The organism is Pseudomonas sp. 58 R 3 (assembly GCF_900006605.1).
GTDB classification, from domain to species: Bacteria; Pseudomonadota; Gammaproteobacteria; order Pseudomonadales; family Pseudomonadaceae; genus Aquipseudomonas; species Aquipseudomonas salomonii.
This window is the reverse complement of the sequence record NZ_CVTT01000027.1, coordinates 57451-112881: the sequence shown is the minus strand read 5'-3', so window position 1 is coordinate 112881 and position 55431 is coordinate 57451. Positions and strand designations below refer to the sequence as shown.

Here is a 55431-nt window from a genome sequence, read left to right as displayed (position 1 = left end):
GTGCAGGTCAGCCTCAAGAGCCGCATGGTCGAGAACCGCCGCACGTTATACGAAGGTCAGAAGTACTCGTTTTCGGTGCCGTTCGACGTCAAGTTCGATGAGCAACAGGTCGGCGTTGCTGCCCGACCACCGATTTTTGCCCTGGGCGCGCACCTGACCAGCTACTACAGCGCCTTCTGGTCCTCGTCGCCGTATGAGGCGCCGCAAACGTATCTGTTCAATCGTCAGACGAACTACACCATCACCATTCCCTCCGTGGGCTATCAGCGTCGCGAAAACACTGAAGAGACCGGCAACCAGGTGGCGCTGGTCAACGCTGTGCAGCAAACCCTCGCGCAGACGCCGCAGCCGCTGGAGCAGGAGTGGGTGCACTGGAAAGCAGGGCCGGAGCCCGAACATTTGCTGGCCTACATCGGCCTGCCACTCGACGGCCAGGGCCAGTCGGTGATCGGCACCTTGCTCGACCTGTCGCAGGTCGACGATGTGCAGCGCGCGCTGGATCACTCCGCGTTTGATCGCTTCACCCTCTTTGCGCCCGACGGCACCCGTTTGGTCGGGCCAGCCACCGAGGCGTCGCTCAGCGATGGCGTGCACTTCACGGCCAATGGCTTTGAATTCAAGATTACCCAGGCCGGCGACCAGCCCTGGAGCGCGGTCTATGGCCTGAACTACTCGCACTTCTTCCACTCGGCTTTGTGGCCGCTAAGCACCCTGGCGCTGCTGCTGGTCAGCCTGATAACCCTGGGCTGGGCCGGCAGCCGCTGGTATCGGCGCCAAGTGATCACCCCGGCGCGCCTGGCCCACGAGCGCATCGCCGAAAGCGTGGCGTTCAGCCGCGTGATCATCGACACCGCGCCCACCGGCTTGTGCGTGGTGCGCCGCAGCGACGGCAAGGTATTGATCGAAAACCAGCGCGCCCAGCAATGGCCGGGCACCGCACGTCTGGTGGCGGCCATGGCCGGTCAACACGACGGCGTCGAGAACGGCGAAAGCCACTTGGAGATCGAAGGCCGGCACTTGCAAATCGGTTTTGTGTCGACCCGCTATCAGGCCGAGAACGTGCGCCTGTATGCCTTCAACGACATTACCCGGCACATCGAAGACGCCCAGGCGCTGGAAGAGGCACGTCACGCCGCCGATACCGCCAACGAGGCCAAGACGTTGTTCCTGGCGACCATGAGCCACGAGATCCGCACGCCGCTGTATGGCGTGCTCGGCACCCTGGAACTGCTCGGCCTGACCGACCTGGACGCGTCTCAGAAAACCTACCTGCACACCATCCAGCGCTCGTCGGCCACGTTGTTCCAGCTGATCAGCGATGTGCTGGATGTGTCGAAGATCGAGTCCGGGCAAATGGCGATAGAAGCCGTGGACTTCTGCCCGTTGGACATGCTCGAAGACACCCTGCACACCTACGCCGCTTTCGCCCAGCGCAAGGGTTTGCAGCTCTACAGCTGCATCGATCCGCGCTTACCGGACTGCCTGATGGGCGACCCGATGCGCATCCGCCAGATCCTCAATAACCTGGTGAGCAACGCGATCAAGTTCACCGACATCGGGCGTGTGGTGATTCGTGCCCGGGTCATGGCGCTGGACGCCGAGCATGTCGACCTGGAATGGCAAGTCACCGACTCCGGCGTCGGCATTCCCGAAGCGCAGCAGGCCAAGCTGTTCGACCTGTTCTACCAGGCGCCGGACACTGCCGGCGAAGGCGGCGCCGGGCTGGGGTTGCCGATTTGCCGCTGGCTGGCGCAGATGATGGACGGCGAAATCCGCGTGGTCAGCGAGCCGGGGCTGGGCAGCAGCTTTACCCTGAAAATGCGCCTGCCGCTGTGCTGCGGCGCACTGACCAACTTGCCGCTGATCGAGCCCAGCCCGACGCCGGTGTATGTGCAGGCGCCGGTGCGCGAACTGGCGCAGTCGATGAGTGACTGGCTCAACCGCCTGGGCATCGCGGCGGCGCTGGCAGCTTCCGCTCAGGAACCAGACAGCCGCCACGCGGTGCTGGTGGACCTGTTGCCCAGCGAGCCCGCCAAGCCATGGCCCGGCCAACGCGTGCTGTGCCTGCCGGGCGCCCACAGCCCGCCGCTGCACACGGCGCAAGGCTGGGTGGTCGATCTGCACGATGTGCGCAGCATCGCCAGCACCGTGTCCCTGGCGCAGCACGGCAAGCATGAGCAACCCGCAGCCGCGCGACCACGAAGCGCCGGGCAGCTGGGGTTGCGCATCCTGGTGGCCGAGGACAACCCGGTCAACCAGGCGATCATCAAGGAGCAGCTCGAAGCGCTCGGCTGTTCGGTGAGCCTGGCCGCCAACGGCGAGCAGGCGCTGCAACTGTGGCAACCGCAGGCCTTTGACCTGGTGCTGACCGACGTGAATATGCCGCTGATGAATGGCTATGAACTGGCCAGGACCCTGCGCGAGCACGACCCGCACCTGCCGATTATCGGCGTGACCGCCAATGCCATGCGCGAGGAAGGCGTGCGCTGCCTGGCGGTGGGCATGAATGCCTGGATCGTCAAGCCGTTAAGCCTGCAAACCCTGCGTGGCCAGCTGATCAAGCTGTGCAAGGTCAAGCCGCCCCCGGAGCCTGCCACTGCGCCTTGCGACGACAGCGTGCAGCTGTCGGACAAGATGCGCCCGCTGTTCATCAGCAGCGTGCAGCAGGACTTGCAGCGTATCCATGCCACGCTGGTGCAACGTGATGCCCACGGCCTGGGCCAATTGCTGCATTCGGTCGCCGGCGCCCTGGGCGCGGTCCAGGCGCTCAGCCTGGCCCAGGCATGCATCGAACTGGAAAGCGCACTTAACCGCGGCAGCCTCGACACAACGCTTGAGCTCAAGGTGAAGGCTGTGATGCGGCGTCTGTCGGCCGTTCTGGAGACTCTCCAGCCCGGGCACTCTTCACTCACTTGAACTGGCACTACGGACGGCCCTCTATGAAAAAATTCAACGTGGTAATCGCGGACGATCACCCGATCGTATTGCTGGGTGTTCGCGAGTTGGTGGAGCGCGACACACGCTTCCAGGTGGTCGGCGAGGCCGTGTGTTCGGCCGGCCTGATCGCGCTGTTGCAGCACCAGGGTGCCGACATCGTGATCACCGACTACAACATGCCGGGCGACTCGCCCTACGGCGACGGGCTCAAATTGGTGGAGTACCTGAAGCGGCATTTTCCGCAGGTGCAGATCCTGATCCTGACGATGATTTCCAATCACCTGATCCTCACCCGCCTGCAAGAGCTGGGTGTGGTCGGCATCATCCAGAAAAGCCAGTTGCACACCGAGATTCAACTGGCGCTCAAGGCGATCGCCCAGCAGAGCGCCTATCGCAGCCTGGAACCGCCAAAAACCTCGGTAGTCGAGACCCTTACGGCGATTGACGAGCGCTTTACCAGTTTGTCGCCCAAAGAGTTCGAGATCCTGCGTTTATTTATTTCCGGCATGAGCGTCAGTGATATAGCTCGCCGTCAGAACCGCAGTTCAAAGACCATCAGCGCGCAAAAAATATCGGCCATGCGCAAACTTGAAGTGAGCAGCGATCAGGACCTGCTCGCTTATTGCCTGGCGCGCAATATTTTCAACTAACCCACAACTAGCAAGCCATTTAAACAATGGCTTCGCCCTTTATTTTCCGGGTATTCACGCGCCCTCCAGCCGTTCTAAACCGCCTGCTTCCTGACTTATAAGAATCGTCTTATTCGCTCGCCCGCCCTCGCCGCTTATTCTCCTCTCGCAGTTCAACAACAGCACTTTCCAACTAACACTAACGGACATCATCATGAAGAAGTTTTCCCTGGCTGTTATCGCCTCGGCCATTATCGCCGCTTCCGGCAGTGCGTTTGCCGCCGACCCGGCACCGACGCCGACCCTGGGCGGCAGCGGTAAAATCACCTTCACCGGCGTGATCAACAACGACGCCTGCTCCGTCGACGGCGCCAACTCCGACCGCACCATTTCGGTGGACATGGGCAACGTGTCGATCAAGGACATGGGCACCGCCGAAAACCCAACCGCAGGCCGTGTCACCGCCAAAGACTTCAACCTGAACGTCAACTGCAACCAGGGCACCAAAGTCGCGATGATCTTCGACGCCAACAACGGCGGTTCGGGCCTGGTCACCGGCAAAAAAGTCCTGGCCCTGAACCCGGGTTCGGCCACTGCACAGAACGTCGGTATCGCCCTGCTCGACAGCAAAGGCAGCCTGATCGACCTCAGCTCTTCCAGCACCGCGCGCATCGAAAGCACCATGCACGGCGCCGGCACGACTGGCGGCGACGCCACCCTGAGCTTCGCGGCCGCCTACGTCACCACCGCAGCCGCCGGTTCGTCCACCGCCGGTCGCGGTGATGCCACCCTGCCGTTCATCCTGCAATACGAATAACTCGGCGCCCCCGGCACCGAACGCGCGAGGCCCTGCGGCCTCGCCATTGTCTTTTGATTACACCGGATAACCTTCATGCCGCCTCGTTCTATCGCCGCGAGCCTCGCGCTGCTGGGCATGCTTATGGCTACCCAGGCCGCCGCCAGCATTTCGTTGAATGCCACCCGCATCGTGTTTGATGGCGACCACAAGGAAGCCAATATCACCGTGCGCAACGGCAACCAGGATGTGTTGATTCAATCCTGGGTCGACATGAACGACGCCAGCGCCAGCCGCGCGCCGTTTGCCGTCACGCCACCGCTGGCGCGGGTATTCGCCAAGGAACAGCAATTGCTGCGCATTCTGTACGAAGGCAAAGGCATGCCCACGGACCGCGAATCGGTGGTGTGGCTTAACGTGCAGGAAATCCCCAAGGCCAGCGCCGCCGAGAACACCTTGCAGTTGGCTATCCGCCAGCGCATCAAGATTTTTTACCGCCCTGCCGGCCTCACCGGCAGCGCGCTGCAAGCTCCTGCGCAACTGGAGTGGACACTGGCCAAACACGCCGGCCAGACCCTGTTGCAGGTGAAAAACCCAACGCTGTACCACGTGTCCATGGCCGACATAAAAGTGCAGGCGGTGCTGGCCAGCGATTCCACCATGATTGCGCCCGGCGAACAAAAACAGTTCCCGCTGAGCGCGGCAATTGCCAACGGCCCGGTGCAGCTGTCGTTTTCCAGCATCAATGACTATGGCGCGCAAAACCACTACAGCGCGCCCCTGTCCAGCGGCGCTGCGCTACCTGCGCACGCGACTGAATCGCGCCTGAAACCCTAAGCACTTTCGCCTACCTACAGGCTCACTTCGCGTGCGTGTTTGCGTGCCCGGCTGTCCGTCAATCAGGGATGTCATAGGTCCTCGCATGTCTTTTCTTTCCAGCAACAGGCCCGCACGTGGCGTACTGAAGTTGAAGACGCTGTCGCTCGCGATGGCTGCCAGCCTGCCGACCTGGGCGGTGGCCGATGACGCTGCGCAAAGCTTCAACACCACGTTCCTGCAGGGCTCGCAGTCGCCGGTCGATTTGCAGCAACTGCTCTCGGCCAACAGCGTGCTGCCGGGCAATTACCGGGTCGACCTGTACAGCAACGAAGTGCTGGTGGGCCGCCGTGATATCGACTTCAAGCGCAACCCGAAAAACGGCCGGGTCGAAGCCTGCCTGACCCTCGACCTGCTCAAGCAGCTGGGCGTCGACATGAGCCGGTTGCAAGCCGAAGGCAAACTCGACCCGCAGCAACCGCAGGCGTGCTATGCCCTTGCGGACATGATCGAAGACGCCAGCGTGCGTTACGACAGCAGCCGCCTGCGCCTGTTGGCGAGCATTCCGCAAGTGGCCATGCAGCGCGGCCTGCGCGGGTATGTCGACCCGCAGTTGTGGGACGACGGCGTGCCGGCCGCGTTCATCAACTATCAGCTCAACAGCAGCCGCACCGCCGGCGACTATAAAACCCGCATCGCCAATAACCTCGGGCTGCGCAACGGCATCAACCTGGGCGCCTGGCGCCTGCGCAACGAATCGAACATGAGCAGCGGCACCGACCGCTCGAACACCTTCACCAGCAACCGCACCTACGTCCAGCACGACATGACCGCGATCAAGGGCCAGTTCAGCGCCGGTGAGATTTTCTCCGACACCGACCTGTTTGACAGCGTGCGCTATCGCGGCCTCAAACTGGCCTCCGACGACGGCATGCGCGCCGACAGCGAGCGCGGCTACGCGCCGGTGATCCGTGGCGTGGCGCAGACCAACGCGACCGTAGAGATCCGCCAGAACGACTATATCCTCTACACCGCCAACGTCGCGCCCGGCCCGTTCGAGATCAACGACATCTACCCCAGCGGCTCCAACGGCGACTTGCAAATCACCGTGATCGAAGCCGACGGCAGCCGGCGGGTGACGATGCAGGCATTCTCCAGTTTGCCGATCATGGTGCGTGAAGGTCAGGTCAAGTACAGCCTCTCGGCGGGCACGTTCAAAAGCAATGCCGACGGCCTGGGCAGCCCGCGTTTTCTCAGCGGCACGCTGGCGTATGGCTTGACCAGCAACCTCAGCGGCATCGTCGGCCTGCAAGCCAGCGAGGACTACAGTGCGCTGTCGATCGGCGCCGGCAGGAACACCGCGTTCGGCGCCTTTTCCCTGGACACCACGCATTCGTCCAGCAAGGCCCGCGGGCAAATCCACCAGGGCAGCAGCGTGCGGGCGTTGTACGCAAAGACCTTTGCCGGCACTGACACCAACTTCACCCTGGCCGCCTACCGTTATTCCACCGAGGGCTACCGCACCCTCACCGACCATGTGGAAGACAACAGTGAAGACGTGCGCGTGCGCACCGGCCACTCGAAAACCCGTACCGACCTGACCATCAACCAGAGCCTGGGGCGTAACAGCCAGTTCGGCAGCCTGTACGTCAATGCCAGCGACCAGCGCTACTGGAACCGTGGCGGTTCGCGCAGTTTGTCTGCCGGTTACACCGGTAACTGGGGCGACCTGAGCTACAACCTTGGCGTGACGCGCACCCAGCAAATCGTCACCTATGGCGAGCCCAGCAGCGACACCCAGGTGAACCTGTCCGTCTCGTTCCCACTGGGCAGCCAGGCCCGTGCGCCACGAGCCTTTGTCACCACCAGCCATCAGCATGGCGACACCACCACACAAGCCGGTATCAACGGTTACGTCGCCGATACCAGCGACACCTTCTATTCGGTGCAGGCGGGCCATAGCGATGCGAGTGGCGACTCCGGCTCGGTGAATATCAACAGCCGCACCTCCATGGCGGATGTGAGCCTGGGTTACAGCCAGGGCCAGGGCTACAACTCGCAGAACCTTAACCTCGCGGGTTCAGTGGTTGCCCACGCAGGCGGCATCAACCTGGGGCAGACCGTCAGCGAAACCTTCGCCCTGGCCGAAGTGCCGGGTATCTCGGGGGCTAAAATCGGCAGCTACAGCGGCGTCGAGACCGGCTACAACGGCTACGCGGTGATCCCCACGGCGCAACCTTACCGAGTGAACTGGATCAGCCTGGACACCCGCGACCTGGGCGGCGATGTGGAGATCACCAACGCCACCCAGCAGCTGGTGCCGCGCCGTGGCGCTATCGTGGTGGCGCGTTACAGCGGTACCACCGGGCGACGGGTATTGTTTGAGTTGTTTGATGCGCAGCACAAACCGTTGTCGTTCGGGGCTTCGCTGGAGGACTCGGCGGGCAAGCAACTGGCGATTGCGGACCCGAACGGGAATGCGCTGGCGCTGGTGGAACAGGATCAGGGCACGCTGATCATCAAGTGGGGCGAGCAGCGTTGCAGTGCAAGCTATGCGTTGGCGCCGCAGAACAAGGCGCTGAACTATGAGCGGCAGGCGTTGGTATGTGGCCCTTGAGGGGGTGGCGGCTAGTCTGCTTTTCTGTGGGAGCTGGCTTGCCTGCGATGCAGACACCTCGGTGCATCAGGTACACCGAGTTGATGCCATCGCAGCGGTGCGACGATTCGACAAGCCAGCTCCCACATTCGGGATTGATGTATAGCCTGATTAGGCTAAGGTGCTGCCCACACGCTTCCACCGCCGAGACATCCCATGCGCCACCTGATTTTCGCCAGCGTCTGCCTGCTGACCACCGCCCTGACCGGCTGCCAGCAGACCCCGCCGGCCAACGACCAACTCGACGCCGTGCTCTGGACCCAGACCTCCATCGAACACGAGTTGATCTACCGCCAGCTGTTCGCCAATGCCACCCGCCAACTCGACGTGGCCCTGGCCGATCCGACCTGGGATGCCCTGCCCTTTCCACCCCGCAATCTGAACGGCTTGCCTCCAGCGGTGGTGATGGATATCGACGAAACCCTGCTGGACAACGTGCCGCTGAACGCGCGCGATATCAACAATAATCAAATCTATTCCTACGATCGCTGGAACACCTGGGTCGACCAGGCCAAGGCCCAGGCATTGCCGGGCGCAGTGGCTTTCCTGCACGCCGCCGAGCAAAAAGGCATCAAGGTTTACTACCTCACCAACCGCGAACACAGCCAGGTCGCGGCCACCGTCGCCAACCTGCGCCTGCGCGGTTTTCCGGTGACCAGCGACACCCAGGTCCTGGCCGCCAGCACGCCTACCGGCCACTGCGAAAGCGCCGGCTACGGCAAGACGTGTCGCCGCCAGTGGGTCGCCGGCCATGCCCGCGTATTGCTGATGGCCGGTGACTCGCTGGGTGATTTCGTGCAGGCCGAACACAACACCCTCGCCGCCCAACGCAAAGCGGTGGAACCCTACGTGAGCTGGCTGGGCCAGCGCTGGTTTTTGCTGCCGAACCCGAGTTACGGCAACTGGTACAGCTCGCCGTATGGGGATGATGAAAAGCTGCCGTTTGCGCAGAAACGCAAGCTTAAGCAGCAGGCGTTGCAGCTGGAACAATGAAGGGTTGTCTGAGGTTCAGGCTTTGATGTTCTGCCGAATGTTCCAGCCAAACTTCACCGGCCCGCCGTCCTTGGCGCCGTCGGCTTTCTGCGGCTGGTAGCTGACGTCGACGCTGGCGAAATTGAGGGCGAAGCTGTCATGCACGACGTCGGTGGTGCTTTCAGCATTCGTGCTGTAGGACACCACCATGACTTCCTTCAGGGTAATCACCAGGTACTCCACCGGGCTGGCACCGCCAGCCTTGCGTAGCACCAACCTGGCCTCCGGGTAATGCTTGCCGCTGGCGCAGGCCATCATCAGGTTGGGGCTGGATTTATCCAACGGTTTGGTCAGGTTCAGGTTGGCAATATTGACCTTGCCCGCACCGCCGCCGGTACCGCTGTGCATCGAACCCGACTGCGACATGCCCCACGCCCATTGGATGATGTCGATCTCGTCGCGATGGGCCTGGTCCCTTGATTCACCCTTGATATCACCCAGCTTCAAAAACATATCGACTGCCATGTTTGCTCCTTGCCTTGGTATGCGTCGGTAGTGACGCGGGGAGCACTTTTCCCCAGCCGCAGCGGTGCGCGCAAGACGCAGAAAGCAGTTAGAGAAGCACCCGACGTTAAATGGCGAACCTTCCGACATTCAGCGGTACCTCCTCATCTTTACGCTCTCGACTCCCGCAATAACAGGAGTTAAGGATGACGGCTTCCCTGCTCAGAGATGGATTCCCTTCGGTCCACCGCACCACGCGTCAACGGATTGAAAGCAGTATTGATCTGCGCAAGTTGTTCTTCGCCATTGATAGCGACCCGGTGCTGATTGGCGCTGGGGTGGTCTATATCGATGACATGTTCAACGTGGTGGTACTGCGTGAGTTTCAGGCGATTTGCAGTGTGCGGCCGATCAAGGTGGTGCTGCGTGAGGCACCCAAGTATGTGGGGCCGGTGGAGTTCAAGCGGATGTTGGAGCATGAACCGCGGGAGTCGGAATGGGTGGCTGAAGCGCTTGGCACGGCGGTGACCTGTACGGGGGCGATACTGAGTTGGGTCGTCGTTACCAGTGGCGTGATGTTGATGCCCTTTACGGCGGGGACGAGCGCGGTAATTACGTTTATCGGCAAGGCTGCTCTGGCTGCCAGCATGACCCAATGCGCCATCGGGCTAGGGCGAACCAGTGTAGAAGCGTTTGCGCCCCAATACCTAGATCGTCTAGATAACGAAACCTGGTATCAGGCCGTTGTTACGACGCTGGATGCCATTGCATTACTGGGCGTCGCCACTTCTGCGTTGACCACAATCAAAACAATAAACACAGCAACGAGAGTCACTGGCAAACCGCTCAAACAAATACTCAAAGGTCTGAACCGACAAGAACGAGCGAGACTCAATGATGAATTGCTCAGGCTTCGTGATCCTCGATTAACGCTAAAAATTCTCAAGGTGAAACAAGCCACCGGCGTATTACCAAAACGAATCAGTGCCACAGAAATGCAACTTGCTACCGCCAATCACATAAAAGACACCTTGGCTGCAGCCCTGGGTTTCGCGAGTAGTTCGATGCCAGGAAATATCAAGACGTGGGCTATTGGTATCTACGAGGAAGTCAGCCAGTGAGCAAGCGTGTAACGGAAAAGGGCCTTAGCGAATCAGCAAAGGATGAGAAATGTGAAGATTGGAAAACGCTGACGCCCGAGGAACGTACTTACGCCTACTTTTATTTTGAAAATCCACGAGCGTTCAGGAGACGCTACGCGCTAGTGATTGGCGCCGATCTACTCGCTGGCTGTTTCACGATTGCGATGACTGCCGTCTTACTGTTGCTGACCTCTCTCTCAAGACTTCCAGAAAACCTTGCACTTAAGATCTGTTTTCTCGGCAGCGTCGCAACAGGCCTTGTCCTTTTTTTTTCCAAGGCGCAGGTCAACTATGGTCGTATCCGCTCGGTATGGATCAGTGTCGGCATTTACTTAATTTGCTTACTGATATCTTTGCCCGCAATTACGTACCGCCCGCCGCTTTTTCTCTACACCATGTCCCTGCTTAGCCCGCTGACCGGCCTGCTGATCCTCAACAGCAACCGCTGCCGCGAACTGCGCCACAAGATGGTGGAAATCCGCCGCAAGCGCGAAGACATCATCGCCACCCTGAAAAAACAAGGCCGCTGGAAATGGTGGTGAGCCACCCACCATCTGCATTCGCTCAACACCCATCAAGCCACGTTCTGCAACCGCCACAACAACTGCTCGCCACTCATCGCCCGCGCATACACGTAGCCCTGGCCCACCCTGCAGCCCATCGCCAGCAATTGCCGCTGTTGCTCCCGGGTTTCGATGCCTTCCACCACCACGGTCATGCCCAGGCTGTCGCCCAGCGCCAGGGTGCTGTGGATCACTGCGCGGCAACGTGGGTCGGCGGTCATGCCGCGCACAAACTCGGCATCCAGCTTGATCTCGTTGAACGGCAGCTGACACAGGCGTTGCAAGGATGAATACCCGGCGCCGAAGTCATCCAGGGACAGGTTGCAACCGAGCAAGCGCAAACGCATCAGGCACGCCAGGCTGCTCGCCGAGGCATCCAGCAGGCCGCTTTCGGTCAGCTCGAACGTCACGCTGGCGTGCGGCACCTTGAACGTCGCCATGACGTCTTCGATCTTGCGGCTCAACCCGCCCTGAGCCAGTTGCTGAGCGTGCAGGTTGAACGCCAGGTTCAAGGCCATGTCGCTTGCCCTGACGTGTTGTTGCAGGGTCAAGGCCTGGTGCATCTGCGCAAACAACAAGTCGTCGAGCATCCCGCTACGCTCCAGCACCGGCATGAAGGCCATTGCGGGTAACAGACCGTAAAGCGGGTGCTGCCAGCGGCTCAACACTTCCACACCGACCATCTCCTGGGTCCACAGGCTGAATTTGGGTTGGTAGTACGCGTGTAACTGGCCGGCAGCGAGTGCTTCGCACACCTGCGTCGGAGTAAATAATGGCAGTGCCGGTGAAACCTCAGGCGCGATCCCCCCATCACGCAGATGGCGATGCAATAGCCCTTCGAGCTGATTGAGCGTCGTGGGCTTATCGACATGCCCCAATAAACGCACGCCGAGCAAGCGGGTGAACTGTTGCAGGGCCTGGTTGATTCCGGGCGGCTGGTGGCCGCTGACAATCACGCCATGCAGCCACCCTCGTTGCGCAGCATGTTGCAAAAACTCCAGACCATCCATGTCGGACATGGACAAGTCGCACAGCACGACATCCACCCCACCCACGCTTTCGAGAATGGCCAGGGCTTCAATGGCATGTGTCGCTTCGAGCGCCGCATGCCCCAGCCGTCTGAACAGACTGACCACGATAGCGCGCTGAGAGGCATGATCCCCAAGGATCATAATGCGTAAAGGCTGGCTCATCATTGCCGTGGGCTCGTTGACGGTGGAGTCAACGATTGTCTAAAAACGCCTTGCAAAAACGGGAATGACTAATCCTCTATGGATGTAGGATATTTCTCAAAATATCAGCGTTGCTACGAGCTGTGGCCAGCAATCTCAAGCAGCCATGGCCGTTGATGGGGGTAAGGGCAGCGGCCCATCGTCACCGAGGCTGGATGTGTTCAGATACGCTGTTCACAAGCCTACTGGCCGCCACACGCTCAGTCGTCCTGGATAACGGATCAGGCTGTTCTGGCCGCAATCGCCTCCACTTCCACCAGCGCCCCCGGCAACGGCAATGCCACCACCTGCAACGCCGTGCGCGTGGGTTTGTTCGGCTGCTCGGGCGTGGCGAAGAACTGCGTGTAACCACGTTGCAAACCGGCGAAGTCGAGCTTGCCATCGGTCTCTTCGGCCCCCACCAGAAACACGCGCAATTGCACGATATCGCCCAGGTCCAGGTCTTGCTGCTGGAGGATCTTGCGCAGTTTGTTGAACACCGACACCGTCTGCACTTCGGTGTTGCCGTAAACCCCTGGCACGTTCGGGTCGACCAGATCGGGCAAGGTGCCGCTGACGAAAATCAGGCTGGCCGAGGCCGGTACGGTGACGGTTTGCGAGATGGGAAAATCGCCGACGCTGGTGCGTTGAATGCTGTCGCTCATGGTAGTGCTCCTCAGGAGGCGGCGAGTGCCGCACGCTGTTGTTGTTGGGTAACGCGCTCAGCCAGTTGCGCAATCACATGGCGCGCCGAGTTGGCTGCCGATTCCTGCCAGATGCCCACACCGCTTTGCACCAGACCGTCGCCGGCGAAGTACACGCGGCCGTGGGCCTGCTCGAGCAAGGCACTGGCATCGGCCGGGAAGTGTTCGCGTTGCAACCATGGGCCTTCGCTGTAGGGGATCTGCTCCCAGGACACCGCCAGCGGGTGGCGCAGGTGTTTTGAATAACCCGGATGCAGCAGCTCCACGGCTTCTTTGGACGTGGCGTACTGCTGGTCGAACGGCTTGGCGCCAAACACGTCGGCGCCCTCCCCGGTCACGTAGCCGGCCACCAACAAGCCGTCGCGGGTGTTGAGGTCGTTGCTCGGGTACCACAGCAGGCGCGCCGGGTGTTCGATCCACGACAGGCCGCCATAGGTGCGGTAGTCGGTTTCCCAGAAGCGCGGCGATTGCCACGCCACTTTGGTCGCCTGATCGCTGCGGGTGCTGAGCAAGGCGGCTTTGACCGGGTCGCTGAAGTCGGTATCGAGTTTGGCCAGCAGCGGCAACGGCAAGGTCGAGACCAGGTAATCGGCGCGCACCACCTGTTCGCGGCCGCTGAGCTGTTCGTGGTAGGTCACCGCCACGCCGTCTTCAAGCTGGCGAATCTGCCGCACCTGGGCGCCCAGTTGCACGTGCTCGCGCACGCGTTGGTAGAAGGCGTCGGTGATGCGGTCCATGCCACCGACGGGTTGGAACATGGTGGCGGAAAATTCCGGGAATTCGGTGTGCAATAACGCGCCCCACAACTCCGGATGCAGCAGCCGGCCCAGCCCCAGCGGGCTGCGGCTGGCGGGCAGCGCGCCGGGGTGGGCAGGCGACTCCAGGTGGCCGGAGCGCAGGCTGCCTTCAAAAGCCAATTCCTGGGACAGGTCGCCATACACCTGCAAGAACGCCAGCAAACGCGTGCGCTCTTCACTGCTCAACACATCATCGAGGGCATCGCGCTGTACGGCTTTGGCCAGCAAGCCGGACAGATGCCCGCGCGTGTCATTGATCGCCTGGCCGACGGTAAACGCCGACTGTTGCAGATCGGGCCGCACCTGGGCGCCGTGGCTGCTGTTGACCAGCACTTCCAGCGGCACACCCAGTTCGCTGCAATAGTCGAGAATCGTGCGGTGCTGGCTCGGAATCCTGGCGGGGCCGGCGTTGAAATACAGGCCGTTATCAAACGCTACGGTTTGCGTGCGGCCGTCCTTGTAGTCCACGTGGTCGCCATTGCGCAGGGTCCAGGTACGCCCGCCCACACGGTTGCGGGCCTCCAGTACTTGCACGCTGAAGCCGGCGCGGCTCAGCTCCAGTGCCGTCACCAACCCGGCGATCCCGGCGCCCAGCACCAGCACGCGGGTACCCTGCCCCAGACCAGGCTTGAGTTTCAGCGGCTGCGGCCGTCGATGTGACGACGGCCCCAACCCCAATACGGCCAGTACATCCTTGACGGCCTTTTCACCGCCTACAGCGGCGATGCTCGACAGCGCTTCACGGCGTGTCAGTCCCATGTCGATTCTCCTAGTCCGGCAGGCCCGGTGGGTTGATCAGCGAGGTGTCGACGCGCTCGACGTCCAGGCCCCAGCGTTGCAGCACCTGTTCGTATTGGCCGCCGGCAATCGCGCCTTGCAGGGCGGTGTGAATCGGCTGGATCAGGCCGTTGTCCTTGCGGGTGGTCACGGCAATATCCGCCTTCAACGGCCAGCCGCCGTTCACCGTGCCCACCAGTTTGATGCCACCGGTGACCGCCGCCGAGTAGGCATACACCGAGTTGGGCCCGAACAGCGCATCGCTGCGACCGGACTGCACTGCCAGTTGCGCGGCGGCCTGGTCGTCGATGTATTGCAGGAGCGCAGGCTTGATACCGGCCTTTTCATTGGCCTCGTTCCAGGCCAGCAGGACCTTCTCCTGGTTGGTGCCGGAGCCGACGATGATCTTCAGCCCGGCGATGTCGGCGGCCTGTTTGATCTCGGTGATGTTGTTGGTGCTCTTGACGTAAAAGCCGAGCACATCCTGGCGATAGGTGGCGAAGTCAAAACGCTTCTTGCGCGCCTCGGTCACGGTGACGTTGCTGATCACCGCGTCGTATTTGCCGGAGCTGACGCCCAGCGGCCAGTCCTCCCAACTGGTCTGCACCACATTGAGTTGCAGGCCGAGGCTGTCGGCCACCAACTGCGCGGTGTCAGCTTCGCTGCCGATGGTGGTCTTGTCGTCGTTGGCGAGCAGCGCCAGCGGCGGCCCGGCCACGCCGGACACCGCCACGGTGAATTTGCCAGGCTGGGCGAACTTGAAGCCCGGCGGGATCTGCGCGATCGCCGCTTCATTGCGCGGCACATGGATGCGCACCCGATCGGGGCTGAAATCCACCTGTTGCACGGCAAAAGCCTGTTGCGCGGTACTCACGGCAAGCGTCAGCAAGGCCACGCGGGCAGTATTGATGAACATGGGCAGTCACTCCTTGAACTAAAGCACCTTGCCCAGAAAGGCCACGGTGCGGGGATGTCGGGGTTGGCGAAACATCTGTTCGGGCGGGCCTTCTTCGATCAGTTGGCCGTCACACAGGAACACCACGTGGTCGGCCACCTCACGGGCAAACCCGATTTCGTGGGTGACGATCACCAGGGTCACGCCCAGCTGGGTCAGGCCTTTGATCACGTCAAGCACTTCGCCCACCAGTTCCGGGTCGAGGGCTGAGGTGGGTTCATCGAACAGCAGCACTTTGGGGTCCAGCGCCAGGGCACGGGCGATTGCCACGCGCTGTTGCTGGCCGCCGGAGAGCTGGCGTGGGTAGGCCTCGAGTTTGTCGGCCAGGCCGACCTTGGCCAGCAGCTCGCAGGCCCTGGTCTGCGCCTCGGCCTTGCTCCAGCGCTTGTGGGCCAGCGGTGCTTCAGCGACGTTTTCCCAGGCGGTGAGGTGCGGGAACAGGTTGAAGTTCTGGAACACAAAACCCACGTCGATGCGGCGCTTGAGAATCTCGCGTTCTTTTAATTCGTAAAGCAGGTCACCCTTGCGCCGATAGCCGACGTATTCACCGTCGATGGTGATGTGCCCGCTGTCGATTTTTTCCAGGTGGTTGATGGTGCGCAGCAAGGTGGATTTGCCCGAGCCGGACGGCCCGAGAATCACCGTGACCTTGCCGGGATCGATGGTCAGGTCGATGTCTTTCAACACCTGCTGGTTGCCAAAGCGTTTGCCCACGCCCTGGATCTGAATGCGCCCGGCGCGTGCTTCAGCCATGGGTTTTCTCCTTGAGCCAGCCGCGCAGGCGTTGCAGCGGTGTGGGCGGCAGCACCCGCGCCGTACCGCGCGCAAAGTGGCGCTCGACGTAGTACTGGGCGCTGGTCAGCACCGTGGTGATGATCAGGTACCACACGGTCGCCACCACCAGCAGCGGGATCACCGCCTGGGTGCGGTTGTAGATGACCTGCACGGTGTAGAACAGCTCCGGCAAGGCCAGCACGTAGACGATGGACGTGCCCTTGACCAAACCGATGATTTCGTTGAAGCCCGATGGCAGGATCGAGCGCAGCGCCTGGGGCAGGATGATGCGAAAAATCCGTCGCGAAGCCGGCAAACCAAGGGCCGCCGCCGCTTCATGCTGACCGGCGTCCACGCCAATCAAACCGCCGCGAATGATCTCCGCCGCGTAGGCGGCCTGCATCAGGCTCAGGCCCAACACCGCCACAGTGAATTGGCTGAGCACATCCACGGTCGACCACTCGGCGAACACCACACTGGTGAACGGTACGCCGAGCACAATGTGGTCATACAGGTAGGCGAAGTTGTAGAGGATGATCAGCACCAGCAGCGCCGGCATCGAGCGGAAAAACCAGATATAGCCCCAGGCCAACGCCGCCAGCAGTGGCGAGCCCGACAGCCGTGCCAGCGCCAATGCAGTGCCGAAGAGGATGCTGAACACGGTACTGAGCAGCGTCAGCAGCAGCGTCTGGCCGAGGCCGCGCAGCACCGAGGCAGAAAAGAACCACTGGCCGAACACGCCCCACTCCCAACGCGGGTTGGTGGCCAGCGAGTGCACGATGGCGAGCAGCACCAGCGCGGCAAAGGTCGACCCGGCCCAGCGCCACGGGTGGCGGGCGGGCACCACTTGCAAGGCCTTGATCGGCGTTGCGACGCGGCGCTGGCGAACCGGGCTGACGTCTTCGATCAGGTCATAGGATTTGGCGACAATGGGCATGTTCTATTCCTCGCGGGTTGCGGCCTTAAAAGGCGTAAGTCAGCCGGGTGTAGTAGTACCCGCCGGTAAAACCGTAGGGCGAATAAGTGCCGTAGCTGGCGAGCATGGTGCTGCTCGGCACGCCTTGTTTCTTGGGGTAAAGGTCGAACAGGTTCTTGGCGCCGACGGCGATGTTCAGGGCTTTGGTGAGGTTGTAGCCAAGGTCGAGGTCGGTGATCCATTTGGCGCTGTAGACGCGGTCGAGGCTGCGGTCGGCAGAGACGTTGACCTCTTTGTAAGAACCGTAACGGGTCAGGGCCAGGTTGAGGTTGAAGCGCTCGATGCTCCAGTCGCCGCCGAGGATGAGCTTGGTCTTGGGCTGCACATCGGTGATCAGGCCACGGGCCTGGCGGTCCATCAGGTCATAGGGCGTGCCGAGGATGTCGGTGGACGCCTTGTAGTTGAGGATCTTGGTCTGGTTCCAGTTGAACGCCGCGGTCCACTTCAAGGCGCCGAACTGGCCGAGGTCCTGGTTGTAGTTGCTGACCAGGTCCAGGCCTTTGGTGCGGGTGTCGGCGCCGTTGATAAAGTACTGGCCGCCGGAGGTGGAGTTGATGCCGTTGCCTTGCAGTACCTGGGTGACTTCAGGGCCGAGCAAGGTGCCGGTCAGGGTGATGCGGTCGCGCAGGTTGATCACGTAGGCATCGGCGGTGAAGTTCAGGCGGTCGGTGGGCGTGAGGGTGAAACCCAGGCTGAAGTTGGTCGAGCGCTCGGGTTTCAACTCCTGGGCGCCGAGGGCCTTGGCCGCCGCCGAGCCCACCGGCAATACGCCGTAGTTGATCGACTGATACACGCCGTCGACCACGCCATAGGTGGTGGAGCGCGCACTGAACAGGCTGTTGGCCAGGGACGGCGCGCGAAAGCCATTGCTGACGGTGGCGCGCACGGCAAATTGCGGGGTGAAATCGTAGCGCGCGGTCAGCTTGCCGCTGCGGGTGGCGCCGACGCCTTCGTTGTAATGCTCGTAGCGAAAGGCGGTGCCGATGTACCAGCCCGGCAGCGGGTTGAAGCCCACATCGACGTAGCTGGCGAGGCTGTTGCGCGAGGCGCTGCTTTCTTCATCCGGCGAAATGCCGTTGGTGACTTGCGCCCCGGATGACGCGCAGTTGCCCGGCGCCACGCAGTAGCCGCCATTGGCATAGGACGCGTAGTCACCGGCCTGCACCTCATAGGTGTCGCGCCGATGCTCGAAACCGTAGGACAGGTCCAACGGTTTTTGCAGGCCCACATCAAAGCCACGCTTGAAGTCGAGGTTGGTGGTCAGCTCGGTGGAAATCCAGGTGCCGGAGGTAAAGCGGTTGGGCGTGTACTCGCCCAGCGACGGGTTCTGGTTGTGGGTGGTGCCCTGCTCCGCCTCGTTGCGCCCGTAGGTGGTGGACAAGTCCCAGTCCCACGCGCCGACGGTGCCTTTGCCGCCGAACGCGGCCTGAAAATCGTCCTCGTCGATGGACCAGGTGGGTGTGTACCCGGCCGGGTAGCCATTCGGCCCGGTGGTGATGGTGTTGGTGATGGTCGGCAGGCGGTAGTTCTGGCCCTGCTCGGCCTTGCGTCGCGAATAGGTGGTGAAGGAATACAGGCTCAGGCTGTCATCAATCGGCAGCTCGGCGTTGTAGCCCAGGGTCAGCAGGTTGGTCTTGGGCGTGCCGTAACCGCCGTAGGTCGCCCTGCCGGCCTGGTTGTAGGCTTGCGCATAGGTGTAGCCGTTGGCGCTGGCTTTGTTGTCGTCATTCTGGCTGCGGGCATCCAGGGCCAATTGCACGACGCCGCCGTTGCCGATTTCAAACCCCTTGTTGAGGCTTTGTTGCACGGTTTGCTTCTTGCCGTCGTAGCCCTGGCCGACGTTGGTGACGGCGGTGCCGCTGGTATCGGCCTTGAGGATCACATTGATGACCCCGGCGATGGCATCCGAGCCGTACTGGGCGGCAGCGCCATCGCGCAGCACTTCCACATGGTCGATGGCGCTGATGGGGATCAGATCCAGGTCAGCCGGCGCCGCGCCGGTGTTGATGCCATTGATGTTCAACGTGGCGCTGGTGTGGCGGCGTTTGCCGTTGACCAGCACCAGCACTTCGGCAGCACTCAAGCCGCGCAGGTTGGGCGCACGGGCAATGCCGCTGGCGTCCCAGCCGGTTTTTTCCGGCAGGGTCAGCGACGGGATCACCGCGCTCAAGGCTTCCATCAAGCCGGGCTTGCCGGTGCTTTGCAGTTGCCTGGCGCTGACCACATCGATCGGCACCGGGCTGCTGGTGACGGTGCGCTGCTCGGCGCCACGGTTGCCGGTCACCACCACGGTGGACAGGGTGCTGTCGTCCTGAGCGGAGGCAGTGCCGGCCAACAGGGCCAGCGTGAGTGCGGCGGTGGGGGGTAAAACTGGTTTCATGACCACTCCAGGCTTTCCGAATCGCGAAGTCGGGCAGTCGCGCGGGCGGGCGCGGTGCTCGTTTTTCAGGGTGTCGCTGCGATGGGGAACTAGGTGTGGAGTGAGCGAGGGGTTTGAATCGGCAACATACGTTGAACTCCCTTCCAACGATTCTGCCGCGGGGTCTTTACCCGGTTATGGCGCGCAGAATCTGAATCACGCTGGGTACCATCCGAGGTCAGGGGTAGGCTGTTGCGATCAAACATAACGGAATGGATTTCAAAAATATAATGCTATTTGGGCATAAGCTAATATTCTCTACTTTCATTATTAATGAATAATTTTATTCATTTTAATAATGTTTTTTACTGATCGTTCCCACGCTCCGCGTGGGAATGCAGCCTGTGACGCTCCGCGTCGCAAGGTTCGCTGTCGTAGGGCGGGACGCGGAGCGTCCCATGAGGCATTCCCACGCGGAGCGTGGGAACGAGCATTAGTGCGTGAGAGCGAGCAGGGTCAGGCGTGGGTGCGGGTGCTTTTTTCCACGAGGCACATAGGCGTGCCGGAAACCGGCTCCTGCAGGATCTGCACGTGCACGTCGAACACCTGGCGCATCAACTCGGCACTGATCACCTGGGCGGGCGCGCCATCGGCCACCAACTTGCCGGCGTGCATCACCGCCAGATGGTCGGCGTAGCGGCAGGCCTGGTTGATATCGTGCAGTACGGTGATCACGGTTTTGCCCTCGGCGGCCAGTTCGCCCATCAGGTCGAGCAGTTCGACCTGATGGCTGATGTCGAGGTAAGTGGTGGGCTCGTCGAGCAGCACCACCGGCGCGTTTTGCGCCAGCACCATGGCCAGCCAGGCGCGCTGGCGCTGGCCGCCGGACAAATCCGCCAACGCGCGGTCGGCGAGGTTGTCCAGCTCCAGGCGCTGCATGGCTTGGGTCACCTGGGCTTGATCGTTGCCACTCAGGCGCCCCCACAACGAATTATGCGGGCTGCGGCCATAGGCGACCAACTGGCGCACGCTGACGCCTTCGGGCACCGGCAATACCTGCGGTAAAAAGGCGATCTGCCGCGCCAGTTGGCGCGCGGACAAGCTGGCGTAGGCGTGGCCATCCAGGGTCAACTCGCCCTGGGTCGGCTTGAGGATGCGTGCAAACGCCTTGAGCAAGGTGGACTTGCCGCAGCCGTTGGGGCCGATCAGCGCGGTGACGCGACCCGTCGGCGGTGTAAACGAAAGGCCCTGCACAATACGCGTGGCGCCGTAGCCGATATCGAGTTGGTGTGCCTGCAGAATACTCATGTCATCAACCCTTGAACCGTGCCAGCAACCAAAGAAAATACGGTGCGCCGATCACCGCCGTAAGCACGCCCGCCGGGATCTCACTGGGCGCGATCAACGTGCGCCCAAGCGTGTCGGCCAGCACCAGCAATAACGCGCCAATCAACATCGCAGCCGGCAGCAAGTACTGGTGATGCCCGCCCACCAGACGCCGCGCCATGTGCGGTGCGACCAGGCCGATAAAACCAATCGGCCCGATCACGCCGACACCCAGGCTGGTCAGCACCACCGCGCAGGCCATCGCCCACCCGCGGGTGCGGCCAAGCGCAGTGCCCAGGCTGTGGGCGGCCTCATCGCCGAGCGCGATCAGGTTCAAAGGTTTAGCCAGGCACAAGCCCAACGGGATCAACAGCAGAAACGGCAGCACCAGCGCCACATGGTGCCAATTACGGCTCCACAAACTGCCTGTCAGCGCGAGCAATGCGGTGTTGATATCCAACGGGTGGGACAGGATCAAAAACTCGGTGACGCTGGACAAGGTCACCGCAATCGCCACCCCCGACAGCGCAAAACGCACCCCGGAAAAACTCACGCCGGTGTTGTACAGCGCCAGCAGCAAGGCCCCACCGGCACCGCCCAGACAGGCCACCAGCGGCAGCCAGGCAATCGGCAGGTGTGGCCAGCTGATGATCGCCACGGTCAGCGCCAGCCCGGCGCCCTGGGTCACACCGAGAATCTCCGGCGAGGCCAGCGGGTTGCGGATCACGCCCTGCACAATCGCGCCGGCCAGGCCGAAGGCGCAGCCGGCCAGAATGGCGATCAGGCTGCGCGGCAGGCGGTGGTTCCACACTTCAAAATCGAGGGCGTCGTGGGCGAGCAAACGTTCCAGCACGGTGGCCGGCTTGAGCCACACCGTACCGGCGCTGAGGCTCGCCAGCAGTGCCGCCAGCAGCAAGCCCAACAGCAGCCATAAGCGTAATCGTGGCCGAATCATAGGGTGCGCCTGGCAAGAAACAGGAAGAACGGTGCGCCGATCAAAGCAGTGACCACGCCCGCCGGGGTTTCCACTGGAAAGGCCACCGCGCGACTGAGCAAGTCGGCGCCCAGCACGATCACCGCGCCCAATGCCGCGCTGAGCGGAATCAGCCAGCGGTAGTCGTTACCGAGAAACTGGCGAATGATATTCGGCGCGATCAGCCCGACAAAGCCAATGGGGCCGACCGCACAGACGCTGGCGCCCACCAGCAACAAGCTGGCGACAAACACCTGCAAGCGCAGGCTGGCGATACCGACGCCCAACGAGCGCGCGGCGTCTTCGCCAAGGTTGATCAGGTTCAGGCGCGGCGCACACCACAGCGCCCACACGCCGCCGATCAGCGTGCATGGCCAGAGCAGTTGCACCTGGGCCGCTCCCACATTGGCCAGCGACCCGGCCAGCCAGTTCAGCACGCTTTGGGCCTGGGCCTCGACCAGAATCACCGTGAGCCGGGTCAAGGCCGCGCACAGCGCCGCAACCGCCACACCGGCCAACACCAGCCGACCTTGGGCGGTGGTCGGCGACCAAGCGCCGCCCAGGCTGAACACCGTGACCCAGGCCAGCGCACCGCCCAGGCAGGTCATCAACAGGGCGCCACCGGCAAAGGGCGGCGCGACCAAACCGGTGGAAAACAACGCCAATCCCAATGCCGCGCCCGCCGTCACGCCGAACAACGACGGCGATGCCAAGCGGTTGCGGGTGATGCCTTGCATCAGTGCTCCGGCCAGGCCCAGGCAGGCACCGACCAACGCCGCGCACAACGCACGCGGCACGCGCAGCTGCGCCACGATATAGGCCATATTGCCGCCCACGCTGCCCTGATGAACCAGGCCGTTCCAGGCATCCGTCGCAGTGATGGTGAACGGCGACCAGCTGTACAGCGAGTACCAGAACAACACGGCACCCAGCAGCACTATGCCTGCCGCCGCGAAACTGCGCTGCACGGTTATTGGCTCAATACGGCTTTGCCGCCCTTGAGAATCGCCAGGGTATCTTCAGCGATTTGCTCCGACGCCAATACACCTCGGTTACGCGCCCAACTGTCGCCATCGACCTCGGCCACTTGATGATTACGCACCGCGCCGAGCACTTGCCACAACGGCTGCTTGCTCCAGGTGTCGACGATGCTTGGGCGGCGATAGTGACCGACCAGCAACCAGCCAGGGTCAAGCGCGAGCAATTGTTCCAGGCTGACAAACTCAGTCGGCGCGGCCTTGGCGCGTACCGACGGCACTTTCAGGCCGATGGCTTGCAGCACGCTGCCGGCGTAGGAGTCCGGCCCGTGCACGGAAAAACTGTCTTCACGGGCAACCCCGAACAACACGCTGGCACCTGCCGGAATCTGCTTGGCAATCGCCTGCAAGTGCTCCCGGTTCTGGGCGATGCGCGCGTGCATCTGCACGCTTTTGCCCAGGGCCGTGCCGATCAGTTCGGCGGATTTAAGGCTGCCTTCGTAATCTTCCCCACGTGATGGCAGCAACAGGGTCGGCGCGATGCTCGCCAAGTCGCTGTACAAGGCCTGATGACGATTGAGGTCGGCGACGATCAAGTCCGGCTTGAGCCGGGCGATTTCTTCGATGCTCGGTTGCGAACGCAGGCCCACCGACTTCCATTGGCCGATGGCCTGGCGCACACGCGGCAATACGCGGTTGGCATCGCCATCGTCCGCAGCGCCGACCGGCGTGACATCGACGGCGGCGAGGCTGTCGAGAAAGGAAAACTCCAGCACCACCACGCGCTTGGGCGCATCCGGCAGGTGCACCGCGTGCTGGCCGTCATTGAGGTCGATGGGCGCAGCGTGCAACACGCTGGAAGACAACGCCAGGAGGCAGGCGGCAAGGGTCGGGATAGAGCGCAGCATTCGCATGACAAAGACCTCGGCGTTAAAACACCCCGGCTGGACGGGCCGGGGAAAACGGCGGGTACTATTCCATATTGAGGCGACGCAATCAAAAAACATTCTTATTAACGCAGCGATTTTAGGGTGTGGTCTGGCTTGTGTGGGAGCTGGCTTGCCTGCGATAGCATCGACCGGGTCTTACTGACAGACCAAGGTGTCTGTATCGCAGGCAAGCCAGCTCCCACATTGGCCCTCCAACATTGGCCTTCCCCACATAATCCCTGCGTTTAGAAGTCCACCGTGGCCGACAGCAAATAGGTGCGCGGCGTTGACAGGGTCAGGCCCGGCTCACTGTCATCCGAAGCACCCGCCGAACTCCAGTAGCGTTTATCGGCGATGTTCTCGACGTTCGCCCGCAAGGTGATGTGCTTGTCGTCGACCTTGAAGGCATAGCGCGCACCGACGTCGAGGCGGGTCCAGGCGTCGATTTCCTTGACGTTGGACTGGTCCAGGTACTGCGAGCTGGAATAGATACCCCGGCTGGTCAGGGTCAAGCCTTCCACCGTCGGCACATCCCACTCGGCGCCCAGGTTGACGTTGTACTTGGGCGTGGCCGGCGCGCGGTTGCCGTCGAAAGTGCCGTTGGTGGTGTGGGTCAGTTCGCTGTCGATAACCATCACGCCACCCAGCAGGCGCACGCCCTTGAGCGGCTCGCCGAACACGCTCAGTTCCACGCCGTCGTTCTGGCGTTTGCCGTTGGGGCCGAACACCCGCGTAGTGGCGTTGGTTTCGTAGGCCGGTTGCTTGATGCGGAACACCGCAGCCGTCACGGCAAACGTGCCGGCGTCGTATTTGGCGCCTACTTCAACCTGGCGGCTGACAAACGGCGGGAAGATTTCGTCTTCGTTGATTGAGGTCGACGGCGCGATTTTGCCTTGGCTCAGGCCTTCCATGTAGTTGGCGTACAGCGACAGTTTGTCGGTGGCTTTAAACAGGATGCCGCCGGAGGGCGAGACTTTTTCCTCATCGTAGGCCGTAGCGCCTTTGACGTTGTCGGTCCAGTCATCGACCTTGACCCGCTGCCAGCGCGCGCCGAGGGTCAGCAGTAAACGCTCGTCGAAAAAACCCAGAGTATCGGACAGCGCCACGCCACTGAAGCGGTTCTCGGTGTAGACCTTGGAATCCAGGCGTGTCGGCCGTGAAGGGGTTGGGGTTTCTACCGGGTTGTACAGGTTGCTCGGCGCCGCCGCGTAACGGGCGCCGCCGTTTTCAAAGTCCATGTAGAAGTAGCTGGCCGCCAGGTTGATCTCATGGCTGACCGGCCCGGTATGCAACCAACTGCGCACGCCGGCGGTGGCGGTGCGCACGTTTTCGTCGCGGGTGAAATCCCGTGGCAATACGCTGAAATCCCCGGCGTTGTTGGTGACGGACACCGCGTGACGCAAGAAGTCGTGGTTACTTTTACGCGCACCGACGCCGCCATACAGCATCACGTTGTCACTGAGGTCGAACTCGCCGTTAACCGTGCCGAAGGTGTCATCGGTACGGGCTTTGCTCCAGGGCTGTGCGTAGTTATGCCGTACGTCATTGGCGCTCGGCACCCTGGCATTGGCGCCGACTTGTACACGTTCTTGCGGCGCGTCGGTGTCGCGTTCGGTGTGGCCGACATCCGTGGAAAGGCGCAGGCGCTCGCCGCGAAAATCCAGGCCCAGCACCGCCATTTCACGGTCGACGCTCTGGTGATCCCATTCGGTATCGCCGGACTGCTTCACGCCATTGAAACGAATGCCGAACTTATTGTCCTCACCAAAGCGCCGCCCCACGTCCACCGCGCCACCGGCCTGGCTGCCGGAGGCCCAGGTGCCGGTCAGCGAGGTGATGTCCTTGTCGGTGGCGCGCTTGGGCACCACGTTGATCCCGCCGCCCACACTGCCGCGCGGCGAGATGCCGTTGATCAACTGGCTCGGGCCTTTGAGGATGTCGACGCGCTCAGCCATCTCCATGTCGATGGTGTAGGTGGGCAGTACGCCATAGAGGCCGTTGTAGGCCACATCACTGTTGAACAGGCTGAACCCGCGAATGGTGAACTGCTCGTAGCGCCCGCCCGCCGGGTTGGTGGCGCGCACCGACGGGTCGCTGGCGACCAGGTCGCCGAGGGTGCGCGCCTGCTGATTCTTCACCGCATCGGCGGTGTAGGTGGTCATGCTGAACGGGGTTTCCATAAAGTCCCGCGAGCCGAGCAGGCCTTGCGAGCCACGCCGCGCCACCTGGCCACCGGCGTAGGTATCGCCATCGGCCAACCCAGTGGTGCCGACGATGGACGTGGGTGCCAATTGCAGGCTGCCGCTTTCCGGCACCGGCATCAGCCTGTAGGCCTGCGCGCCCATCGGTTGCAATTGCAGGCCCGAGCCCGTCAGTAACTGGGCAAAGCCCTCCTCCACGCCGTATTCACCCGACAAACCGGCGCTGCTGCGACCGCTGACCAGCGCCGGGTCCACCGACAGGTTGACCCCGGCGAGCCCGGCGAAGCGCGTCAATGCGGCGCTCAGGCTACCGGCCGGCACCTGGTAACTGCGGCGGGCGGTGCTGTCTTCGGCATAGCTGAGCGGGACAAACAACGGGCTGGCACCGAGGCTCAGCATCAGGCTCAGGTTCAGCAACGGGCGCAAGCGCATGGGTCGGACTGCGGACATGGAGGGAAGCTCTCGATTTTGTTCACTTACCTGCAATGACAGGCGAGGCGCAAAAAAGGGACAGGCGTTGGCAATTTTTTTCAGCAGATAAAGCCTTCGTCTTGCATAGAGGGCAGCCATTGCTCACGATGTCGCCTGATTTCAATCTCTGCATAAAGGCTCACCGCATGAAGCTATTGCGTAAATGGCGCGAAAAAAAAGCGCGCAAGGCAATACGCGCGCTCTCCCCGCTGGAGCGCTCTACGCAAAAACTGCGCAACCGCTATCCAAACTACAGCTTTGGCATAGGCACCTACGGCGATTTGAAGGTGCACGACTGGCATGAAGGCACGACCCTGCGTGTCGGCGCCTATACCTCGATTGCTGGCAATGTGGACGTGTATTTGGGCGGCCATCATCGCACCGACTGGCTCAGTTGCTACCCCTTCCCCGCCAAGATGAAAAGCCTCGCGCACATTACCGACTTTGGTGGCAGCAAAGGCGACGTGATCATTGGCAATGATTGCTGGATCAGCTCGCACGCGAAAATTCTGTCGGGCGTGACGATCGGCAATGGCGCAGTCGTGGCAGCAGGCGCGATAGTGACCAAGGATGTGGCGCCTTACGCCATCGTCGGCGGCAACCCGGCCAAACATATCCGCTGGCGTTTTGACGAGCCGACTCGGTTGATCCTTGAGCAATCCGCCTGGTGGGATTGGCCGGAGGCGGAGGTGCGTGAGGTGGCGCATTTGCTGTGCAGTACGGATATCGGGCCGTTTGTGGAGTACCTCAGCCAGCGAGAGCGTTCGGCTGGCTGAAGCCTTTAGCGCTTGATCCAGTCAAGATCCACGGCACCTTGAATGCCATCGACCTGGCCTTTGCTGCTGTGCTGCCACCAGTGCCAGCTCTTGCCGTAGCTACTCCAGGTTTCGGGCACCGTCGGCTGCTTGGCATCCCAATTGGCGATCCACAACGGGCACGGGCTGAAATCGTACTTGCGCCACGCCACGCGGTCAGCCCAGATGCTGGGTGACGTGTAGATGTAGGGATGCGCGCCATCGAGTACTTGCGTGCTGAGCAGCGTTACCAGTTCGTGCAAGGCATCGGCCATCTGATCCGGGCTCGCCGTTTCATTGCGCGAGGTTTCTACATCAATAGCCAGGATGTGCTTCCCGACCTCGAAGTTGGCCTCGCAGAGCCGCTGCCGAATATTGGCCAGTTGTTCGCCCGGGGTACTGCTCAGGGCACGAAAGTAGTGGTAAACCCCCGCAGTCAAACCGTGGGCCAGCATCCCGGCAAAGTTTGTTGCAAACCGAGGGTCAGTGTAGGTGCCTCCTTCGGTCATCTTCACAATGGCATGGGTGACACCGGCTGACGCGACGCGGCGCCAGTCGATCTCTCCTTGCCAGCGCGATACATCAATGCCAAGAGCATGGGTGGTTGGGGTTTGCTGTTCACAACTCATGAGTTTCTCCAAGACGCCGGGTGCGTTATGCAACCTTTCATCTCGGATACTTTCATCCTTAGGCGCGGAAAAACCGTATATGAATACTGCCTGCGTAGGGATATCTCGGGTGCACCCGTTCCCAGTCCTGCTTATCTGAGCGCCCAGCGCAGTGAGCCACTCAGCGGGACGAGAAACATCACCGTACTCAGCGGGCTCCACTTAGAAAGTGCAATCACTGAAAGTAGCCGACCAAGAAGCTCGAGCAGATTTGCTATGCACTTGTAAACAGCGAACAAAAAGACCAGAATAAAGACCTATTTAGGAGTCTTATCTATGCAATATATCCTGGCAGATGTGGCGGTGAGCGTTTCCGAACTCAAGAAGAATCCCTCCTCCGTCTTGAGCGACGCCAACGGCCAGGCCGTAGCCGTACTGAACCACAACCGCGTCATGGGCTACATGGTTCCGGCAAATGTCTACGAAGCGATGGTAGAGCGCCTGGACGAGCTGGAGCTGGTGCAACTGGTCAAGGCTCGGCTCGACGCCAACGAAACACCCGTTCGAGTATCCCTCGACGATCTGATTGGCGAGGCGAAGGCAGATATCGCCAATGGCCATTGAGTACGAAGTCGAGTGGGATCCGAAAGCGCTGAAGGAATTGCGTAAGCTCGACGGCACAATCCGCCTCCAGTTCCTGAAAAAGCTCCAGGAGCGGCAGGAAGGCCCGCGAGTACCAGGTGATGCGCTTCACGGCATGAAGGATTGCTACAAGATCAAATTGCGCGGAGCCGGGTATCGGCTGGTGTATCGCGTAGAGGATGAGAGGATTGTCATTCTGGTGCTGGCCGTAGGCAAGCGAGAGCGCAGTTCGGTGTATGAGCAAGCAGGGAAGCGGTAGGCAGATACAAGAAGCCCGGCTCTGGGCCAGGCTATGCTTTTGAAAGCAACCCTCAGCTCTCGGCAGAAGCCATCAAGGCGCTACTCGGCAGTTTTGCGTCGTGCGCTTACCACGAGTTTTTGCGCTTCTTCACCGGTCGTAGTGATCCCTGACACTGCTGCCTCATTAGCAGTGGCAAACCCTTTGAGTCTTTCTGTTTTGGAGTCATAGAACTGTCGAGAGGCCTCTTCAAGCATAGACTCCCGAATCAGTTATCTAAAAGCAGCGCGCATGAAAAAGCCCAACCTTTTCAGATTGGGCTAAATCACTGAATAATATGGTCGGGACGGAGTGATTCGAACACTCGACCCCTAGCACCCCATGCTAGTGCGCTACCGGACTGCGCTACGCCCCGACTAGGCGTGTTACTGGGTTTGCTTCGTAACGAAGCGATCCGGAATATACCGCAAGCTTTTGAAATGTGGAAGTATTTTAAAAGCTTGTATCACTTCTTCAACACCACCAGCACATCTTCGAGTTCGGAGATCATCTGGCGGATCAGTTGTTTGTATTGGGTGGTGTCGTCTTTGGCTTCATCACCGGACATACGCTGGCGCGCGCCGCTGATGGTGAACCCCTGGTCGTACAGCAACGCACGGATCTGTCGGATCATCAGCACGTCCTGGCGCTGATAATACCGACGGTTCCCGGTGCGTTTGACGGGGTTGAGTTGAGGAAACTCCTGCTCCCAATAGCGCAGCACGTGCGGTTTCACCGCACAAAGCTCGCTGACTTCACCGATGGTGAAGTAGCGTTTGCCTGGGATGACGGGTAGTTCGTCGTTATGACTTGGTTCCAGCATAAGCCTCAACTCGGGCCTTCAACTTCTGCCCTGGACGAAAGGTGACCACACGGCGAGCCGTGATCGGGATTTCTTCTCCCGTTTTTGGATTGCGGCCAGGCCGCTGGCGTTTGTCCCGCAGGTCAAAATTGCCGAAACCGGACAATTTGACCTGTTCGTTGTCTTCCAGAGCGTGCCGAATTTCTTCAAAGAACAGCTCGACCAATTCCTTGGCTTCGCGTTTGTTCAGACCCAACTCTTCGTACAGACGTTCCGCCATCTCAGCTTTCGTCAAAGCCCCCATACGTCACTTCCTTAACGTGGCGTTCAACCTTTGTTCGAGCGAGGTGAGGATATTTTGTGTCGTGGTATTCACCTCATCGTCATTAAGAGTGCGCGATGGATGCTGCCAGGTCAAGCCAACTGCAAGGCTTTTTCTATGCGGATCAATGCCTTTACCCTGATAGACGTCAAATAGCCTGAGGTCTGTCAGCCATTCCCCTGCATTTTCACGGATTACGTCCAGAACGGCAGTGGCGGCCACTTCACGGTCGGCGATCAGCGCGAGGTCACGACGCACTTCAGGGAAGCGCGACAACTCGCTGAATTTAGGCATCTTGCCCGACGCCACTTCAGCCAGAACCAGCTCAAAAACGAATACCGGACGGTCCAGACCCAGGGTTTTCGACAGCTCTGGGTGGATGGCACCGACAAAACCCACCAAACGCCCTTCGCGCTCGATACGTGCAGTCTGGCCCGGGTGCAATGCCGGGTGGCTACCAGGCACAAACGTGAAGTCATCCAGTGCACCGGCAAAGCCCAGCACCGCTTCCACATCGGCTTTAACGTCGAAGAAGTCCACGCCATCGCGGCCCTGTGCCCAGCCTTCTGGCAGGCGGCTACCGCAGACAACACCCGCCAGCATCGGCTCTTGCTTGAGGCCGTCGAGTTGGCCGACAAAACGCAGGCCGCTTTCGAACATGCGCACGCGGTCTTGCTGACGGTTCAGGTTATGGGACAGTGCCTTGACCAGACCCGGCCACAGCGACGAACGCATGGCGGCCATGTCATTGGAGATCGGGTTGGCCAACAGCAACGGCTCAACACCTGGGTTGAACAGTTCAAACTGCTTTGGATCGATGAAGCTGTAAGTCACCGCTTCCTGGTAGCCACGGGCAACCAGCAGGCGACGCAACTCCGGCAGGTGCGCACGCGCTTCGGCCTTGGGTTGCGGTGCCAAACGCGCTTGCGGGTAGCGAACCGGCAGGCGGTTGTAGCCGTACAGGCGGGCCAGCTCTTCGATCAGGTCGACTTCCAGGCTGATGTCGAAACGATGGCTTGGCACTTCTACGTGCCACTGCCCTTCCCCACCGGCGGAAATACCCAGGCCGAGTGCGGACAGCAGTTGCTCGATTTGTGCAGGATCAATCACCAGGCCAAGCATTTGCTCGACGCTTTTGGCACGCAGAGTGATCGGTGCAACCGACGGCAGGAACTGCTCGTTGACGGTTTCGGTGATCGGGCCGGCTTCGCCGCCGGTGATTTCCAGCAGCAGGCCAGTGGCGCGCTCCATGGCTTCACGGGCCAGCTTCCAGTCCACACCACGCTCATAGCGGTGCGACGCATCGGTGTGCAGGCCGTAGGAACGGGCCTTGCCAGCGATGGCGATCTGGTCGAAGAACGCGCTCTCAAGAAAAATATCGCGGGTGGTTTCGGACACACCGCTGTGCTCGCCACCCATCACGCCGGCAATCGCCAGGGCGCGGGAATGGTCGGCAATTACCAGAGTGTCGGCGCGCAGGCTGACTTCCTGGCCGTCGAGCAGTACCAGCTTTTCACCTTCTTCGGCCATGCGCACGCGGATGCCGCCATTGATTTCGGCGAGATCGAAGGCGTGCAGCGGTTGGCCCAGCTCCAGCATCACGTAGTTGGTGATGTCCACGGCAGCATCGATGCTGCGCACGTCGGCGCGACGCAGGCGCTCAACCATCCACAGCGGGGTTGGCTTGGACAGGTCGACGTTGCGGATCACACGACCCAGGTAACGTGGGCAGGCGTTTGGCGCCAGTACGTCGATAGGGCGCACTTCGTCATGCACTGCGGCGACTGCGGCAACCACTGGGCGGGTGACCGGGGCGTTGTACAGCGCGCCCACTTCACGGGCCAGACCAGCGAGAGACAGGCAGTCACCCCGGTTTGGGGTCAGGTCGACCTCAATGCTGGCGTCTTCCAGTTCCAGGTAGACACGAATGTCCTGGCCCACTGGCGCATCGGCCGGCAGTTCCATCAGGCCATCATTGCCCTCGCCGACTTGCAGTTCAGCCTGGGAGCACAGCATGCCGTTGGACTCAACGCCACGCAGCTTGGCTTTCTTGATCTTGAAGTCGCCCGGCAGTTCGGCGCCGATCATGGCAAAAGGGATCTTCAGGCCCGGGCGCACGTTAGGCGCTCCGCACACGACCTGGAAGGTTTCTGCGCCGTTACTGACCTGGCACACACGCAGCTTATCGGCATCGGGGTGCTGCTCGGTGCTCAGCACCTCGCCCACCACCACGCCGGTGAAAACACCGGCGGCCGGCGTGACGCTATCGACCTCAAGGCCGGCCATCGACAGACGAGCAACCAACTCGTCGCGATCTACCTGCGGGCTTACCCAGCCACGCAGCCATTGTTCACTGAATTTCATCCTGCTCTCCTAAAGATTCGTTACGACTAGCGAAATTGCGCGAGGAACCGCAAGTCGTTGTCGAAGAACAGACGCAAGTCGTTCACGCCGTAACGCAGCATGGCCAGGCGCTCAACGCCCATGCCGAAGGCAAAGCCCGAGAACTCTTCCGGGTCGATCCCGGACATGCGTAGCACGTTAGGGTGAACCATGCCGCAGCCCATCACTTCCAGCCAGCCGGTCTGCTTGCAGACGCGGCAGCCTTTGCCGCTGCACATCACGCATTCCATGTCGACTTCAGCGGATGGCTCGGTGAACGGGAAGAACGATGGACGGAAACGCACCGCCAGCTCTTTCTCGAAGAACACCCGCAGGAACTCTTCGATGGTGCCTTTGAGGTCGGCGAAATTGATGTCGCGATCGACCAGCAGGCCTTCGACCTGGTGGAACATCGGCGAGTGGGTGATATCCGAGTCGCTGCGGTACACACGGCCTGGGCAGACGATGCGGATCGGCGGTTTGTTCGCTTCCATGGTGCGGACCTGTACCGGCGAGGTATGGGTGCGCAACAGCATGTTCGCGTTGAAATAGAAGGTGTCGTGCATCGACCGGGCCGGGTGATGGCCTGGGATGTTGAGCGCCTCGAAGTTGTGATAGTCGTCTTCGACCTCGGGGCCTTCGGCAATGCCGTAGCCGATGTGGGTGAAGAACTGCTCGATACGTTCCAGAGTCCGGGTGATCGGATGCAGACCGCCCGAGGCCTGGCCACGACCAGGCAGGGTGACGTCAATGGACTCGGCGGCGAGCTTGGCCGCAAGATCGGCCTCCTCGAGCGACGCCTTGCGCGCATTGAGCACCTCGGTGACACGCTCCTTGGCAACGTTGATCAGCGCGCCGACTTGCGGGCGCTCTTCAGCCGGCAAATTCCCCAGGGTCTTCATCACCTGAGTCAATTCACCTTTTTTGCCAAGGTAGTGAACCCGGATTTGCTCCAGGGCATTTACATCTTCAGCGCTATGCACAGCCTCAAGAGCTTGGGCAACGAGCGCATCCAGGTTTTCCATGTACAGACTCCAGATACAAAATAGGGGAAGAGCTTGAAGGCTCTTCCCCTATTTATGACGTTTACCACCTTGGGCTACAGGAGCAGCCCAGGGTGACTGTCGGGGGTACTTAAGCCAAAGTGGCTTTAGCTTTCTCGACAATCGCAGCAAACACCGCTTTTTCGTTCACGGCCAGTTCAGCCAGAACCTTACGGTCGATTTCGATGGACGCTTTTTTCAGGCCAGCGATGAAACGGCTGTAGGACAGACCGTTAACACGTGCACCAGCATTGATACGAGCGATCCACAGAGCGCGGAACTGACGTTTTTTCTGACGACGGTCGCGGTAGGCGTATTGGCCTGCCTTGATTACCGCTTGCTTGGCAACACGGAATACGCGTGAACGCGCGCCGTAGTAGCCTTTAGCAAGTTTCAGAATTTTTTTGTGACGCTTACGGGCAATGACGCCACGCTTTACACGAGCCATGAGTTATTCCTCTATTCTTGACTAAAATTAACGAAGGCGCAGCATGCGCTCGACTTTTGCCACGTCAGACGGATGCAGCAAGCTGCTACCGCGCAGTTGACGCTTACGCTTGGTCGACATTTTGGTCAGAATGTGGCTCTTGAAAGCGTGCTTGTGCTTGATACCGTTAGCAGTTTTCAGAAACCGCTTAGCAGCACCACTTTTAGTTTTCATCTTTGGCATGTTCGGTACTCCGCATTCAGTTGATAAACATAATCAGAAGGCCTGCCGTGCCCTGTTGATTACTTCTTCTTTTTCGGGGCGATGACCATAATAAGCTGGCGTCCTTCCATCTTAGGATGCTGTTCGACCGAACCGTACTCGAGCAGGTCAGCTTCAACCCGCTTGAGGAGTTCCATCCCCAGCTCCTGGTGGGCCATCTCACGGCCGCGGAATCGCAAGGATACCTTGGCCCTGTCCCCATCACTCAGGAAACGTACCAGGTTGCGCAGTTTTACCTGGTAATCCCCTTCCTCCGTCCCTGGACGAAACTTGATTTCTTTTACTTGAATCTGCTTCTGGTTCTTCTTCGCTGCGGCAACCTGTTTCTTCTTCTCGAAGATCGATTTGCCGTAGTCCATCACCCGACAAACAGGTGGGATTGCATCGGCGGAGATTTCCACCAGGTCCAATTTGGACTCTTCAGCAATACGAAGCGCTTCATCAATCGAGACGATGCCAATCTGCTCGCCGTCAGCGCCAATTAACCGAACCTCGCGTGCCGAGATATTCTCGTTGATCGGGGCTTTCGGTGCAGCTCGTTTATCTTGTCTCATTTCACGCTTAATAATAATTACTCCGAATCTGGGCGACCACGCCGGGAAACCGCTTGCGCGAGGAACTCAGCGAACTGGGCGACGGGCATCGAGCCCAGGTCAGCACCTTCACGAGTACGCACAGCGACAGTCTGCATCTCGACTTCCCGATCTCCGATAACCAAAAGATAGGGAACCTTGAGCAAAGTATGCTCACGGATTTTAAAGCCGATCTTTTCATTTCTCAAGTCGGACTTGGCACGAAATCCGCTTTCGTTGAGAGTTTTTTCAACTTCAGCGGCAAAATCGGCCTGTTTATCAGTGATATTCATGATCACTGCCTGGGTCGGAGCCAGCCACGCAGGGAATGCACCCTCGTAGTGCTCGATCAGGATACCGACGAACCGTTCGAACGAGCCGAGGATCGCCCGGTGCAGCATAACCGGGTGCTTACGGCTGTTATCTTCGGAGACGTATTCGGCTCCCAAACGGATCGGCAGGTTAAAATCGAGCTGCAGGGTACCACACTGCCAGACGCGACCAAGGCAATCTTTCAGCGAGAACTCGATCTTCGGACCGTAGAAGGCGCCCTCACCCGGCTGCAGATCGTACGCAAGGCCCGCGCTGTCTAGCGCAGCGGCCAGTGCGGATTCAGCGCGATCCCACAGTTCGTCGGAGCCAACACGTTTTTCCGGACGAGTGGACAGCTTCATCTCGACTTCGGTGAAGCCGAAATCGCGGTAAACGTCCATGGTCAGCTTGATGAACGCGGCGGATTCGGCCTGCATCTGCTCTTCGGTGCAGAAAATGTGGGCGTCGTCCTGGGTGAAGCCACGCACACGCATGATGCCGTGCAGCGCACCCGACGGCTCGTTACGGTGGCAGGCACCGAATTCGGCCAGGCGCATCGGCAACTCGCGGTAGCTCTTCAGGCCCTGATTGAACACCTGCACGTGGCACGGGCAGTTCATCGGCTTGATGGCGTAGTCGCGGTTTTCCGACTGAGTGGTGAACATGTTGTCGGCGTAGTTGGCCCAGTGCCCGGATTTCTCCCACAGGCTACGGTCAACAACCTGAGGCGTCTTGATCTCCAGGTAGCCGTTGTCGCGCTGAACCTTGCGCATGTACTGCTCGAGCACCTGGTACAGGGTCCAGCCGTTCGGGTGCCAGAACACCATGCCCGGCGCTTCTTCCTGGAGGTGGAACAGGTTCAGGCGCTTGCCGATTTTGCGGTGGTCGCGCTTTTCAGCTTCTTCGATGCGCTGGATGTAGGCCGCCAGCTGCTTCTTGTCAGCCCAGGCCGTGCCGTAGATCCGCTGCAATTGCTCGTTCTTCGCGTCACCGCGCCAGTAGGCACCCGACAGCTTGGTCAGCTTGAACGACTTGAGAAAGCGCGTGTTCGGCACGTGCGGGCCACGGCACATGTCGACATATTCTTCGTGGTAATACAGGCCCATGGCCTGCTCGTCCGGCATGTCTTCCACCAGACGCAGCTTGTAGTCTTCGCCACGGGCGGTAAACACGTCGATGACTTCGGCGCGTGGCGTGACCTTCTTGATCACGTCGTAATCTTTTTCGATCAGCGCGTGCATGCGCGCTTCGATAGCCGCCAGGTCGTCCGGAGTGAAGGGACGCTCATAGGCGATATCGTAATAGAAGCCTTCGTCAATGACGGGGCCGATCACCATTTTTGCCGTCGGGTAAAGCTGCTTGACCGCATGGCCGATCAGGTGCGCACAAGAGTGGCGAATGATCTCCAGCCCCTCTTGATCCTTGGGCGTGATGATTTGCAGACTGGCATCAGTGGTAATCAGGTCGCTGGCATCCACCAGCTTGCCGTCGACCTTGCCGGCCACGGTGGCCTTGGCAAGACCTGCACCAATGGATGCGGCGACCTCGGCTACGGAAACCGAATGATCGAATGAACGTTGACTGCCGTCGGGAAGAGTAATAGTTGGCATGGCGCCTCCTCTCCTAGTGGTGACCCCTACCAAAGGTCACGTGGGTTGGGATGAGCCAGTACAAGATCCAACACCAGGCCGTTCAGTGATGAACGCCTGCCTTACAGCGGCAGGAGCCTTTCGGCTAACCGATAATCGAACCAGAGTGACTGGAGTGAACTCAAAGAACATGGCAAGGCGGCAATGGGCGCGCCTGGAAATAGCCAAGCCGAGGATGCTAGCACAGATGAACGGTCATCGCGCCTGCCGCGCCTGATGAAACATAAAATCCCGTGTTTGATGCCTGCAAAAGTGAACTTGGGCTGTACGAAAGCCCTCAAACCCGCTGAGAATCGCTGTTTGCCCACGAATCAAAGGAGCACTTCATGATGCGCTTTACCTCGACCCTCGCTCTCGCCGCTTCCCTGACCCTCCTTTCCCTCGGCGCGCAGGCTGCCGCCCCGTCGAACTGGCCAGCCGGTGCCCGCGACAGCTTCATTGCAGATTGCAGTGCCGCCGCCAGCCAGAACGTTGATGCCAAAACCGCCAAAGACCATTGCGAATGCGGCGCCGACAAGATCAACGCCGAATTGAGCACTGCCGAAATCAAGGAACTCATGACCAACCAGAACGCCAAGCCGGAGCTGAAAAACAAAGCTGTCGCGGCGATTTCGTCCTGCAAAGTCGTGAAGAAAAAATAACCACGACCTCTGATCAGACGGCCATTTGACTGAAAAAACAGCCTGAAAACTGCCATTTCGCACAAATTACGCAGCTTTTACGGCTTTTTTTAACAGCTGATATTTCGCAGCAAAGCCCCGTAAATCGGGGCTTTCAGCCGACCAAGGCACTAAACGCAACGCTATTGATTAGCAAACAATGCCTTGGGGGGGCTTACAAGCCGAACATTTCGACTATGATACCCCGGTGTGCCCAGTTGGCCTGAGCAGCACAGCACTACTGAAAATATATGTTTCTTGGAGATACACCATGTCTAATCGCCAAACCGGCACCGTTAAATGGTTCAACGATGAAAAAGGCTTCGGCTTCATCACTCCTCAAGGTGGCGGTGACGACCTGTTCGTACACTTCAAAGCTATCGAAAGCGACGGTTTCAAAAGCCTGAAAGAAGGCCAAACCGTTTCCTTCGTGGCTGAGAAAGGCCAAAAGGGTATGCAAGCTGCACAGGTTCGCGGCGAGTAATTCTCCGCTGAGCTAAAAAAACCCCGTCCATGTGACGGGGTTTTTTATGGGCGCTGCAAAAGCCGCAGGGCGATCAGCCGCAGTTGACCCGCGTGATCACCAGGTTGTCGTCGGTGTTCAGGTTCAGACGGTCGGAGCGGTATTCCAGGGTGATCATGTCGTTAGGCTTGAGGATCCGTGCGTTCTGCGCGCCGGCACGGGTACGTGCCTGCTCCAGCAATTGAGGCGAGGCTTTCTGGCCGATGGCGAATTCGGCGGCCTTCGATTCGCAGCGGGTGTGACCTGCATCGGCAACGGCGGCATCTTTGCCTGGCTCAGGGGCACCCGGGGTGCTGCAACCCGCCAACGCGAGTGCTGCCAACAAAGTACCGAATGATGCGAGCTTCCAAGGCATGAAGCCTCCTATGAAAAAAATGGACAGAGATCGTGCGACAGCGATCTGGCGGTTTGGTTTCAAGACGTAAATCGCCGAAGGGTAAGTCTGCCTGACTCACGGCGAGCATTCGCCCGATCAATCGTCACCAGATATGAACGAATTCAGTAGATATCGATGTAGTCAAACGGTGGCTTTGGCCAGTTCTGCTGGAGCGCATTGAAAATCTGCCGGACCCAGACCTCATCGCTGGCGGCGACGTTACCAACATAACCCGAACCTTTGGCCCAGGTCTCGAGGCGAAACAGCAGGCCGTCGATGTCGACTCCGCCTACGGCCGTCCCGGACGAAATATAGGCGATTCCGCCCTTGGTCACCCGCAACTGGGTATGTTCGTCGTCACTGGCGCTGGCGAGCAATTGGCGCACGGCATCCAGCGTGAGGTTATCGGGGTTGTTCAAATCGATCTGCACCTGGTGTCCCCGGTAGTTGAATAGGGCAACAGTGTCGCACAGCATCGGCCTCATCCCGAAACGTCTCATGCCTAAGTAGCACTGCCAAACGCTGCGCAAAAATGGTTAACTGCCCCGGTTAGAAGCGCGCTCCAGCGCACTGTCCAGCATTCCAGCCCCGCGAGCCCCGACCATGAGCACTGTAACCCTCCAAGCCGACATCAAAGCCAAGTGGCCTCAAGGACAAAGCTCCTACAGCCCCGGAAGCACGGAGGAGTTGGCCATCATCGGAATCGACCTGCTGGTCAAGGAACTCGGCACGCAAGCCGCACAGGCCTTCATCGGCCAGGTATTCGAGAAATACCCGGCCGACCACATGGGCGCCCACAACCCCGAGCGCGAATAAGACCCGGCCGGCGAGCGCCGACCGGCAAACAGCTTACTTCAGACGGGCCAGGCGCTCGGTCAGCAGATCGAAGAAGCCTTGGGCGTCGCCGTTCTCAACCCAAAATGCGTTCTTCGGCTGCTTGAGGCCGTCATACCAGTCGACTACGGTCTGGCCGAAGGTCGGGCCTTCGCGGCTGTCGATCACCACGTTGACTTCACGGCCGCTGAACAGGGAAGGCTTGAGCAGGTAGGCAATCACGGTAGCGTCATGCACCGGGCCACCCGGGATGCCGTAGTGTTCCATGTCGCCCTTGACGTATTCATTGAGAATATCGCCCACCACCTTGCTCGCATTGTTCTTGATGTCGGCAATCTGTTTCAGACGCGCATCACTGGTCAGTACTTTGTGGGTCACGTCCAGCGGCAGGTAAGTCAGCTTGACGCCACTCTTGAGCACGATTTCAGCCGCAACAGGGTCTGCGAACAGGTTGAACTCAGCTACCGGGGTGATATTGCCGCCATTAAAATGCGCCCCGCCCATCACCACCACTTCCTTGATGCCTTGGGTGATCTCCGGCGCCTGGGTCAACGCCAGTGCCAGGTTGGTCTGTGGGCCGAGCATGGCGATGGTGATGCTATGAGGTTTGGCGGTGCTCAGGGTCTTGATCAGGTAGTCAACGGCATTGCCTTCGGCCAGGCCTTTTTTCGGCTCATGCACGGCGACCCCGGAAATGCCTTCCTTGCCGTGGATGTTCTCCGCATAGATCGGCGTGCGCAGCATGGGTTTTGGCGCGCCGGCGTATACCGGGATGTCCTCGCGCCCTGCCCACTCGCGGGCCAGGCGCGCGTTGCGGGAAGTCTTGTCGAGGCGCACGTTACCGGCGACGGTGGTCAGCGCACGAATGCTCAGCTCCTGCGGGGACGCCATGGCAAACAGCAACGCCACGACGTCATCAGCGCCTGGGTCGGTGTCGATGATCAGGTCGATTTTTTCCGCCGCTTGGGCGCTGGCTGCGGTGAGTGCGGACAAAAGCAGGACACTCCTAAACAGGTTTTTCAGGATTGGGAGACCACGTTGCATGAAACACTCCTTGTCGTAGGGAAACTCTAGAAGGTGACGCCGGACACCAGCGCGATATTGCAATACGGCTGGCACTCGCCCGTGCGCACCACCGCGCGGGCCTTGCGGCTGAGCTGCTTGAACTCTTCATGGCTGACCAAACGGCGCTCGCCCAAGGCGGCCTGTTCGGTCAACACATTGAGCTGCGTCAGCGCAGGTGGCTGCTTGAGCAGGATTTCCTCGGCCAGCACGTGGCTTTCTACCTGCATCTCGCTGAGCACAATGCGCAGGGTGCTGATGAAATCCGGAATGCCCTGGGTCAGCGCCAGGTCGATCAGCTCCACGCCCGGCGGTACCGGCAGGCCAGCATCACCGATCACCAGGATGTCACCATGGCCAAGGGATGCGATCACGCGCGACAGCGCAATATTGAGCAATGGTGTCTTTTTCATGAGGGCATAAAACCTTGTACGTCCTGCAGCGTAGGAATAGAGGGTTGCGCACCGGCCCGCGTGACCGACAGCGCGGCAGCCACCTGGCCGAACCGGATGGCCTCGGCTTCGCTTTTGCCGTTGGCCAGCGCCGCGGCAAAACCACCGACAAAGGTGTCACCGGCAGCCGTGGTGTCCACCGCCTTGACCTTGGGCGCCTGCAAATGCTCGAAGCCTTTGCCATCGGCAAACAACGCGCCCTGGGCACCCAGGGTGATGATGACTTTGCCGGCGCCCGCCTTGAGCAGCTGCGTCGCAGCCACCTTGGCGCTGTCGAGGGAATCGACCGTCACGCCACTCAGGGCGCTGGCTTCGCTTTCGTTGGGGATCAGGTAATCGATCGAGGCATACCATTCCTCCGGCAGCGGGCCACTGGCCGGCGCCGGGTTGAGGATCACGGTCTTGCCCAACTCATGACCGCGCTTGAGCGCCTGACCAACCGTGTCCATCGGCACTTCCAGCTGACAGACGATGACGTCTGCCGCCTGCACGACCGCATCAGCTGCCTGCAACGACGCAGGCGTGAGCTCACCGTTGCTGCCGGCCACGATCACAATCGCGTTCTGGCTGCTGTCATCCACCACGATCAACGCCACGCCGCTGGAGCCATCCACCGTGCTGACGGCCTGGCAATCGATACCCTCCACCAGCAACGCGTCACGCAATTGCGCGCCGTAGGCGTCCGTGCCCACACAGCCGATCATCGCCACCTCAACGCCAAGGCGTGCAGAGGCCACCGCCTGGTTGGCGCCCTTGCCACCCGGAACGGTGGAGAACGTCTGGCCGATCAGGGTTTCACCGGCGCGCGGCAAGCGACTGGCGCGGGTCACCAGGTCCATGTTCAAGCTGCCTATTACCACTACTTTTGCTGGCATACATCAGTACTCATCAATTCGGTTCAGCGGTATTGGGCGAACACACCGGCAAACGACGCCGTCGACTCACGCAAAACAATGCTCGGCGTCACGATGCGCTGATCGATCGGCAGTTGGGGTGTTGCAATTCGTCGCAGTAAAAGCTCGGCCGCCGTCTCGCCCAGTTGCACGATCGACTGCCCGACCGTCGTCAGCGCCGGGTACACGTAACGGCCCATTTGAATATCGTCAAAACCAATCACCGACAGCTCGCCTGGCACGCGAATATTGCGTTCGGCTGCTGCACGCAACACGCCGAAACCAATCATATCGTTACTGGCGAAAATCGCGCTGGGCGGGTTTTCCGACAGCAGCTGTACCGCCGCCGCATAACCACCGGTGCTGGTGAAGTCGCTTTCCTGGGTGCGATTGGCTGCCACTTCCACGCCCGCCTCACGCAGCGCACGGTGATAGCCGGCCAGGCGCATTTGCGCCACGCGTGTATGACTGGGGCCACCAATGCAGGCGATGTCGCGGTGACCGAGCTCCAGCAAATGCCGGGTCGCCAGGTAGGCACCCTGCTCATGGTCAATGCGCACCAGGTCGACATCAATGCCGTCCAGTGCGCGGTCGACAATCACCATGGGCGTGCGCACCGCGCTCAAGCCTGCGGCGAGGCCACTGTCGTCGCCGCCTACCGAAGTCACGATCAGGCCGTCGATGCGCTTTTCCAGCAACACGCGCAAATAGCTGCGCTGCTTTTCGGCGTTGTCGTCGGAGTTGCAGAGGATCACGCAATAGCCATTACGCTCGCAGTAATCCTCGATACCCCGCGCCAGCTCGGCAAAATACGGGTTAAGGCTGTTGGGTACCAGCAGGCCGATGGTCGCAGTGGTCTTGGCCTTGAGCGAGCGCGCGACGGCACTCGGCACGTAGTCCAGTTGCTTGATCGCCGCTTCCACCTTGATGCGCACAGGCTCGCTGACCGGCCGCGTCTTGTTCACCACATGGGACACGGTGGTGTAGGAAATACCTGCAAGCGCGGCCACATCCTTGATCGTTGCCATGGTTCAGCCCCGCCGACTGGCGCGCTGGCTGCGGTAGGTGTCGAGGACCACGGCAATCACGATTACCGCGCCGGTAATGATGCGTTTGGTGGGCTCCGTCGCGCCGATCTGCGCAAGGCCGGCGGCCAGCACCGAAATAATCAGCACACCGAAGAAGGTGCTGATAACCGACCCACGCCCACCCATCAGGCTGGTGCCGCCGATCACCACGGCGGCGATCACTTGCAGCTCCAGGCCGGAGCCGGCATTCGGGTCCGCCGCTTCCAGGCGTGAAATCTGGAACAGTGCCGCCACCCCGGCCAGCAGGCCCATCAGGCTGAACACCAGGATCTTGTAGGGCTTGGGGTTAATACCGGCCAGGCGCACGGCTTCTTCGTTGGTGCCGATGCCGATCAGGTAACGGCCGAATACCGTACGGGTCAACACCAGCTGAGCGGCGATGATCACCAACAGGGCAATGATGAACGACGGCGAAATCCCGAAAGCCACCGGGTTCGACAGCCAGGCATAGGAGTCACCGATATAGGCGGTGCGCGAGCCGGTCATCTGGTAGGCCACGCCACGCGCCATTTCCAGCACACCAAGGGACACGATAAACGACGGAATGCGCCAGGCCACGGTAATCGAACCGGTGATGGTGCCTGCCAGTGCGGCGCAGCCCATCCCCAGCAACGCGGCCGGCAACACACTCCAGCCCCAGCCGAGAATCGCCACACTGACCGCCGAGGCAGCCAATGCCAGCACCGAGCCCACCGACAGGTCGATGCCGCCGATGATCAGGATGAACGTCATGCCCACGGCCAGCACCATCAGGTCCGGGATCTGGTTGGCCAGGGTGCTGAAGGTGTCATAGGACAGGAAGTGGTCGCTGAGCACCGAGAACAGCGCAATCATCGCGAGCAAGGCGCCGGCCAGCCCCAGGTAGGTGCCCAGGCCGTAGAAGTTGCCGCCGGTTTTGCCCGGGGAAGAGGTGGTTTTCATGGGGTTTCCCTAAGCACTGCGTCGTTGAGCAGCGCGTCACGTTTCTGATAGCCGGCAAAGGCGGCGGCGAGCAATTCGTCCTGGGTCCAGCTGTCGCGCTCGAAGGTCTCGATCAGGCGCCCGGCGGACAGCACACCGATGCGATCACAGATCAGCATCAATTCGCGCAGGTCACTCGATACCACCACCAGCGCTTTGCCCTGGCGCGTCAATTCGCCGAGCAAGGCATAAATGTCGAACTTGGCGCCGACGTCGATGCCACGGGTTGGCTCATCGAACAGCATGACCGCGCAGTCGCGCTCCAGCCAGCGGCCAATCACGACCTTCTGCTGGTTGCCGCCCGACAACTCGGACACCAACTGCGCCGGGCTGGAACTGCGGATGCGCATGGCGTCGATCTGGCGCTTGGCCAGGGCGGTTTCGTCGCGGCTGTTGACCACGCCGCCACCGGAGATTTCCGGCATGTTACCCAAGGCAATGTTGGCGCTGATGGATTGGGTCAGCAGCAGGCCTTCGCCCTTGCGGTCTTCGGTGATCAGCGCGATGCCATGGCCCACTGCGTCCACCGGCGAGCGAATGCTCACCACCTGGGCTGGCGAACCCAGGGCCACGGTGCCGCTGTCGGCCAGGTCGGCACCGAAGATAAGACGCAGCAACTCCGTACGGCCGGCGCCGATCAGGCCGGAAATGCCATAGATCTCACCGGCACGCACCTCAAAGGACACATCGCGAACCTTGTCCGAACGGGTCAAGCCTTTGACCGTCAGCGCCGGGCCGCCGATGGTGCGCGGCCCCAGGTCGATGTGCTCACCCAGCTCGCGGCCGACCATCAAGGTCACCAGCTGCTCGCTGTTGTAATTGGCCATCGGCTCGACGCACACCAGCTTGCCGTCGCGCAGTACTGCGATGCGCTGGGCAACCCGGGCGAGTTCTTCAAGCCGGTGGGAAATATAAATAATCGCCACGCCCCGAGCCTGCAGACGGGTGATTTGTTCAAAAAGCATCTCGACTTCACGGGCCGTGAGCATGGCCGTGGGCTCGTCGAGGATCAGTACATGGCAGTCGCCGATCAGGTTGCGGGCGATCTCGACCATCTGTTGATGGCCAATGCCCAGCGTTCCAACCAAAGTGTCCGGGTCGATCGCATCCAGGCCCACCTGGGCCATGGCTTCAATTGCGGCTTTACGCAGTTGTTTGCGGTTGATCCAGCCACAGTTGCGGGGCAGGTTGTCCAGGAACAGGTTTTCGGCCACGGTCAGGGTCGGCAACAGGTTGAGTTCCTGCATGACCATGCGCACGCCCAGCTCTTCAGCCTGGGTGCGGCTGCCGGGCCGGTAATCCTGGCCATTGAACTGCATGTGCCCGGTAGTCGGCGTGACCAGCCCGCCGATGATTTTCGACAAGGTGCTTTTACCTGCGCCGTTCTCACCGGTCAGCGCCAGCACTTCCCCGCGATTGAGCGTCAGGGTGATGTCGGACAGCACCGGTTGGGCATAGGTCTTGCCGATACCGCTGACCGAGAGGACAGCGTTCGGGGCGGAAGATGACATAGGAAAATCTCCAGGCGCCCGCTCAGGACGAGCGGGCGCTGTTGGGTGCTGCCAGGATTACTTCTTGAGGACGAGTTCGACCGGGGTTTCGATCATGCCGTCAACCGCGTCGACTTTTTCACCCTTGATCAGCTTCAGCGCGTTCTGGATACCGAACACCGCTTGCTGGGCAGCAGCCTGGTCGGCCGTTGCGAGTACACGGCCGTCTTGCAGCATCGGCTTGATAGCTTCGATGTTGTCATAGCCTACAACCAGTACTTTGCCTGCCTTGCCTGCGCCACGCACGGCGGAGACGGCGCCCAGTGCCATGTTGTCGTTACCGGCCAGCAGTGCCTTGATGTTCGGGTTTGCCTGGAGCATCGCCGCGGCAATCGAGTTGCCCTTGTCGATTTCCCACTCACCGGACTGGGTAGACACGATTTTCATGCCAGCGGCATCCATCGCATCCTTGAACCCCGCGGTGCGTTGCTGGGCGTTGGTGGTGGTGGATACGCCTTCGATGATGGCGACTTCATCACCCTTGGTGAGGTGCTTGGCCAGTTCTTCACCGACCAGGCGCGCGCCCTTGCGGTTGTCAGGGCCTACGAAGGGGATATTCAAGGATTTGCTTTTCAGCACGTCGACATCCAGGCGGTTATCGATGTTGACGATTTTGATGCCTTTATCGGAGGCCTTTTTCAACACGGTGACCAGCGCTTTGGAATCAGCCGGAGCGATCACGATGGCGTTTACTTTGGCGAGGATCATCTGGTTGACGATATCGATCTGCGCGCTGGTGTCGGTTTCGTTCTTGATCCCGTTGGTGATCATGTCGAAATCGGCAGCGTGTTCTTTCTGATAAGTCTTGGCGCCGTCCTGCATGGTCACGAAAAATTCGTTGGCCAGGGACTTCATCACCAGGCCGACCTTGGGTTTGGCGGCGGCGTCATCGGCAAAGGCAGAGGAAAGGGGCAGAGCAGCGGATGCGGCGGCAAGCACAGCGACAGCAAGAAGACGTCCAGCAAATGGCAGCTTCATGGGTTCACTCCGATCTTATGATTATTGTGAGCAACGCTTGCACTGTGAAACATCTCGCAAACGTTTGCGTTGTTCAAACTATGAGAACCTTGTCGAGATTTGTCAACGGGTGAAAAGCGTCTTTCATCCAGACGCTCCGTTAGTTTCCCTTACACCCTGCGGGTCGCAGGATTAAACCTCAGCCTCTCCCCGTCCTTGTCTAAAACGACAGGCTATGGCGCCCAAGTCACACACTCACCGTTGATATTCCATCAGGGTTTTCGGACAACCGAACGCAATACCACCCTGCTGTTCGGAATGCCGGACGAGCATGTCGCCCACCCAGCTTAAAATTCAATATAAGTTGTTTTAAATCAACACGTTAATTTATGACCGCGAACATCATGGGCTTGGTACAAATCCTGCTCTTTCCAAGCACCTCGTGGCATTCAGAACGGCCCGGGTGTTCTCGATGAACCTGCTACAGCACTCATCAAAAACCAGAGAGAAAAATAATGAAATCTGCACTGAAGACTTTTGTTCCGGGCGCCCTCGCCCTCCTGCTGCTGTTCCCCGTTGCCGCTCAGGCAAAGGAAGTTGAAACCAAGACCAAACTGTCCAATGTGGTAATCCTCGCCACCGGCGGCACCATTGCTGGCGCCGGCGCCAGTGCGGCCAACAGTGCCACGTACCAGGCGGCCAAAGTCGGCATCGAACAACTGATCGCCGGCGTTCCTGAGCTTAGTCAGATCGCCAACGTACGCGGCGAACAAGTGATGCAAATTGCGTCCGAAAGCATCAACAACGAAAATCTGCTGCAGCTGGGCCGCCGCGTTGCCGAGCTGGCCGACAGCAAGGACGTGGACGGTATCGTGATCACCCACGGCACCGACACCCTGGAAGAAACCGCTTACTTCCTCAACCTGGTGGAAAAAACCGACAAGCCAATCGTGGTGGTCGGTTCCATGCGCCCAGGCACCGCCATGTCGGCGGACGGCATGCTCAACCTGTACAACGCCGTGGCCGTTGCCGGCAGCAAAGACGCGCGCGGCAAGGGCGTGCTGGTGACCATGAACGACGAGATCCAATCGGGTCGCGACGTCAGCAAAATGATCAACATCAAGACTGAAGCGTTCAAGAGCCCATGGGGCCCGCTGGGCATGGTGGTTGAAGGCAAATCCTACTGGTTCCGCTTGCCTGCCAAGCGTCACACCATGGATTCCGAATTCGACATCAAAACCATCAAGAGCCTGCCGGATGTGGAAATCGCCTACGGTTACGGCAACGTGAGCGACACCGCGGTCAAAGCCCTGGCCCAGGCCGGTGCCAAAGCCATCATCCATGCCGGTACCGGCAATGGTTCGGTGTCTTCCAAGGTCGTGCCGGCCCTGCAGGAACTGCGCAAGCAAGGCGTGCAGATCATTCGTTCTTCCCACGTGAATGCCGGCGGTTTCGTTCTGCGCAATGCCGAACAGCCTGACGACAAGTACGACTGGGTCGCCGCACATGATCTGAACCCACAAAAAGCCCGAATTCTGGCGATGGTTGCCCTGACCAAGACCCAGGACAGCAAAGAGCTGCAACGGATGTTCTGGGAATACTGATCCCCGCTAACACGGGTAGAGGCGGGTTCACCCGCTTCTACCTTTGCTCTTACACCTCGATACAACTCCCCGCGCTCAATCACCTAGCTGAAAACGCTGCCAGACAAAGCTCCTGAATTTTAAGCAGTTGCGAAAATCGTAACAGTTAAATACTGTATGCCCGTACAGCACACTAAGGAATACTCCGTGGCAACGTCCTCTTCTGCAGCGCCAACCCCTGACGCGTACGCACGCCTTGCCGTTCGCGTGCAAAAAATCATCAATTCGACCAATGCCCAGAAAGCCAAGGCAGCCTTGATCTTCCGCTTGCCGGATGAGCCTGAGGAGGAATGGGCGCGCTTGCTGGAGGAGATTGCGGAGAACGACAACGTCACCCTCGCCTACCGGGATGACGGCGGCGTGCAGATTTTCTGGGTTGTGCCGAAGGAAGATTGATTCAATGAGTGGCCGTTTTATTGCTGTTTTTTGCCTGTTTTTTGCCGTTACCGCCAACGCCCAGGCGCCTCGAACCTTCAGCGAGGCCAAGAAAGTCGCCTGGAAGCTCTACGCCCCGCAATCCACGGAGTTCTACTGTGGCTGCAAATACACCGGTAACCGCGTGGATTTGAAAGCCTGCGGTTACGTACCGCGCAAAAATGCCAACCGGGCCGCACGCATCGAATGGGAACATATCGTCCCGGCCTGGCAGATCGGGCATCAACGCCAGTGCTGGCAAGCCGGCGGGCGCAAAAACTGCACGCGTCATGATGATGTGTTCAAGCGCGCCGAGGCCGACCTGCACAACCTGGTGCCGAGCATTGGCGAGGTCAATGGCGACCGTAACAACTTCAGTTTCGGCTGGCTGCCGGCGCAACGTGGGCAGTACGGTTCATGCCTGACCCAGGTAGATTTCAAGGCCAAAAAAGTCATGCCGCGCCCGTCTATTCGCGGAATGATCGCCCGAACGTATTTTTACATGAGCAAACAATACGGCTTGCGCCTGTCAAAACAGGACCGCCAGTTGTATGAAGCCTGGAACAAGACCTACCCGGTGCAACCCTGGGAGCGCCAGCGCAACCAGACTGTGGCGTGCGTGATGGGGCGCGGTAACGAATTTGTCGGCCCGGTGAACCTTAAGACCTGCGGTTAAGCGTGGGCGGGGTTGCCGCCCACTCTGCCGGTTATTGCGCAGTCTTGTGCTCGATAACCTCGGATTCGGTATCGTTTTTCTTGGCACGTGCGAGCTTTTCGGTCAGCAGCGCCTGCTTGGCTTCAGCCTCGGCCTTGCTCGCGAACGGGCCTAGATACACCTCGTCCTTGCCGTCTGTTTTGACGATATAAAAATTGAAACCATGTTCGAGCAACCAGGCGGTCAGGTCGGTGATTGCTTGCAGCTTATGGCCCGGCGGGCCTACCCACACGTCCCATTCCTGAGCGGCAATCGCCCCGGTTTGTGGCTGGCTTTCGGTCACGGCAGGCTTGGCCTTGGGAGCGTCGACCGGTTTACCTTCCCCGCAACCGGCCAACGCCAACACCGCAATTGCCATCGCTACTTTACGCACTGCCCTGCTCCTTTAAGGATAAAGAGGCAACTTTATCATTCACTGTCTATTCTGGCCGTCATAAACGTTGGCTTAAACAATGCGAATGATGTATCGCAGACCTGTATGATGCCGCCATGGGAATTAATGTCGCCTCTATGCGTCCTAAAAGAGGCAGTCACAGGGAAGCGCTTAGCAGTAAGCTACACACATCCGACACCTGCCCTGTCTGAAACATGTGTCCTTAAAAGTAATCAAGGAGAAGTCCATGCTGATACTCACCCGCAAAGTTGGTGAAAGCATAAACATCGGTGATGACATTACGATCACCATCCTGGGCGTCAGCGGCCAGCAAGTACGAATCGGCATCAACGCCCCCAAGGATGTTGCCGTGCATCGCGAGGAGATCTACCAGCGCATTCAGGCTGGCCTGACCGCTCCGGACAAAAACCAGACTCCTTGACGCTTCACTCAGTAGCCAGCCTTTTCGTTCACTGTGATGGCTGGCGAAAACCCTTCCTCACGCTCGCGGTTCCTGTATGACCGGCGCGCTCTGTGCTTTCAGCTACGCTGCAAGATGAAACCGTCTTGGCGACTGGAACTTGTTGCGTAATTCGCGGCCGAATCCACTGACTATAACCCTACCATCAGTGTGCGTTCAGGAGCACGTCGATGAGGCCGATTGCAAAACAACCGCTTGTCTCCAAGTCCTGGGGGATTGCCCTGCTGATTGGGCTGGCCTTCGTGGTGCTGGGATATGGCGTGAAGTTCGAGATCGAAACAGTCAGTGACCCCGGCAAGCGTTCGTCGATGGAACTTACACTCTTCTTGTGCGGTTACCTGTTCGTGTTCTGCCTGCAACCTATCCAGAAAGCCATTTTGCGCAAATTATGCCAGCGTGCCGCGCAACGCGAGCATCCGAAAACCGCACGTTGATGGCCGCGAATCTGCTATCAGATTGCCGGTATTTACAGGTCGGCGGCAGGATCTATGCTTGGGCTTGCACGGTTTCTGAAAGGCGTTGACGCAGATGGATACCCTGAGCAAATCTCAAATCGAAGCGGCCCTGGCGGCGCGTTTGCCCAGCTATGCGGTCACCTGCACGTTACACGCTGACGGCACCCTTTCCGCCATCCTGAGTGGCCCGGAAACCGACCATTTCGCGATTACCGGCATCGTGCGCGCGCACTACCGTGGCCCCGAGGCGATTGCCCGGCTTGCCAATGAAATCCTCAGGGAAATGGTGCTATCGCGCCAAGGCATGAAGAGCAGCCGACTGCAGGCGCCACCCCACTCCCCTTCCTGCTCACAAAGCCGAGACCGATAACGGGCTCGGCTTTTTCGTTTCAGCCTTCCAGGCGCTGCAAGCGCAACGTGCCCTCAGAGTCGCGCAGAACCTGCAGCCGCTGATAGTCGTTAATGCAGGCATGCGCCGTGGCGATCGGCGTCAGGTGTGTAGCGGTGACGACCAGCACATCCGCGCCGGCCGCCTCCCCGGCACGAATCCCCACCGCAGCGTCTTCGAACACCAGGCAATCCTGCACCGGCACACCCAGACGCTGGGCGCCCAACACGTAACAAGCAGGATCCGGCTTGCCGCTGGCAACGTCCTCGGCCGTTACCAGCACAGCTGGGGGCGCGATACCTGCCGCTGCCAGGCGACGTAACGCCAGCTCCTTGGGCGCAGACGTGACCAGTGCCCATTGATCACCGGGCACGCTATTGAGAAACTCGACAGCACCGGGAATCGCCACCACGCCCTCGACATCGTTGATTTCCGCCTCGGTAATCCACTGCGCTTCAACGTCGGGATCCACACCTGGCAGCGCCTGACGGGTAATGGTGTCAATGGCGCGTGCGCCATGAATGGTGGTCAGGAACGCCGCCACCTCCAGACCGTGGCGTTCAGCCCAGATGCTCCACACACGCTCGGCGGCGGCAATGGAGTTGAGCAAGGTACCGTCCATATCGAACAGGAAGGCGCGGTAACGCTGGTTAAACACAACTGAACCTCGGATGGACACTGCGTGGCTTCCTCATAGGCGGTAACAAATAATCGGCCCGATGCAATCTACGGGGCACCTTCTCGCTTGTAAACGCCAGTAGCACCTGGCGGACCTGGCGGACCTGGCGTTTGGATTACCGGTTTGTAATGAACCTGTAAGCCTTGTCAGCACCCTCGCTTCATACAGTGGCGTCGTCAGTCACCCGCACCGGGTGACACAACTTCCCACTGATGATGAAGGGCCGCACGATGAAAACTGCCAGCAAACTCTGCCTGATCGCCGCCAGCCTGTTGATGCTGGGCACCGGCAACGCCATGGCCGGCACTGTCGCGCCGGTCAAGGCCAACAACGTGGTGCTGGTGCACGGTTCCTGGGCTGACGGCTCGAGCTGGTCCGAGGTGATTACGCGCCTACAGGCCGCCGGGCTGCATGTGACCGCCGTCCAGAACCCACTGACTTCGGTGGCCGATGACGTCGCTGCCACCAACCGCGTGCTGGACCAACAGGACGGCCCTACCGTGCTGGTCGGTCACTCCTACGCCGGCACCGTGGTCAGCGATGCCGGGGCGAACCCCAAGGTCAGCTCACTGGTGTATGTGGCCGCCCGCGCACCGGACGCCAACGAAGACTTCGTCGCCCTGTCTGCCAAGTACCCCAGCACGCCGGTGCGTGCCGGTGTCGTCGAGCACGACGGTTACCTGACGCTGAACCAGGACGCCTTCCTCAAGTACTTCGCCGCCGACGTGCCGCGCGCCAAAGCCCTGGAGCTGTACGCGGTACAACAGCCGATCGCCAAGACCCTGTTCAGCGGCCGCACGGTGAATGCCGCCTGGCACACCAAACCGTCCTGGTACGCGGTGTCTAGCAATGACCAGACCATCAACCCGGACCTGGAGCGTTTTCTGGCCAAGCGCATGAACGCCACCACCATCGAACTGCCGTCGAGCCACTTGTCGCTGGTGTCCCACGCCAAGGAAATCACCGACCTGATCCTTGAAGCGTCCGGCCGCCAGCCTTAAGCCACGCATTACAAACTTGTCATCATCCTGTTGGTTGGCTGTTTGGGGTGCCTGGTTACTGTGAACTCACTGCCAGCCCCGGCAGCCCACCCTTAAAGAGAGCTACTGCCATGAAACTGTTTATTTTCGGCTTTGCCGCTTTGCTTGCCACCGGTTCCGCGTTCGCTGCCGACACCGCCCCCGACGCTAACGTGATCCACGACAAAACCGGCTTCTTCGTGCACCTGGACGTGGCCAAAGTGCTGTCGAGCACCGACACCTACGGCCAGTGCGGAATCGTCCCGGCGCAACTCAAATACCTCGACTCCCAGGACCGCGAACACGTGCTGGACTACCAGGTACAAGGCATCGGTTGCCCCAGTGACAATTGATCCGGCTACACTTGCGCAACGCAACGAACCAGGGCATTTCCCATGAACATCCTCGTAGTCGAAGACGAACCCAAGGCCGGCAATTACCTGCTCAATGGCCTGCAGGAACTGGGGTACTCGGTGAGCCTCGCCCGCGACGGCGTAGACGGCTTGCACCAGGCACTGGAAACGCCCTTCGACGTGATCGTGCTGGATGTGATGATGCCGAAAATGGACGGCTGGGAAGTGCTGCGCCGCCTGCGCAAAGAGGCCGACACGCCGGTGCTGTTCCTCACCGCTCGCGATGACATCGCCGACCGCATCAAAGGCCTGGAACTGGGCGCCGACGATTACCTGATCAAGCCCTTCTCCTTCGCCGAACTGGTCGCGCGCTTGCGTACCCTGACGCGTCGCGGCCCGAGTCGCGAAGAAGAACAGCTGCACATCGCCGACCTGCAGATCGACGTGCTCAAGCGCCGCGTCACCCGTAGCGGCACGCGCATAACGCTGACCAACAAGGAGTTCGCCCTGTTGCACCTGTTCGCCACGCATCAGGACCAGGTGTTATCACGCTCGATGATTGCTTCGCGGGTCTGGGACATGAACTTTGACAGCGACACCAATGTGGTCGACGTCGCCGTGCGGCGCCTGCGCCTGAAAATCGACGACCCGTTCCAGCTCAAGTTGATCCACAGCGTGCGGGGCATCGGCTACCGCTTCGACACCCAGCCATGAACCGTCGCCGCCATTATTCGCTGACCCTGCGCCTGGCGTTGATCTTCGCCCTGCTCGCCTTTGCCCTGCTCGCCACCTTGGGCGTTGCGTTGTACCGCGAGCTTGAGCGTGAACTGATCAAGCGTGACGACGCCGCGCTGATCTATCGCGCCGACCAGTTGCGCAACCTGCTCAAGGACAGCAACACCCTGGACCTGATCAAGACCAAGCCGGAGCTGTTCCAGAACATGCTGGGCAACAGCGAGTCGGTGCTGAGCATCGCGGCGCCGGGGCAAAAGCCGTTGCTGCTGGTAAACCCGGGCAATATTGCAATGCCGGATGTGCCGCCTGTGCCCACCAACCGTGAACTGGGCTTTGCCGACGTGCACCATTTACCCGGTATCAATGGCGTGCCCTTCGCCACCGTGGCCGCGTCTATCGCCTCGGGCGACCTGGGCAGCCTGCAAGTCACCACCGGGCGCCTGATGACCGAACGCACGGCGATGCTCGCCAACTATCGCTTAAGCGTGTTTATCCTCGCCAGCATCGCCGCAGTCATCCTCGCCATCGTCAGCTACCTGCTGGTGCACCGCGGGCTGGTGCCGCTGCGGCGCCTGGCCGTGCACACCCAGGGCATCGGCGTGGGCAACCTGGCCGAACGCCTCGACAGCCACGGGGCGCCCAAAGAGCTGCTGCCGATGATCGACGCCTTCAACACCATGCTTGAACGGTTGGCCAAGGGCTTTGTACAACTGGGCCAGGTGTCCACCGACATGGCCCACGAGCTGCGCACGCCGATCAACAACTTGCTGGGAGAAACCCAGGTCGCCCTGCAACAGAGCCGTAACGTCGAGAGCTACCAGCAACTGCTGGCGTCCAATGTCGAAGAACTCGAACGCCTGGCGCGAATGCTCGACAACATGCTGTTTCTCGCCCGTACCGACCCGGCCAGCGCACTGCGCCAACGCCAGGAACTGAATGCGGCGGATGAAGTGGAGCGTATAGCGGACTACTTCGAAGGGTTGGCGAGCGATGTGGATATTCACATTCAGGCCGAGGGCGAAGGCCTGATCTGGGCCGAACCCATGCTGTTGCGCCGCGCCTTGGCAAATCTATGTGCAAACGCCATCAAATACGGCGCACCCCGTTCGCAGTTGCTGATTCAGGCCATTCCAGAGGCCGAGGGTATCAACCTGCGCGTCAGCAACCAGGGGCAAACCATTCCCGCCGAGCATTTGCCGCGCCTGTTCGAGCGTTTTTACCGGGTGGATGAGTCGCGGGAACGTTCAGCCCAATCCAACGGGCTGGGGCTGTCGATCGTGGCGACCATCATGCAGCTGCACAACGGTCGCTACAGTGTCACCAGTGAGGCCGGAGTGACCTGTTTTGAGTTGTTTTTCCCCAGGCGCGAAGCCTGAACACCGCGAGCCGGGTCAACTGACCTGGCCACCGGCCTGCACCACATCCACCTGTGTGCTCCATGCCATCTGCACCGCCAGGCGCAGGCCTTCAACGGTTGTCACCAATGGCATCGATGCCAGCCCGGTTCCCACCACCTGCTCCGGCAGGTTCGGCACATGGATGAAGCCACTGCGCACGCCCGTGCCGGCCAGCGCATGCTGCAACAGATAAAACACTTGATTGCACACAAAAGTGCCCGCCGTCTGCGAAACCGCCGCAGGCACACCGGCCTCGCGCAGCGCCTTGACCATGGCCTTGATCGGCAATGTGCTGAAGTACGCGGCCGGCCCATCGACCACCACCGGCGTATCGACGGGTTGCGCACCCAGGTTGTCAGGGATGCGCGCGTCGTTAACGTTGATCGCCACCCGCTCCATGGAAATGCTGTCGCGCCCAGGCCCAAGCCCCGTGGCGATCACCATCGCCGGGCGCAATTGGGTGATCCACTCAGCCAGGCACTCCTCCACCAAGGCAAATGCACAGGGCAGTCGGCGCGCAACAATCTGCACACCCTCACCCAATAGCATCCCATCCAACTGGCGCACGGCCTCCCAGGACGGGTTGACCGGGTCTTGATCAAAGGGCTCGAAGCCCATCAACAGTAACGTTTGCATCCTCGCCTCACATCAACAGGTAGAGCAGCACAATATTGACCACCAGCATCATCAGTGCCGTGGGCAGCTGCGCCTTGATGACCGCGTTCTTGTCGGGCAACTCCAGCAAGGCTGCCGGGACAATATTGAAGTTGGCCGCCATCGGCGTCATCAACGTGCCGCAATAGCCGGAGAACATGCCAATCGCCGCCATCACCGCCGGGTTGCCGCCATAGATGCCCACCAGCACCGG

At 60.4% G+C, this 55431-nt stretch carries 59 protein-coding genes and 1 tRNA gene (2 of these 60 cut by a window edge); 24 read left to right on the top strand and 36 right to left on the bottom strand.

Going from position 1 to position 55431, the window contains the following annotated elements; translation table 11 throughout:
- The 6 genes from BFP92_RS03780 to BFP92_RS03755 all read left to right on the top strand — a co-directional run.
- Positions 1 to 2916: the 3' portion of a hybrid sensor histidine kinase/response regulator gene (locus tag BFP92_RS03780; protein WP_065911893.1), read on the top strand. The gene continues 258 nt to the left of window position 1, outside the view; 2916 of the gene's 3174 nt are visible here — the last part of the coding sequence; its start codon lies beyond the left edge, outside the window; its stop codon occupies positions 2914 to 2916.
- 23 nt (positions 2917 to 2939) lie between these two features.
- Positions 2940 to 3587 carry a response regulator gene (locus tag BFP92_RS03775; RefSeq protein WP_056861299.1) on the top strand — a complete coding sequence of 216 codons (648 nt, stop codon included), beginning with the start codon at positions 2940 to 2942 and terminating at the stop codon, positions 3585 to 3587.
- A gap of 193 nt (positions 3588 to 3780) precedes the next feature.
- Positions 3781 to 4383: a fimbrial protein gene (locus tag BFP92_RS03770; protein WP_065911892.1), complete on the top strand. Its 603-nt coding sequence runs from the start codon at positions 3781 to 3783 to the stop codon at positions 4381 to 4383.
- Between the two features lie 75 nt (positions 4384 to 4458).
- Entirely contained in the window at positions 4459 to 5199 is a 741-nt protein-coding gene (locus BFP92_RS03765) for a fimbrial biogenesis chaperone (RefSeq protein ID WP_065911891.1), read from the top strand.
- A gap of 85 nt (positions 5200 to 5284) precedes the next feature.
- The gene (locus tag BFP92_RS03760; RefSeq protein WP_065911889.1) at positions 5285 to 7795 is read left to right on the top strand and encodes a fimbria/pilus outer membrane usher protein; all 2511 of its coding nucleotides are present in this window, start codon (positions 5285 to 5287) and stop codon (positions 7793 to 7795) included.
- A 195-nt stretch (positions 7796 to 7990) separates the two neighbouring features.
- The gene (locus tag BFP92_RS03755) at positions 7991 to 8827 is read left to right on the top strand and encodes a 5'-nucleotidase, lipoprotein e(P4) family (protein ID WP_065911888.1); all 837 of its coding nucleotides are present in this window, start codon (positions 7991 to 7993) and stop codon (positions 8825 to 8827) included.
- Positions 8828 to 8842: 15 nt separating this feature from the next.
- On the opposite strand, the gene BFP92_RS03750 is transcribed toward BFP92_RS03755, so the two are convergent.
- Complete coding sequence (locus BFP92_RS03750) at positions 8843 to 9331, bottom strand: Hcp family type VI secretion system effector (RefSeq protein ID WP_065911886.1); 489 nt, start codon at positions 9329 to 9331, stop codon at positions 8843 to 8845.
- 185 nt (positions 9332 to 9516) lie between these two features.
- Here BFP92_RS03750 and BFP92_RS03745 point away from each other — a divergent pair, with 185 nt between their 5' ends.
- Positions 9517 to 10431: an Ssp4 family T6SS effector gene (locus BFP92_RS03745; protein WP_065911884.1), complete on the top strand. Its 915-nt coding sequence runs from the start codon at positions 9517 to 9519 to the stop codon at positions 10429 to 10431.
- Complete coding sequence (locus BFP92_RS03740) at positions 10428 to 10994, top strand: hypothetical protein (protein ID WP_065911883.1); 567 nt, start codon at positions 10428 to 10430, stop codon at positions 10992 to 10994. Before BFP92_RS03745 ends, BFP92_RS03740 begins: the two co-directional genes overlap by 4 nt.
- A 32-nt stretch (positions 10995 to 11026) precedes the next feature.
- Here BFP92_RS03740 and BFP92_RS03735 read toward each other — a convergent pair whose 3' ends face one another.
- The 12 genes from BFP92_RS03735 to BFP92_RS03680 form a co-directional block, all read right to left on the bottom strand.
- Positions 11027 to 12208, bottom strand: coding sequence for an EAL domain-containing response regulator (locus BFP92_RS03735; protein ID WP_239694235.1), 1182 nt, complete (start codon positions 12206 to 12208; stop codon positions 11027 to 11029).
- Positions 12209 to 12468: 260 nt separating this feature from the next.
- Positions 12469 to 12891 (bottom strand): RidA family protein, encoded by a 423-nt coding sequence (locus BFP92_RS03730; RefSeq protein ID WP_065911881.1) that lies wholly within the window; start codon positions 12889 to 12891, stop codon positions 12469 to 12471.
- 11 nt (positions 12892 to 12902) lie between these two features.
- Complete coding sequence (locus BFP92_RS03725; protein ID WP_065911880.1) at positions 12903 to 14486, bottom strand: flavin monoamine oxidase family protein; 1584 nt, start codon at positions 14484 to 14486, stop codon at positions 12903 to 12905.
- A gap of 10 nt (positions 14487 to 14496) precedes the next feature.
- Positions 14497 to 15420 carry an ABC transporter substrate-binding protein gene (locus tag BFP92_RS03720; protein WP_065911878.1) on the bottom strand — a complete coding sequence of 308 codons (924 nt, stop codon included), beginning with the start codon at positions 15418 to 15420 and terminating at the stop codon, positions 14497 to 14499.
- A gap of 18 nt (positions 15421 to 15438) precedes the next feature.
- Positions 15439 to 16212, bottom strand: coding sequence for an amino acid ABC transporter ATP-binding protein (locus tag BFP92_RS03715; protein ID WP_065911873.1), 774 nt, complete (start codon positions 16210 to 16212; stop codon positions 15439 to 15441).
- Entirely contained in the window at positions 16205 to 17170 is a 966-nt protein-coding gene (locus BFP92_RS03710) for an amino acid ABC transporter permease (protein ID WP_065911872.1), read from the bottom strand. Before BFP92_RS03710 ends, BFP92_RS03715 begins: the two co-directional genes overlap by 8 nt.
- Positions 17171 to 17195: 25 nt before the next feature.
- Positions 17196 to 19589 (bottom strand): TonB-dependent receptor plug domain-containing protein, encoded by a 2394-nt coding sequence (locus BFP92_RS03705; RefSeq protein WP_065911871.1) that lies wholly within the window; start codon positions 19587 to 19589, stop codon positions 17196 to 17198.
- A gap of 495 nt (positions 19590 to 20084) precedes the next feature.
- Positions 20085 to 20876 (bottom strand): Fe(3+) dicitrate ABC transporter ATP-binding protein FecE, encoded by a 792-nt coding sequence (gene fecE, locus BFP92_RS03700; RefSeq protein ID WP_065911869.1) that lies wholly within the window; start codon positions 20874 to 20876, stop codon positions 20085 to 20087.
- 4 nt (positions 20877 to 20880) lie between these two features.
- On the bottom strand, positions 20881 to 21849 hold the full coding sequence (locus BFP92_RS03695) for an iron chelate uptake ABC transporter family permease subunit (RefSeq protein ID WP_065911867.1): 969 nt from the start codon (positions 21847 to 21849) through the stop codon (positions 20881 to 20883).
- Positions 21846 to 22835 carry an iron-dicitrate ABC transporter permease FecC gene (gene fecC, locus BFP92_RS03690; protein ID WP_065911865.1) on the bottom strand — a complete coding sequence of 330 codons (990 nt, stop codon included), beginning with the start codon at positions 22833 to 22835 and terminating at the stop codon, positions 21846 to 21848. The genes BFP92_RS03695 and fecC overlap by 4 nt, the downstream gene beginning before the upstream one ends.
- A 2-nt stretch (positions 22836 to 22837) precedes the next feature.
- Positions 22838 to 23758, bottom strand: coding sequence for a Fe(3+) dicitrate ABC transporter substrate-binding protein FecB (locus BFP92_RS03685; protein ID WP_065911863.1), 921 nt, complete (start codon positions 23756 to 23758; stop codon positions 22838 to 22840).
- A 260-nt stretch (positions 23759 to 24018) separates the two neighbouring features.
- Positions 24019 to 26424, bottom strand: a complete 2406-nt coding sequence (locus BFP92_RS03680; protein ID WP_065911861.1) for a TonB-dependent receptor — start codon at positions 26422 to 26424, stop codon at positions 24019 to 24021.
- A gap of 167 nt (positions 26425 to 26591) precedes the next feature.
- Here BFP92_RS03680 and BFP92_RS03675 point away from each other — a divergent pair, with 167 nt between their 5' ends.
- Complete coding sequence (locus tag BFP92_RS03675; RefSeq protein ID WP_065911859.1) at positions 26592 to 27221, top strand: CatB-related O-acetyltransferase; 630 nt, start codon at positions 26592 to 26594, stop codon at positions 27219 to 27221.
- 5 nt (positions 27222 to 27226) lie between these two features.
- Here BFP92_RS03675 and BFP92_RS03670 read toward each other — a convergent pair whose 3' ends face one another.
- The gene (locus BFP92_RS03670) at positions 27227 to 27868 is read right to left on the bottom strand and encodes a glycoside hydrolase family 25 protein (RefSeq protein ID WP_065911857.1); all 642 of its coding nucleotides are present in this window, start codon (positions 27866 to 27868) and stop codon (positions 27227 to 27229) included.
- A 315-nt stretch (positions 27869 to 28183) separates the two neighbouring features.
- On the opposite strand from BFP92_RS03670, the gene BFP92_RS03665 reads away from it, so the two are divergent.
- Positions 28184 to 28471, top strand: coding sequence for a type II toxin-antitoxin system Phd/YefM family antitoxin (locus BFP92_RS03665; RefSeq protein WP_065911856.1), 288 nt, complete (start codon positions 28184 to 28186; stop codon positions 28469 to 28471).
- Positions 28467 to 28748: a type II toxin-antitoxin system RelE family toxin gene (locus tag BFP92_RS03660; RefSeq protein ID WP_065911920.1), complete on the top strand. Its 282-nt coding sequence runs from the start codon at positions 28467 to 28469 to the stop codon at positions 28746 to 28748. Before BFP92_RS03665 ends, BFP92_RS03660 begins: the two co-directional genes overlap by 5 nt.
- A gap of 317 nt (positions 28749 to 29065) precedes the next feature.
- Here BFP92_RS03660 and BFP92_RS03655 read toward each other — a convergent pair.
- The 9 genes from BFP92_RS03655 to thrS all read right to left on the bottom strand — a co-directional run bounded on the left by BFP92_RS03655 (position 29066) and on the right by thrS (position 36518).
- Positions 29066 to 29142, bottom strand: a tRNA-Pro gene (locus BFP92_RS03655).
- A 90-nt stretch (positions 29143 to 29232) separates the two neighbouring features.
- Positions 29233 to 29589: a MerR family transcriptional regulator gene (locus BFP92_RS03650; RefSeq protein ID WP_003174972.1), complete on the bottom strand. Its 357-nt coding sequence runs from the start codon at positions 29587 to 29589 to the stop codon at positions 29233 to 29235.
- A complete protein-coding gene (gene ihfA, locus BFP92_RS03645) occupies positions 29570 to 29872 on the bottom strand; it encodes an integration host factor subunit alpha (protein ID WP_002553164.1) in 303 nt (100 codons plus the stop codon). The genes BFP92_RS03650 and ihfA overlap by 20 nt, the downstream gene beginning before the upstream one ends.
- Positions 29873 to 29875: 3 nt before the next feature.
- Positions 29876 to 32254 carry a phenylalanine--tRNA ligase subunit beta gene (pheT, locus tag BFP92_RS03640; protein WP_065911851.1) on the bottom strand — a complete coding sequence of 793 codons (2379 nt, stop codon included), beginning with the start codon at positions 32252 to 32254 and terminating at the stop codon, positions 29876 to 29878.
- A gap of 26 nt (positions 32255 to 32280) precedes the next feature.
- Positions 32281 to 33297, bottom strand: a complete 1017-nt coding sequence (gene pheS, locus BFP92_RS03635) for a phenylalanine--tRNA ligase subunit alpha (RefSeq protein WP_034117607.1) — start codon at positions 33295 to 33297, stop codon at positions 32281 to 32283.
- 109 nt (positions 33298 to 33406) lie between these two features.
- Positions 33407 to 33763: a 50S ribosomal protein L20 gene (rplT, locus tag BFP92_RS03630; RefSeq protein WP_003174975.1), complete on the bottom strand. Its 357-nt coding sequence runs from the start codon at positions 33761 to 33763 to the stop codon at positions 33407 to 33409.
- Between the two features lie 27 nt (positions 33764 to 33790).
- The gene (gene rpmI / locus BFP92_RS03625) at positions 33791 to 33985 is read right to left on the bottom strand and encodes a 50S ribosomal protein L35 (RefSeq protein ID WP_002553160.1); all 195 of its coding nucleotides are present in this window, start codon (positions 33983 to 33985) and stop codon (positions 33791 to 33793) included.
- Positions 33986 to 34044: 59 nt separating this feature from the next.
- Positions 34045 to 34596, bottom strand: coding sequence for a translation initiation factor IF-3 (infC, locus tag BFP92_RS03620; RefSeq protein ID WP_015884933.1), 552 nt, complete (start codon positions 34594 to 34596; stop codon positions 34045 to 34047).
- Complete coding sequence (gene thrS, locus BFP92_RS03615; protein ID WP_065911849.1) at positions 34596 to 36518, bottom strand: threonine--tRNA ligase; 1923 nt, start codon at positions 36516 to 36518, stop codon at positions 34596 to 34598. The genes infC and thrS overlap by 1 nt, the downstream gene beginning before the upstream one ends.
- Positions 36519 to 36883: 365 nt before the next feature.
- On the opposite strand from thrS, the gene BFP92_RS03610 reads away from it, so the two are divergent.
- Positions 36884 to 37198, top strand: a complete 315-nt coding sequence (locus BFP92_RS03610; RefSeq protein WP_083221690.1) for a hypothetical protein — start codon at positions 36884 to 36886, stop codon at positions 37196 to 37198.
- A gap of 289 nt (positions 37199 to 37487) precedes the next feature.
- Positions 37488 to 37700, top strand: a complete 213-nt coding sequence (locus tag BFP92_RS03605) for a cold-shock protein (protein ID WP_003234260.1) — start codon at positions 37488 to 37490, stop codon at positions 37698 to 37700.
- Positions 37701 to 37773: 73 nt separating this feature from the next.
- Here BFP92_RS03605 and BFP92_RS03600 read toward each other — a convergent pair whose 3' ends face one another.
- Together BFP92_RS03600 and BFP92_RS03595 are read right to left on the bottom strand one after the other, a co-directional pair.
- Entirely contained in the window at positions 37774 to 38094 is a 321-nt protein-coding gene (locus tag BFP92_RS03600) for an I78 family peptidase inhibitor (RefSeq protein ID WP_017138776.1), read from the bottom strand.
- A gap of 143 nt (positions 38095 to 38237) precedes the next feature.
- Positions 38238 to 38546, bottom strand: coding sequence for a hypothetical protein (locus BFP92_RS03595; RefSeq protein ID WP_065911918.1), 309 nt, complete (start codon positions 38544 to 38546; stop codon positions 38238 to 38240).
- Positions 38547 to 38718: 172 nt separating this feature from the next.
- Between BFP92_RS03595 and BFP92_RS03590 the strand changes: the two genes are divergently transcribed.
- Positions 38719 to 38931: a hypothetical protein gene (locus tag BFP92_RS03590; protein ID WP_056861277.1), complete on the top strand. Its 213-nt coding sequence runs from the start codon at positions 38719 to 38721 to the stop codon at positions 38929 to 38931.
- Positions 38932 to 38964: 33 nt separating this feature from the next.
- Here BFP92_RS03590 and BFP92_RS03585 read toward each other — a convergent pair whose 3' ends face one another.
- From BFP92_RS03585 to BFP92_RS03555, 7 genes are read right to left on the bottom strand one after another with little or no spacing between them, the layout of a single operon-like run.
- Positions 38965 to 39993, bottom strand: coding sequence for a nucleoside hydrolase (locus tag BFP92_RS03585; protein WP_065911846.1), 1029 nt, complete (start codon positions 39991 to 39993; stop codon positions 38965 to 38967).
- A gap of 26 nt (positions 39994 to 40019) precedes the next feature.
- Entirely contained in the window at positions 40020 to 40424 is a 405-nt protein-coding gene (gene rbsD / locus BFP92_RS03580; protein ID WP_065911844.1) for a D-ribose pyranase, read from the bottom strand.
- Positions 40421 to 41338: a ribokinase gene (gene rbsK / locus BFP92_RS03575; protein WP_065911840.1), complete on the bottom strand. Its 918-nt coding sequence runs from the start codon at positions 41336 to 41338 to the stop codon at positions 40421 to 40423. The genes rbsD and rbsK overlap by 4 nt, the downstream gene beginning before the upstream one ends.
- Positions 41339 to 41361: 23 nt before the next feature.
- Complete coding sequence (locus BFP92_RS03570) at positions 41362 to 42384, bottom strand: LacI family DNA-binding transcriptional regulator (protein ID WP_065911836.1); 1023 nt, start codon at positions 42382 to 42384, stop codon at positions 41362 to 41364.
- A gap of 3 nt (positions 42385 to 42387) precedes the next feature.
- A complete protein-coding gene (locus tag BFP92_RS03565) occupies positions 42388 to 43365 on the bottom strand; it encodes an ABC transporter permease (RefSeq protein ID WP_017138769.1) in 978 nt (325 codons plus the stop codon).
- Entirely contained in the window at positions 43362 to 44915 is a 1554-nt protein-coding gene (locus BFP92_RS03560; RefSeq protein ID WP_065911833.1) for a sugar ABC transporter ATP-binding protein, read from the bottom strand. The genes BFP92_RS03565 and BFP92_RS03560 overlap by 4 nt, the downstream gene beginning before the upstream one ends.
- A 57-nt stretch (positions 44916 to 44972) precedes the next feature.
- A complete protein-coding gene (locus BFP92_RS03555; RefSeq protein ID WP_065911831.1) occupies positions 44973 to 45932 on the bottom strand; it encodes a sugar ABC transporter substrate-binding protein in 960 nt (319 codons plus the stop codon).
- Between the two features lie 494 nt (positions 45933 to 46426).
- Here BFP92_RS03555 and BFP92_RS03550 point away from each other — a divergent pair, with 494 nt between their 5' ends.
- The 3 genes from BFP92_RS03550 (at position 46427) to BFP92_RS03540 (ending at position 48644) form a co-directional block, all read left to right on the top strand.
- Positions 46427 to 47515 carry an asparaginase gene (locus BFP92_RS03550; protein WP_056861272.1) on the top strand — a complete coding sequence of 363 codons (1089 nt, stop codon included), beginning with the start codon at positions 46427 to 46429 and terminating at the stop codon, positions 47513 to 47515.
- Between the two features lie 186 nt (positions 47516 to 47701).
- Positions 47702 to 47950, top strand: coding sequence for a DUF1654 domain-containing protein (locus BFP92_RS03545; RefSeq protein WP_017138765.1), 249 nt, complete (start codon positions 47702 to 47704; stop codon positions 47948 to 47950).
- A 4-nt stretch (positions 47951 to 47954) separates the two neighbouring features.
- Positions 47955 to 48644 (top strand): endonuclease, encoded by a 690-nt coding sequence (locus BFP92_RS03540; RefSeq protein ID WP_058419836.1) that lies wholly within the window; start codon positions 47955 to 47957, stop codon positions 48642 to 48644.
- Between the two features lie 31 nt (positions 48645 to 48675).
- On the opposite strand, the gene BFP92_RS03535 is transcribed toward BFP92_RS03540, so the two are convergent.
- Positions 48676 to 49041: an SPOR domain-containing protein gene (locus BFP92_RS03535; RefSeq protein ID WP_056861269.1), complete on the bottom strand. Its 366-nt coding sequence runs from the start codon at positions 49039 to 49041 to the stop codon at positions 48676 to 48678.
- A 262-nt stretch (positions 49042 to 49303) separates the two neighbouring features.
- On the opposite strand from BFP92_RS03535, the gene csrA reads away from it, so the two are divergent.
- The 3 genes from csrA (at position 49304) to BFP92_RS03520 (ending at position 50362) form a co-directional block, all read left to right on the top strand.
- Positions 49304 to 49498, top strand: coding sequence for a carbon storage regulator CsrA (csrA, locus tag BFP92_RS03530; RefSeq protein WP_003192511.1), 195 nt, complete (start codon positions 49304 to 49306; stop codon positions 49496 to 49498).
- Between the two features lie 209 nt (positions 49499 to 49707).
- The gene (locus BFP92_RS03525) at positions 49708 to 49971 is read left to right on the top strand and encodes a hypothetical protein (protein ID WP_065911830.1); all 264 of its coding nucleotides are present in this window, start codon (positions 49708 to 49710) and stop codon (positions 49969 to 49971) included.
- A 94-nt stretch (positions 49972 to 50065) separates the two neighbouring features.
- Positions 50066 to 50362, top strand: coding sequence for a hypothetical protein (locus BFP92_RS03520; protein WP_065911828.1), 297 nt, complete (start codon positions 50066 to 50068; stop codon positions 50360 to 50362).
- Between the two features lie 19 nt (positions 50363 to 50381).
- On the opposite strand, the gene BFP92_RS03515 is transcribed toward BFP92_RS03520, so the two are convergent.
- Positions 50382 to 51059 (bottom strand): HAD family hydrolase, encoded by a 678-nt coding sequence (locus BFP92_RS03515; RefSeq protein WP_065911826.1) that lies wholly within the window; start codon positions 51057 to 51059, stop codon positions 50382 to 50384.
- A 230-nt stretch (positions 51060 to 51289) separates the two neighbouring features.
- Between BFP92_RS03515 and BFP92_RS03510 the strand changes: the two genes are divergently transcribed.
- The 4 genes from BFP92_RS03510 to BFP92_RS03495 all read left to right on the top strand — a co-directional run bounded on the left by BFP92_RS03510 (position 51290) and on the right by BFP92_RS03495 (position 54542).
- Positions 51290 to 52060: an alpha/beta fold hydrolase gene (locus tag BFP92_RS03510; RefSeq protein WP_065911824.1), complete on the top strand. Its 771-nt coding sequence runs from the start codon at positions 51290 to 51292 to the stop codon at positions 52058 to 52060.
- 110 nt (positions 52061 to 52170) lie between these two features.
- On the top strand, positions 52171 to 52431 hold the full coding sequence (locus BFP92_RS03505) for a DUF2790 domain-containing protein (RefSeq protein ID WP_065911818.1): 261 nt from the start codon (positions 52171 to 52173) through the stop codon (positions 52429 to 52431).
- Positions 52432 to 52473: 42 nt separating this feature from the next.
- A complete protein-coding gene (locus tag BFP92_RS03500; RefSeq protein ID WP_065911817.1) occupies positions 52474 to 53145 on the top strand; it encodes a heavy metal response regulator transcription factor in 672 nt (223 codons plus the stop codon).
- Positions 53142 to 54542 carry a heavy metal sensor histidine kinase gene (locus BFP92_RS03495; RefSeq protein WP_065911812.1) on the top strand — a complete coding sequence of 467 codons (1401 nt, stop codon included), beginning with the start codon at positions 53142 to 53144 and terminating at the stop codon, positions 54540 to 54542. Before BFP92_RS03500 ends, BFP92_RS03495 begins: the two co-directional genes overlap by 4 nt.
- A 15-nt stretch (positions 54543 to 54557) precedes the next feature.
- Here the strand turns inward: BFP92_RS03495 and pcp are convergent, their stop codons facing one another.
- A complete protein-coding gene (gene pcp / locus BFP92_RS03490; protein WP_065911809.1) occupies positions 54558 to 55199 on the bottom strand; it encodes a pyroglutamyl-peptidase I in 642 nt (213 codons plus the stop codon).
- 7 nt (positions 55200 to 55206) lie between these two features.
- Positions 55207 to 55431: the 3' portion of a DUF979 domain-containing protein gene (locus BFP92_RS03485; RefSeq protein ID WP_065911808.1), read on the bottom strand. The gene runs 726 nt beyond the window's last position; the window shows 225 of its 951 coding nt (coding positions 727–951); its start codon lies beyond the right edge, outside the window — the gene reads right to left on this strand; it ends in the stop codon at positions 55207 to 55209.

Coding starts and splice junctions, on each gene's coding strand:
- BFP92_RS03775 (WP_056861299.1), top strand. CDS start 2,940: ATGAAAAAATTCAACGTGGTAATCGCGGACGATCACCCGATCGTATTG.
- BFP92_RS03770 (WP_065911892.1), top strand. CDS start 3,781: ATGAAGAAGTTTTCCCTGGCTGTTATCGCCTCGGCCATTATCGCCGCT.
- BFP92_RS03765 (WP_065911891.1), top strand. CDS start 4,459: ATGCCGCCTCGTTCTATCGCCGCGAGCCTCGCGCTGCTGGGCATGCTT.
- BFP92_RS03760 (WP_065911889.1), top strand. CDS start 5,285: ATGTCTTTTCTTTCCAGCAACAGGCCCGCACGTGGCGTACTGAAGTTG.
- BFP92_RS03755 (WP_065911888.1), top strand. CDS start 7,991: ATGCGCCACCTGATTTTCGCCAGCGTCTGCCTGCTGACCACCGCCCTG.
- BFP92_RS03750 (WP_065911886.1), bottom strand. CDS start 9,331: ATGGCAGTCGATATGTTTTTGAAGCTGGGTGATATCAAGGGTGAATCA.
- BFP92_RS03745 (WP_065911884.1), top strand. CDS start 9,517: ATGACGGCTTCCCTGCTCAGAGATGGATTCCCTTCGGTCCACCGCACC.
- BFP92_RS03735 (WP_239694235.1), bottom strand. CDS start 12,208: ATGAGCCAGCCTTTACGCATTATGATCCTTGGGGATCATGCCTCTCAG.
- BFP92_RS03730 (WP_065911881.1), bottom strand. CDS start 12,891: ATGAGCGACAGCATTCAACGCACCAGCGTCGGCGATTTTCCCATCTCG.
- BFP92_RS03725 (WP_065911880.1), bottom strand. CDS start 14,486: ATGGGACTGACACGCCGTGAAGCGCTGTCGAGCATCGCCGCTGTAGGC.
- BFP92_RS03720 (WP_065911878.1), bottom strand. CDS start 15,420: ATGTTCATCAATACTGCCCGCGTGGCCTTGCTGACGCTTGCCGTGAGT.
- BFP92_RS03715 (WP_065911873.1), bottom strand. CDS start 16,212: ATGGCTGAAGCACGCGCCGGGCGCATTCAGATCCAGGGCGTGGGCAAA.
- BFP92_RS03710 (WP_065911872.1), bottom strand. CDS start 17,170: ATGCCCATTGTCGCCAAATCCTATGACCTGATCGAAGACGTCAGCCCG.
- BFP92_RS03705 (WP_065911871.1), bottom strand. CDS start 19,589: ATGAAACCAGTTTTACCCCCCACCGCCGCACTCACGCTGGCCCTGTTG.
- fecE (WP_065911869.1), bottom strand. CDS start 20,876: ATGAGTATTCTGCAGGCACACCAACTCGATATCGGCTACGGCGCCACG.
- BFP92_RS03695 (WP_065911867.1), bottom strand. CDS start 21,849: ATGATTCGGCCACGATTACGCTTATGGCTGCTGTTGGGCTTGCTGCTG.
- BFP92_RS03685 (WP_065911863.1), bottom strand. CDS start 23,758: ATGCGAATGCTGCGCTCTATCCCGACCCTTGCCGCCTGCCTCCTGGCG.
- BFP92_RS03680 (WP_065911861.1), bottom strand. CDS start 26,424: ATGTCCGCAGTCCGACCCATGCGCTTGCGCCCGTTGCTGAACCTGAGC.
- BFP92_RS03675 (WP_065911859.1), top strand. CDS start 26,592: ATGAAGCTATTGCGTAAATGGCGCGAAAAAAAAGCGCGCAAGGCAATA.
- BFP92_RS03670 (WP_065911857.1), bottom strand. CDS start 27,868: ATGAGTTGTGAACAGCAAACCCCAACCACCCATGCTCTTGGCATTGAT.
- BFP92_RS03665 (WP_065911856.1), top strand. CDS start 28,184: ATGCAATATATCCTGGCAGATGTGGCGGTGAGCGTTTCCGAACTCAAG.
- BFP92_RS03650 (WP_003174972.1), bottom strand. CDS start 29,589: ATGCTGGAACCAAGTCATAACGACGAACTACCCGTCATCCCAGGCAAA.
- ihfA (WP_002553164.1), bottom strand. CDS start 29,872: ATGGGGGCTTTGACGAAAGCTGAGATGGCGGAACGTCTGTACGAAGAG.
- pheT (WP_065911851.1), bottom strand. CDS start 32,254: ATGAAATTCAGTGAACAATGGCTGCGTGGCTGGGTAAGCCCGCAGGTA.
- pheS (WP_034117607.1), bottom strand. CDS start 33,297: ATGGAAAACCTGGATGCGCTCGTTGCCCAAGCTCTTGAGGCTGTGCAT.
- rplT (WP_003174975.1), bottom strand. CDS start 33,763: ATGGCTCGTGTAAAGCGTGGCGTCATTGCCCGTAAGCGTCACAAAAAA.
- rpmI (WP_002553160.1), bottom strand. CDS start 33,985: ATGCCAAAGATGAAAACTAAAAGTGGTGCTGCTAAGCGGTTTCTGAAA.
- thrS (WP_065911849.1), bottom strand. CDS start 36,518: ATGCCAACTATTACTCTTCCCGACGGCAGTCAACGTTCATTCGATCAT.
- BFP92_RS03610 (WP_083221690.1), top strand. CDS start 36,884: ATGATGCGCTTTACCTCGACCCTCGCTCTCGCCGCTTCCCTGACCCTC.
- BFP92_RS03605 (WP_003234260.1), top strand. CDS start 37,488: ATGTCTAATCGCCAAACCGGCACCGTTAAATGGTTCAACGATGAAAAA.
- BFP92_RS03600 (WP_017138776.1), bottom strand. CDS start 38,094: ATGCCTTGGAAGCTCGCATCATTCGGTACTTTGTTGGCAGCACTCGCG.
- BFP92_RS03590 (WP_056861277.1), top strand. CDS start 38,719: ATGAGCACTGTAACCCTCCAAGCCGACATCAAAGCCAAGTGGCCTCAA.
- BFP92_RS03585 (WP_065911846.1), bottom strand. CDS start 39,993: ATGCAACGTGGTCTCCCAATCCTGAAAAACCTGTTTAGGAGTGTCCTG.
- rbsD (WP_065911844.1), bottom strand. CDS start 40,424: ATGAAAAAGACACCATTGCTCAATATTGCGCTGTCGCGCGTGATCGCA.
- rbsK (WP_065911840.1), bottom strand. CDS start 41,338: ATGCCAGCAAAAGTAGTGGTAATAGGCAGCTTGAACATGGACCTGGTG.
- BFP92_RS03570 (WP_065911836.1), bottom strand. CDS start 42,384: ATGGCAACGATCAAGGATGTGGCCGCGCTTGCAGGTATTTCCTACACC.
- BFP92_RS03565 (WP_017138769.1), bottom strand. CDS start 43,365: ATGAAAACCACCTCTTCCCCGGGCAAAACCGGCGGCAACTTCTACGGC.
- BFP92_RS03560 (WP_065911833.1), bottom strand. CDS start 44,915: ATGTCATCTTCCGCCCCGAACGCTGTCCTCTCGGTCAGCGGTATCGGC.
- BFP92_RS03555 (WP_065911831.1), bottom strand. CDS start 45,932: ATGAAGCTGCCATTTGCTGGACGTCTTCTTGCTGTCGCTGTGCTTGCC.
- BFP92_RS03550 (WP_056861272.1), top strand. CDS start 46,427: ATGAAATCTGCACTGAAGACTTTTGTTCCGGGCGCCCTCGCCCTCCTG.
- BFP92_RS03540 (WP_058419836.1), top strand. CDS start 47,955: ATGAGTGGCCGTTTTATTGCTGTTTTTTGCCTGTTTTTTGCCGTTACC.
- BFP92_RS03535 (WP_056861269.1), bottom strand. CDS start 49,041: ATGGCAATTGCGGTGTTGGCGTTGGCCGGTTGCGGGGAAGGTAAACCG.
- csrA (WP_003192511.1), top strand. CDS start 49,304: ATGCTGATACTCACCCGCAAAGTTGGTGAAAGCATAAACATCGGTGAT.
- BFP92_RS03525 (WP_065911830.1), top strand. CDS start 49,708: ATGAGGCCGATTGCAAAACAACCGCTTGTCTCCAAGTCCTGGGGGATT.
- BFP92_RS03520 (WP_065911828.1), top strand. CDS start 50,066: ATGGATACCCTGAGCAAATCTCAAATCGAAGCGGCCCTGGCGGCGCGT.
- BFP92_RS03510 (WP_065911824.1), top strand. CDS start 51,290: ATGAAAACTGCCAGCAAACTCTGCCTGATCGCCGCCAGCCTGTTGATG.
- BFP92_RS03505 (WP_065911818.1), top strand. CDS start 52,171: ATGAAACTGTTTATTTTCGGCTTTGCCGCTTTGCTTGCCACCGGTTCC.
- BFP92_RS03500 (WP_065911817.1), top strand. CDS start 52,474: ATGAACATCCTCGTAGTCGAAGACGAACCCAAGGCCGGCAATTACCTG.
- BFP92_RS03495 (WP_065911812.1), top strand. CDS start 53,142: ATGAACCGTCGCCGCCATTATTCGCTGACCCTGCGCCTGGCGTTGATC.
- pcp (WP_065911809.1), bottom strand. CDS start 55,199: ATGCAAACGTTACTGTTGATGGGCTTCGAGCCCTTTGATCAAGACCCG.